The organism is Luteimonas salinilitoris (assembly GCF_041300785.1).
Lineage (GTDB): Bacteria > Pseudomonadota > Gammaproteobacteria > Xanthomonadales > Xanthomonadaceae > Luteimonas > Luteimonas salinilitoris.
This window is the reverse complement of sequence record NZ_JBFWIB010000004.1, coordinates 169,582-223,728: the sequence shown is the minus strand read 5'-3', so window position 1 is coordinate 223,728 and position 54,147 is coordinate 169,582. Positions and strand designations below refer to the sequence as shown.

Genomic DNA, 54,147 nt, shown 5'->3' with positions numbered 1-54,147 from the left:
ATCGATGATCCGTGCCGCTTCCTGGGTCAGCCCGGCCAGCAACGGGTCCAGGCTCGAGGGCACGAACAGCGTGGCGGAGAACCCGCCCGACACGCCCGCGAAGGCGGCCGCGATGCCCGCCAGCGGGTGCCGCCCGGCGGCATAGAAGATCACCGCGCCGAGCGGGATCACCAGCACGTAGCCGGCATCGACCGCCACGTGGCTGAGCACGCCCACCGCGATCAGCACCGGGGTCAGCAGCATCTTCGGCGTGAACGACAGGATCGCGCGCAGCGCGGCGCTGATGAAGCCGGTGTGCTCGGCCACGCCCAGGCCCAGCATCGCCACCAGCACCACGCCCAGCGGCGCGAAGTTGACGAAGGTGCGCACCATTTGCGCCATGAACTCGGTGAAGCTGGCGCCGCTGAGCATGTTGCGGATCTGGATCGGATCGCCGTTGCGCGGATCGACCTCGGCGAAGCTCATGTTGGCCAGCAGGGCCGAAGCCACCCACACCACGACCATCAGGATCAGGAACAGCATCGCCGGATCCGGCAGCTTGTTGCCGACGCGCTCCACTGCATCGAGGAAACGGGTCACCACGTTGCGTGACGCTGCCCCGGTTTCCGGGCTGGGCTGGCTCATGCGCTGGCTCCTGTCTGTAGGATGAACCGCCGCATCCTAGCAGCCCCGGAGCGCCGCGACGGTCCAGCGGACCGGCTCACCCCGTAGAGCGGAGCTTGCTCCGCTGCCCCCGGCCCCGGAGCCGCCGTTTCCTGTAGAGCCGAGCTTGCTCGGCTGCTCGGCTCCGGAGCCCGGGCGCCGCCGGGGCCCTTGCAGGGCCGAGTTCGCTCGGCTGCATCGGCTCCGGAACCGGGAGCAGCCGAGCAAGCTCGGCTCTACGGGATGCAGGCGTCAGGCGCCGTATTCCCGCGGCGCTCCGATGTGGGTGCGCACCTCGAACAGCTCCGGGAAGAACGTCAGCTCCAGCGCCTGCTTGAGGAAGCCCACGCCGCTGGAACCACCGGTGCCGCGCTTGAAGCCGATGATCCGCATCACCGTGCGCATGTGGCGGAAGCGCCACAGCTGGAACTGCGTCTCCACGTCCACCAGGTCCTCGCTCAGGGCGTACTCGCGCCAGTAGCGGTCGGTATCCTCGTAGACGGCGCCGAGCACCGGCAGCAGGTCCCGGTCCAGCGCATGCGGCTGGCGCCAGTCGCGTTGCAGGTGCTTTTCCGGCACCGCATGTCCCCAGCGCGCCAGGTAGCACAGGAACTCGTCGTAGAGGCTCGGCGCCTCCAGCGCCTCGCGCAGCGCCGCCTGGCCCTCCGGATCATGGGCGAACACCCGCAGCATGGCGGCATTCTTGTTGCCCAGCAGGAACTCCATGCTGCGGTACTGCAGCGACTGGAATCCCGACGACGGCCCCAGGATCTCGCGGAACTCCAGGTACTCGGCCGGGGTAAGCGTTTCCAGCACCGACCACTGTTCGGTCAGCTGCCGCAGCACCTGCTTGCAGCGCGCCAGCACCTTGCGGCAGCGCCAGACCTCGTCGCGCCTGAGGTGCGCGATCGCCGCCGAGAGCTCGTGGATCATCAGCTTGATCCACAGCTCCGACACCTGGTGCTGGACGATGAACAGCATCTCGTCGTGGTGCGGCGGGTCCGACAGCGGCTGCTGCGCCGACAGCAACCGGTCCAGGCGCAGATAGCCGGCGTAGGTCAGCTGCCCGTTCAGGTCGATGTGGATGCCCGCCTCGAGCGGCCGTTCGTTGCGCTGGTCGGTCATCCATGCAGATTAACCCAATCGCCCCGCCGGCCCGGTCGGCGGCGGCGGCGGCGTCATGCAACCGACATCGGTTCCGGGCACAATCGGGCGGCCGGGGGGGCCGGATCGAGCATCATTCTTTCCAGGGGAGTACCACCATGCGCGGTATCGGTCGCCAGCTCGGGCTGGCCTTGCTTCTGTCCTGCGGCATCGGCGGCGCCCAGGCCCAGGTCGTCATCAGCCAGGTCTACGGCGGCGGCGGCAACAGCGGCGCCACCTTCACCAACGACTACGTCGAACTGTTCAACCGCGGAGACGACGCGGTATCGCTGTCCGGCAAGTCGCTGCAGTACGCCAGCGCCACCGGGACCGGCAACTTCGGCGCCACTCCGACGCAACTCGTCGTGCTGCCCGGCGACACCCTCGAGCCCGGCCGCTACTACCTGGTCGCGCTGGCCGGCGGCAGCACCGGCGAGCCGCTGCCCGCCGCGGACGCCTCGGGCACCATCAACATGTCCGCCGCCTCCGGCAAGGCGGCGCTGGTCGACTCCACCACCGGCCTGGGCTGCAACGGCGGCAACAATCCCTGCACGCCGGCGCAGGAAGCGCTGATCCTCGACCTGGTCGGGTTCGGCGGCGCCAACTACTTCGAGGGCAGCGGCACGGCGCCGGGCCTGAACAGCTCCACCGCCGGCTTCCGCGCCGGCGACGGTTGCAGCGACAGCAACGACAACGCGGCCGATTTCGCCGCCGGCACGCCGGCGCCGCGCAACAGCGCCGCGATTCCCAACGTCTGCGGCGGCGGCGGCCAGGCCTACCTCAGCATCGCCGACACCAGCGCGGCCGAGGGCGACGGCGGCAACACGCCGTTCTTCTTCAGCATCGCCCTCAACCAGCCGGCCGGGCCGGGCGGCGTCAGCGTCGACTACGCCACCGCCGACGGCAGCGCCGTCGCCGGCGAGGACTACATCACCGAAAGCGGCACCGCGACCATCGACGAGGGCGAGACCTCGGTGACGATCACCGTCGACGTGCTCGGCGACGGCGGCACTGAGCCGGACGAGACCTTCCAGGTCGATCTCGACAACGCCGTCGGCGCGCTGATCGCGCGCGCGCAGGCCACCGGCACCATCCTCAACGACGACGTCACCACCCTGGCGATCCACGCCATCCAGGGCGACGGCCAGCTCTCCCCCTACGACGGCGAGGCGGTCGCCACCGAGGGCGTCGTCACCGGACGCAAGAACAACGGCTTCTTCCTGCAGAGCGCCGACGGCGAGGACGACGGCAATCCGGCCACGTCGGACGGCATCTTCGTGTTCACCGGCGGCGCGCCGCCGGACGCCGCCGCGGTCGGCAGCCGGGTGCTGGTGCAGGGCACGGTGGACGAATACGTTCCCGCCGCCGATCCGCACCAGCTGCCGCTGACCGAGATCGTCTCGCCGTCCGTGGTGCAGCTGTCCGGCGGCCATCCGCTGCCGGCGCCGGTGGCGCTGACCGTCGACATGCCCAATGCCGACGGCGGCCTCGACCAGCTCGAGCACCTGGAAGGCATGCGCGTGACCGCTCCGAGCTTCACCGTAGTCGCGCCGACCGGCGGCTTCACCAACGAGCCGTCCGCCACCGGCGGCAGCAACGGCCGCTTCGCGGTGGTGGTGACCGGCACCGCGCGGCCGTTCCGCGAGCCGGGTATCCAGATCCCGGATCCGGACCCGCTCGGCAGCACCGCGCCGAACATCCCGCGCTGGGACTTCAATCCGGAATTGATCGTGGTCAACAGCGGCACCATCGGCGCGCCGACCGCCGACGTGGCCGCAGGCTGCGAGATCGTCGACGGCTCGCTCACCGGCCCGCTCGACTACACCTTCCGTCGCTACACGATCTACCCGGAAGCCGAACTCGTCGCCGAGTGCGGCGAGGCCGGCCAGCCGCGCGCGGCAATGGTCCCGACCGCCGACCACGCGACCTTCGCCACCTACAACCTCGAGCGCTTCTTCGACACGGACAACGATCCGGCCACCGGTGATCCGGTGCTGACCCCGGAAGCGCTGGAGATGCGTCTGAACAAGGCCTCGATCGCCATCCGCCGGTTCCTGCACACGCCCGACGTGCTCGGCGTGACCGAGGTGGAGAACCTGTCGGTGCTGCAGGCGCTGGCCGAGCGCATCAACGCCGACGCCGTGACGGCTGGCGATCCCGATCCCGGCTACGCCGCGTGGCTGGAGGAAGGCAATGACATCGGCGGCATCGACGTCGGCTTCCTGGCCCGCACCGGCGAGGTCGCGGCCGGCGTCGCCCGCGTCGAGGTGCTGTCGGTCGAGCAGGCCGGCGCCGACGCGGTGCTGGCCAATCCCGACGGCTCCAGCACCCTGCTCAACGACCGGCCGCCACTGGTGATGGACGCCATCGTCCACTTCGCCGACGGCCGCAGCCTGCCGGTCACGCCGATCGTGGTGCACCAGCGCTCGCTGAGCGGCATCGACAGCGAGGACAGCGGCAGCAGCGGCTGGCTGACCACCGGCGCGCGCGTGCGCGCCAAGCGCCAGGCGCAGTCGGAGCATCTGGCCGGGCTGATCGACGGCATGCAGGACGACGATCCCGCGCGCAAGATCGTGGTGCTCGGCGACTTCAACGCCTTCCAGTTCAACGACGGCCACGTCGACGCGCTGGGCGTGGTCACCGGCCAGCCGACGCCGGACGACGAGACCGCGGTCGACGGCGACGGCGTCGACCTGGTCGAGCAGGACCTGCACAACACCACGCTCGACGCCGATCCGGCCGAGCGCTACTCGTTCGTGTTCGACTACCAGGCGCAGTCGCTCGACCACGTGCTGGTCAACCGCGCACTGCTCGATTCGGCGGACATCGCCGGCCATGCGGTCAGCCACGCCCGCATCAACGCCGACTTCCCCGAGGTCGCGCGCAACGACGCCGATACGCCCACGCGCCTGTCCGACCACGATCCGACCATGCTGCTGGTGCGGCTGCAGGCGCTGACCTTCGCCGACCTCGGGGTCATGGCCGAGGCAATCGAGAACAGCGCGGTCGTCGGCGATGCGATGGAATTCGCGGTGACCGTGACCAACGCAGGTCCGGACGCGGCGGCGTTCCCGGGCGTGGGCTTCTCGCTCGACGCCGAACTCGACGACCTCGCGGTCTCGGCCCCGGACGGCTGGAGCTGCGACGTGCCGACCAGCGGCAGCGACAGCACCTCGATCGCCTGCACGGCCGACACGCTCGAGGCCGATGCCGAGGCGGTCTTCGGCATCAGCGCCACCGCGCCGGAGAGCGCGCTCGGCGCCACGGTCACGCTGGCCGCCGCGGCGACCTCGCAGACCCAGGACCCCGAGGACGGCAACAACGATGCCGGCGCATCGGTGGAAGTCACCGAGGCCTCGCCCGAGGTGGTCGAGCTGCAGAACCGCGCGGCCGTGACCGGCATCGAGGGCGTGGCCGGCGACGCTCATCTCTACCGCATCGAGGTGCCGGCCGGCGCACGCAACCTGCGCATCCTCAGCTACGGCGGCAACGGCGACGTGACGCTGACCGCGCGCCTGGGCGAGCTTCCGACCGACGACGCCTACGATGCGATCTCCTCCCGGCCCGGCAACAACGAGATCATCCACGTGGCCGCCCCGGCGGCCGGGACCTGGTACATCCGCCTGGTCGGCGAACGCGCCCACGCCCGCGTCTCGCTGCGCGCCAGCTTCACGCCCTGAGGGCAGCGGTCCGCCCGAAAGATTGCTCCTTGAACCCCGGCTCCGGCCGGGGTTTTTTTGTTCTTCGCCCGATGCGGGGTTGAGGCGGGCCATTCCACAGCCCGTGGCGCCCGGCTCGCCGCACGGGCACAGGTCTGCCCGCATGTCATGACGCATCGCGCAACGGGCCGTCACGGGGCAGCGGTTAACATTGTCGGTCCCTGTCCAGACCGATCAGCGCATGACTGTCGCCGCGACATTCGAGATCGAATACCTGCAATACCTCGGCCCGGACGGCAAGCCGGTGGCCGACTTCCCGGAGGCTTTCGCCAACCCCGAAACCCTGCTGCCCCTGTTCAAGGAAATGCTGTTCGTGCGCATCTTCGACACCAAGTCGATCGCGCTGCAGCGCACCGGCAAGCTCGGCACCTACGCCTCCAGCCTGGGCCACGAGGCCACCCACATCGGCATCGGCGCCTCGATGCGGCCCGAGGACGTGTTCGCCCCCAGCTACCGCGAGTACGGTGCGCAGCTCATGCGCGGCGTGCATCCGCGCGAGATCCTGATGTACTGGGGCGGCGACGAGCGCGGCAACGACTTCGAGGTGCCGCGCCACGACTTCTCCTGGTCGGTGCCGATCTCCACCCAGTGCCTGCATGCGGCCGGCGCCGCGCTGGCGTTCAAGCTGCGCAAGGAACCGCGGCTGGCGGTCGCCTGCTGCGGCGACGGCGGCTCGTCCAAGACCGACTTCTACGCCGCGCTCAACTCCGCCGGCGCCTACACCCTGCCGCTGGTGCTGTGCGTGATCAACAACGGCTGGGCGATCTCGGTGCCGCGTTCGGCACAGACCGGCGCGCAGACGCTGGCGCAAAAGGGCATCGCCGGCGGCCTGCCCTGCCTACAGGTGGACGGCAACGACCTGGTGGCGTTGATGGAAGGCATGCGCCGCGCCACCGAGCGCGCGCGCAACGGCGAAGGCGGCACCGTCATCGAGTTCCTCACCTATCGCCTGCACGACCACACCACCGCCGACGACGCCCGCCGCTACCGTTCCGCGGAAGAGGTGAAGGCCGCCTGGGAGCGCGATCCGATCCCGCGCCTGCGCACCTTCCTCACCGCGCGCAAGCTCTGGGACGAGCAGCAGGAGAAGGCCTGGGCCGAGGAATGCGGCAAGCGCGTCGATGCCGAGATTGACGCCTACCTGGCATCGAAGGTGCAGCCGGTCGAGGCGATGTTCGACTATCTCTACGCCGACCCGCCGGCCGACCTGCTGAAGCAGCGCGAGGCCGCCATCGCCCTGGAGAAGCGCTCGTGAGCGCCGCGAAGTCCCCTGCAGGAGGGGCTGAGGCCCCTCCTGCAGAAGCAAAAGTGGACACCCCGATCACCCTGATCGAAGCCATCACCCAGGCGCTGGCCTGGGAGATGCGCCACGACGATTCGGTGGTGGTGCTCGGCGAGGACGTCGGCGTCAACGGCGGCGTGTTCCGCGCCACCGCCGGCCTGCAGCAGCAGTTCGGCCCCGAACGCGTGCTCGACACCCCGCTGGACGAGACCACCATCGCCGGACTCACCGTCGGCATGGCCGCGCAGGGCATGAAACCCGTCGCCGAGTCGCAGTTCGACGGCTTCATGTATCCCATGGTCGACCATATCGTCTGCCACGCGGTGCGCCTGCGCACCCGCACCCGCGGCCGCCTGCACTGCCCGATGGTGCTGCGCGTGCCCTGGGGCGGCGGCATCCGCGCGCCCGAGCATCACAGCGAGGCCAACGAGGCGATCTTCACCAACGTGCCCGGCCTGCGCGTGGTCATGCCCTCCTCGCCGGCGCGCGCCTACGGCCTGCTGCTGGCGGCGATCCGCGATCCCGACCCGGTGATCTACTTCGAGCCCAAGCGCATCTACCGCCAGTACAAGGAGCTGGTGCCCGACGACGGCGAGGCGCTGCCGCTGGACGTGTGCTACGTGCTGCGCGACGGCGACGACATCACCCTGGTCACCTGGGGCGCGCAGGTGAAGGAAACGCTGGAGGCCGCCGACCGGCTGGCCGAGGACGGCATCTCCGCCGAGGTGATCGACGTGGCCACGCTCAAGCCGCTCGACTTCGACACCATCGCCGAGTCGGTCGCGAAGACCAGCCGCTGCGTGATCGTGCACGAGGCCGCCAAGACCGCCGGCTTCGGCGCCGAGATCGCCGCGCGCCTGGCGGAGGAGTCGATGTACGACCTGCTGGCGCCGGTCGAGCGCGTCACCGGCTACGACACCCACATCCCGCTGTTCCGGCTGGAGATGAAATACCTGCCGAGCGTGGACCGGATCGTCGCCGCGGCGAAACGGGCCGTGGCGGCGGGCTGAGATGCGGCGCGCGCGCGTCATCGCCGCGTATCGCGCTCCGGATCGCCCGGCGATGCGGATGCACGCGGGCGAGACGGTGACGCTGGGCGAACGCGACGCGGAATGGCCGCAGTTCGTCTGGACCACGCTCGCCGGCGGGCTGGGCGGCTGGGTGCCGGCGGCGCTGTTCGACCGCGAGCACGGCGAGGCCACGGCGCAGGCGGATCACGAAACACTCGAGCTCGACGCCGACCCGGGCGAGGTACTGCGCCTGCAGCGCGAGCTCGCCGGCTGGTGGTGGGCCGGGAACGCCGACGGTGCGCATGGCTGGATCCCGGCGCGCGTGCTGGAATACCTGGATTGAAGCAACGCCGGCACGGACCCGCGGCCCACGCCAACGGAAATCCCGCCGGATCGAAGAGGACCGAACCGACATGGCCGACAAGACAACCTTCAAGCTTCCCGACCTCGGCGAGGGCCTGCCCGACGCCACCATCGTCGAATGGTCGGTCAAGGTGGGCGACACCATCCGCCTCGACGACCCGCTGGTGTCGATGGAGACCGCCAAGGCCGTGGTCGAGGTGCCCTCGCCGGTGTCCGGCAAGGTGCTCGAGCTCGCCGGCGAGCCCGGCGACGTGATCGAGACCGGCGCGGTGCTGGCCACGTTCGAGATCGACCCGGACCTGCCGCAGCGCGCCGAGGGCCAGGACACCGGCCACCACCACGGGCCGAAGCCGACGAAGGGCACCGGCAGCAAGGCGCCGAGCAACGGCGACCAGGTCGTCGCCTCGGACGACGGCGGCGCCATCTCCGACGCCGGCGACGCCGCGCCCGAAGGGGCGGCCGGCGAGAGCGAGCGCGCCGACAGCGGCACGGTGGTCGGCGCCATGCAGTCCTCCGACACGGTGCACGCCGAGCGCGCCAGCTCGGCCGGCGGCGTCAGGGCGATGCCGGCGGTGCGCGCGCTGGCGCGCAAGCTCAAGGTCGACCTCGCCCGCGTGCACGCCACCGGTGCCGACGGCGTGGTGACCATGGCCGACGTCAAGCAGGCCGCCGCCGACGGCAGCGCCGTCTTGCCCTCTGCCGCCGCGAGAGGGGCTGGAGGCGCGGGTAGGGGGGCCCGCGAAGTCCCGTCGCATGCCGCACCTCCCGAAGGGAGACGCGAGGACCAGCGCACCACCCTCTCCGCCTCCGGCAAGCCCATGCGCACCCAGCCCCCGACGGTATCCGCCAGCGGCCAGCCGGAGCAGCTCAAGGGCGTGCGCCGCAACATGGCACGGGTGATGGCGGACGCCCATGCCAAGGTGGTCCCGACCACGCTCAGCGACGATGCCGACATCCACGCCTGGACACAAGGCAACGACATGACCGCGCGCCTGGTGCGCGCGATCTGCGCGGCGGCGCGCGCGGTGCCGGCGCTCAACGCCTGGTTCGACGGCGACAAGCTCACCCGCACCCTGCACCCGCACGTCGACCTCGGCGTCGCCGTGGACACCGACGACGGCCTGTTCGTGCCGGCGCTGCGCAACGCCGACATGCTCGACGCGCGCGGCGTGCGCGAGGGCGTCAACCGCCTGCGCGCACAGGTCGAGGATCGCAGCATCCCGGCCAGCGAGCTGGGCGGCTACACCATCTCGCTGTCCAACTTCGGCATGTTCGCCGGCCGCTACGCCACCCCGGTGATCGTGCCGCCGTGCGTGGCGATCGTCGCCGCCGGCCGCGCCCGCCACCAGATCACCCCGGTGATCGGCGGCTTCGAATCGCACAAGCTGATCCCGCTGTCGGTCACCTTCGACCACCGCGCCTGCACCGGCGGCGAGGCGGCGCGGTTCCTGCGGGCGATGCTGGACGATCTGGCGCTCGCCGGCTGAGCGATGGAAGCGCTACGCACGATCGCCGAGATCTTCGTTGGCACCTGGCTGCTCACCGGCAGCCTGCACGAACGCGCCGAGGTGACCGAGTTCCATGACGTCGGGCGCAGGGAGGCCGAGATCGGCGCCTGGCTCGCCGGCGACAGCTATCGGCGGCTGCACGAACTCGCGCCGGCGCACGGCCTGACCCTCGTCGTCGCCGCCGACGGCCGCTTCGCCGAGACCGTCACCGGCCGGCCGGACACCTATTGGTACGACGCCGATGGTGTCGAGGAAATGCATCACCCGACGCCGTTCGACGGCAGGACCGTCGAACGCGCATCCCGCATCTACCTGCAGCCCGACGAACGGGAGATCCGGGTCGAGCGCGCAGCGCAGTATCCCGGTGTTGCGCTGCGCGTCGACGACGGCGACACCATGATCACGGATCGCATCGAACGGATCGGAGCGGCCCTGGTCAGGACCGTATCGGTCGTGACGGACGAAGCCTATCTCAGTCGCCTGACCCTGACCTACCGCAAAGGCGGCGAGTGACAATCGCCACCTGATCGCGATCTGCACCGGGCTGCCGGTCCACCCGGGCTTGCGCAGATCGAAACCCGCCCCTACGGAGGATCGCAATGTCCCATCGCAGCCGCCTGTCCACCTTCGTCCTCGACTGCCGGGTCGAGGACCTGAAAGCGTCCACCGAGTTCTGGAGCCGCGCGCTCGGCAAACCGGTCGAGAGCGATGACGAGGACGGCGACGGCAAATACGCCGCCCTCAAGACAGAGCGCGACGAACCGATCCTGCTGCTGCAGAAAGTCGAGCACGAATCGCGCGTGCATCTCGATATCGAAGCCGACGACATCGACGCCGAGGCCGAACGGCTGGAGCAGCTGGGCGCGAAGAAGATCGCCTTCGTCAAGCGCTGGTGGGTGATGGAGGCGCCGAGCGGCCACCGCTTCTGCATCGTGCGCCAGCAGCGCGAACCATTCGGGTCGCATTTGAACACCTGGGACTGAAGGCGAGGAACGAGTGGAGAGGAACGAGAAACGAGTAAAAGCCGCGCCAAGGACCAGGACCTGCTCCTCTCTCGTTTCTCACTCCTCGTTTCTCGTTCCTCGCTCTTCGCGGTCGAGCCAGACTTCCAGTCCCTGCGCATTGAGCTCGATGTCCATCGCCAGCAAGGCCGGCACCGCACGCTGCGCGTCGGAGACGCCATGCCGCTGTGCACGTTCGACATAGATGCGCGTCAGCGCTTCCACCAGCCGCGCGTGACGCTGGCCGTCGCCGTCCAGGCGGCGCGCGGCGGCCACGGTGGCCTCGACCAGCGCGATCAGGTCCGCGCCCAGCCGCTGTACGTCGGTGACGCGGCCGTAGTGGGTCACGTACACCGCCTCGGGCGCTTCGCCCAGCAGGCGCCGGACCGAGGCGCGCATCGCCTCCGGGTCGAACTGCACCGGCGAGGTGGTGGGGATCGCGAACGCACCGCGCGCGGTATCGAACTCGCGGTACGACAGGCCGAAGATGTCGCCGGCGAACCAGCTGCGGCTGCGCGCGTCCCACACCGCCAGGTGGTGGCGCGCGTGACCGGGCGTGTCGGCGCACAGCAGCGGCCGGCCGGCGAGGTCGACGACACGGCCGTCGCCGGCCGCCGTCACCCGCGATTCGGGCACCGGCACCAGGGTGCCGTAGCTGTTCTCGAACTCGGCCTCGCCGTACACCGCCGTCGCGCCGGCGGCCAGCTTGGCCGGATCGATCATGTGCGGCGCACCGCGCGGATGCACCACCAGCGTCGCGTTCGGCAGTGCGCGCATCAGCGAACCGGCGCCGCCGGCGTGATCGAGATGCACGTGGGTCAGGATCAGCCAGTCCACCGCCTCACGCGACAGGCCCTGCGCGTCGAGCGCGGCGAGCAACCGCGGCACGCTGCGGTTGGTCCCGCAGTCGACGAAGGCGGCGCGTCCTCTTTCGACGATCAGATAGGCGGCGCAGAAGTTCGGCCGCTGGTAGCCGGTATCGATGGTGACGATGCCGTGGGAATCGCGCATGGCACGCTCGTGAAGCGGGGCGTTCCAGTCTAGGTCGTCGCCCGCCTGCCCCGCGATTCGGCTTTGGTCGCAACCGACACTGCGTTCAACGCGCGCACAGCCAGCGCCGTCGCAGAAAAAATGCGACGGTCATCACCGCAAGGAACACGCCGTAACCGATCGCGGTCGCCAGCACCTGCCGCCACATGTGCCCGTAGACGGGATCGGCGCTGCCGTGCGCCCAGTGCACGCTGAGCAGGAACGCCACCAGCGCCAGCAGCAGCGCGGCGATGTCGAACGCGCGGCGGCCGGCGGTGCGCGGCTCCCGAGGGAGCAACCAGAACAGCACGCCCAGGATCAGGAACCAGGGCAGGAACAGGATCAGCGCGAGGTTGAGTTCGACCAGCGGGCTCATGCCTCGTCCGCGGCGAACCTCGCCAGCGCCTCGAGCAGCTCCTCCACCGCCACGCCTTCGGCCAGGTGACCGACCAGGTGCTGCCCCAGATGCACGCCCTGGCCGGCAAGATGATGCAGTTCCGCACTGCCCTCGCGCTTGAGCCGGGCGATGAGCTGTCCGGCGTCGCGCGGCGAATCGTGGCCCACGCTCTGCAGCAGCACGCGATCGCCGTCGACCAGCTTGAAGTAGAAACGGCCGTCGTTCTCGCGGTACTGCTTGAACTGCGGCGGCGCCCGTCCGGCCTCGGCGGCCGTTTCGGCTTCGGGGGCCGCCTGCGACAACTCGCGCAGTCCGACCGCCTCGCGCAGGCGCCGCAGGAACGGCGTCGCGACCTGTTGCCGCAGTTGCGCCGCACCGTCGCGCAACTGCCGCTCGATCACCTCCGGCCTGGCGATCAGCGCCTCGTAGCGTTCGCGCAACGGCGCGACCTCGACATCGATGCGCTCGAACAGCTGCTGCTTGGCCTCGCCCCAGGCGATGCCCTCGGCGAAGGCCTGGCGCATGCGCGCGGTCTCGTCCTCGCTGGCGAAGGCGCGGTAGAACTGGAACAGCGCCGAGCCGTCGGCGTCCTTGGGTTCGCCCGGCGCCTTCGAGTCGGTGATGATCGAGAAAATCAGCTTCTTCAGCTCCGCGCGCGACGCGAACAGCGGAATGGTGTTGTCGTAGCTCTTGCTCATCTTGCGGCCGTCCAGGCCCGGCAGCGTCGCCACCCGCTCCTCGATCTCCACTTCCGGCAACGTGAAGTGCTCGCCGTAGAGATGGTTGAAGCGCTGGCCGAAGTCGCGCGCCATCTCGATGTGCTGGATCTGGTCGCGCCCCACCGGCACCCGGTCGGCATTGAACAGCAGGATGTCGGCCGACATCAGCACCGGATACATGAACAGGCCGGCGTTGATGCCGGCGTCGTCATCCTCGCCCTCGGCGCGGTTGCGGTCCACCGCCGCCTTGTAGGCATGGGCGCGGTTGAGGATGCCCTTGCCGGCGACACAGGTCAGCAGCCAGGTGAGCTCGGTGATCTCTGGGATGTCGGACTGGCGGTAGAAACGTACGCGCTCCGGCTCCAGGCCGCAGGCCAGCCAGGTGGCGGCGATCTCCAGCGTCGAGCGCTGCACCCGCGCCGGCTCCTGCACCTTGATCAGGGCGTGCAGGTCGGCGAGGAAGTAATAGCTTTCGACATCCGCGCTGCGGCTGGCGGCGATCGCCGGCCGGATCGCGCCGACATAGTTGCCGAGATGCGGGGTACCGGAGGTGGTGATGCCGGTGAGGACACGGACGAGGCGTGGGGACATTGCGCAGCCGAGCGGGAAGCCGGGCCGAAGTTTAACCGCTGGCGCGGGCGGCACGGCTTCGGACCGCCCGCGCCACGACCGCAACCCCGGCCGCGGCGGTGGCGCGTTCTCTACCAGGACCCATACGGAGAAGCGCCATGTCCCGCCTGCTGCTGCTCGCCGCGATCCTGTTCGCCGCCGCCTGTACGCCCGCCCGCGCCGGTTCGCCGGTCCGTCTCGATGTCGTCGATCGCGATACCGGAGAGTGGCTGTCGCAGCACCGGCATCGCGGCGACACCTGGATCGCAGGGATGCCCGGGCGCCCGTACGCGGTGCGGATCACCAACGGCAGCGACCGGCGGGTGCTGGTGGTGCTGTCGGTCGACGGCGTCAACGCAGTCACCGGCGAGACCGCCGACCCCGATCAGGCCGGCTACGTATTGGCGCCATGGCAGAGCGCCGAGATCACCGGCTGGCGCAAATCGCTCGACGATGTCGCCCGGTTCGTGTTCACCGACCTGCCGGACAGCTATGCGGCGCGCACCGGGCGGCCGCGGCACGTCGGCGTGATCGGCGTGGCGGTGTTCGCCGAGCGGCGGCACGCGCCGCCGCGTCCGCCCTCGCCGCCGGTCGCCGGCGACGAGCGCCAAACGCGCGCGCTCGCGCCGCAGTCCGCCGCCGAAGCGGAAACCGCCGACAGCGCTCACGGCGCCTCGAGGCAGCGCATCGGCACCGGCCATGGCGAACGCGAATGGTCACCGACCCACCGCACCGGTTTCGTGCGCGCCAGCACGCGGCCGATGCAGGTGACGCAATTGCGCTACGACGCGCCGCAGCGGTTGGCGGCGATGGGCATCCTGCCACGGCCGTACGCCTGGCGAGGGCACCAAGACGCATCGCCGCAGGCGTTCCCCGGCGGGTTCGTCCCGGACCCGCGGTGAATCGGTCGTGGATTCTTCCTGTGGATCGAACGCCGCGTGCCGTTTCGGCATTTGTAAATGCGCGCCAGGCATTTCTTTTTCCCCTGCAGTGAGACATGGCTCATCGCCCATGAGCGATATCAATAGGCAGCCGGATCTATCACGATGGGCCAACACCCATTCTGTGGTTTGAGGTGCCGGCTATTTATTCGCGGCACCCGTGGCGACGGCCCATGCTTCACTGCAACGGAAAGGGCTGCCTGGCGCGATCAGAGCGTGCGCTCGAAGTCCTGCACTTCCTGCTCGGCGCGTTCGCGGGTCCAGCCGTACTGCTCCTGCAGCTTGCCGGCCAGGTACTTGCTGTCGCCTTCGGCGACGTCGAATATGTCGTCGGTCAAGTCTCCCCACTGCGCCTGGGCGCGGCCCTTGATCTGGGTCCACTTGCCGGAAATGATGTCCTTGTTCATCGCCTGTCTCCGTCTTCGGCCACGGCGGTTCGCCGTCGGCGACAGCGTGGCAACGCCCGGGTTCGCGTTCGGTCAAATTTGCGTTGGGTCGTGCTGACGTCGATGAACGAGCTGAGCGGTTCAGCATTCAGTGCCAAGCCCGCAGGCACGAAAAAGCCGGCGCGAACGCCGGCTTCCGTTTTTCGCGTGCCAAGCGGCCGCGAAGCATCAGTCCGGATCGGTCCCACCGGTCCTGTCGGCGGCATCTTCGACCTTCTCGCCGACCTTCTGCACATCCTTCCCCGCGCCTTCGACGGTGTTGCAGGCGGTCATGGTGGCGGCGGAAAAGAGGGCGAGCAGCAGCAGGGCTGTCAAACGCTTCATGGAATTCTCCTGTGTTGAGGGGTCGCTTTGTCGTGCGCGTCCCGAACCGGCGACCCGTGTGGACATGAAACCGCAAATCGGCGTGAAAGCCATGTCGATTCCGCCCGGCAACCGGTGCTCCCGGTCACCCCCGTTCAGTTTCGCGCCGCCGGCACCACGACGCAGGCGGGCGACCGCCGAAACTCAATCGCGCATCAGCGTCGACTTGCCGAACAGGCTCTCGACCAGGTCCACCGCGAGTTCCGCGGTCACGTTGCGATCATCCAGCGCCGGGCTGACCTCGACCACGTCGAGCGAGCCCATGCGGCCGCTGTCGGCGATCATCTCCATCACCAGTTGCGCTTCCCGATAGTTCACCCCGCCCGGCACCGTGGTGCCGGTGCCCGGGGCGATCCCGGGATCGAGGAAATCGACGTCGAAGCTGACGTGCAGGTGGGTGTCGGCGTCGAGCCCGTCCAGCGCCTGCTCCATCACCCGCTTCATGCCGACCTCGTCGATGAAGCGCATGTCGAAGATGTCGAACCCGTGCTCCTTGACCAGCCGCTTCTCCTCCTGGTCGACCGAGCGGATGCCGATCTGCTTCACCTGGTCCGGCGTGATCGCCGGAACGTGGCCGCCGATGCCGGTCAATGCGTCGGGGCCGATGCCGCACAGGCAGGCCACCGGCATGCCGTGGATGTTGCCCGAAGGCGTGACCCGGCTTGTGTTGAAGTCCGAGTGCGCATCGAGCCACAGCACGCGCAGCTTGCGTCGTTGCGCGCGGCAGTGGTTGGCGACCGCGGCGATCGATCCGATCGCCAGGCTGTGGTCGCCGCCGAGCACCACCGGCATGCGCCCGGCGCGCAGCTCCGCGGCCGAGGCGTCCATCAGCGCGCGGTTCCAGGCGACCACCTGGTCCAGATGGCGATAACCTTCCACCGGCGGCAGCCATGGGTTGGGCGGACCGTCGACGTTGCCGCGGTCGACCACGTCGACGCCGCGCGCCTGCAGCGCCTCGGCCAGCCCGGCGATCCGCAGCGCCTCCGGCCCCATGCGCGCGCCGCGATGGCCGGCACCGACGTCGGTGGGCACGCCCAGGATCGAAACGGGTGGATAGGTCCGCGTCATCGTCGTCATCCGTGGTGATGGTGCCGGCAGTCCGAATCGAACGGACGACCTACCGCTTACAAGGCGGTTGCTCTACCAGCTGAGCTATGCCGGCGTGGATGGCCCGAGGCGACTCGGGAGGGCGGGCATTCTAACGCGCCGCCGCGGCGGCTTCAGCGAGACCGGCGCAGTCGACGGAATCGGCCCGCGCCGCGCCGGTTTCGGTGCGTGCCGCGGCGGCATCGAACCCGTCGGCCACGGCGACATCGAGCCAGTGCCTTGTACCGGCGTCGCCCAGCGGCTCGGCCTGCGCGCCGAAGCCGGCCGCACGCAGGTTGGCCGCGTGGCGCCTGGCCGCGGCCTCGCCGCTGAAGCGCCCCAGGGCGATCGCGTTCGCCTCTTCGCCCGTGGCGATGATGAAGTGGTCATTGAACCCGGCGGCGACGAGGTTCTGCACCGCCGCCTGCGCCGCGTCGCGATCGGCCAGGGGCGGCAGCATCACCCGCCAGCCGCGCGGCGCTTCCACGATCTCGCGCGTACGCAGATGCAGCACCTGCGGCTGCAACCGCGTGCGCGCCGTCGCCAGTGCATCGGCATCGGCGAACGGGCCGAGCGCCAGGCAGCGCGACGGTTGCGTCGGCGCAGCCGCCGCGTCTTCACCGGAAGCGTCCGCCGGCGCGGGCGGCGTTTCGGTTCGCGGCGCACCGGCCTCCCCGGCCTCGGCGAGGGCCGCCTCCGGCTGCGGATCGGCGGCACCTGCCGATGCCGCCGTGGCGCGCGCCTGCGGCGTCGCCTCCGACAGCAACTGCAGCCGCGGAACGCCGGCGGGGTGCGCCGACGGCGCCTCCGGCACGGGCGGCGAGCGCATCGCCCACCACAGGGCGACGCCGAGGTTGAGGGCCAGCAACAGGACGATGGAGGCGCGCAGGAGCATCGGTGGATTGTAAGCGCGCACCGCGCGTGCTTCCCGCACGCGATGCGCATATCGGAGCACTCAGGCCGGAGGCGCCATCCGTGCCCAGCGCGCGAGTCCCTCGAGCACCAGCGCGGGAGCGGGTTCGGCGCCGTCCAGCCGCGATGCCAGCGCCTGCGCGCCGCCGCCGTGCAGCAGCAGCCGCGGCCGCTCGCCGCCCAGCAGGTCACGTGCGGCATCGCGGCTGCGGTCGACCAGGGCCAGCGCCGCGCCTTCGCAGCCCGACGCCAGCGCATCCACGGTGTCGTCGGCGAATTCGGCGTAATCGCCACCATCCGTCGGCAGCTGCCGCGCGCGCCGGTGCAGCGCCTCGCGCATCAGCGCCGGCGACGGCGCGATGCGGCCGCCGCGATGGCGCCCGTGCGCATCGACCAGGTCGAGGGTCAACGCGGTGCCGACACCGACCACCAGGCTCGCCCCGGCGCCGCGCGCATGCGCGGCCAACAGCGTCAGGAAACGGTCGACGCCGAGCCGCTGCGGCTCGGCATAGGCGATCTCGACACCGTCGCAATGCCGCAGCGTGGTGGCGGCCGATACCCGCCCGCAGCGCCGGGCCAGCGTGTCGAGCAGGATTACACGCAGTTCCGTCGCAGCCACGCTGGCAAAGCAGGCCGCATCGAAACGCGCCGGCAATGCCGCGTCCCAGCCGGCAGCGAACGCAGTCCCGTCATGGGCCACCGCGACGATCTCGCCGATGCCGCCGTCCTCGCGCAGCGGGGCGAACTTGAGCCGGCTGTTGCCGAGGTCGAACAACCACTCGCTCATGCGGCAGCCCCACGGCGCACGCTGACTTCACCGGCGTGGAAACACCGCTCGCCATCACCCAGGCGCACCCGCAGCGCACCGTCCCCGGCCACGCCGAGCGCGATGCCGGCGTAGACCCCGTCGCCGGCATGCACCTCCACCGCGCGGCCGGCCAGCGCATCGAGCGAGGCGAAGCGCGGCAGGAACGGCGCCAGTCCGTCGCGGTCGAACCGCGCCAGCGCCGGCACCAGTCGCGCGACCAGCGCCGCCACCAGCGCGTTGCGCGGCGGCATCCGGTCATCGGCGATCGCGGCCAGGTCGGTCCACGGTTGCGCGATGACGGCGGCCGCGGCGGCCGGCATGCGCAGGTTCAACCCGAGCCCGATCACCGCACGCGCCGGCCCTGCGTGCTCGCCGCCGCCTTCCACCAGCAGGCCGCCGAGCTTGCGCAGCTCGGCGTCCTGCACCACCACCAGGTCGTTCGGCCACTTCAGGCGCACGCGCGCCGCACCGAGCGCGTGCAGCACGTCCGCCGCGGCCACGCCGGCGGCCAGCCCCAGGCCGCCGAGACGCCCCAGGCCGCCGGAGAACCGGCGCGACAACGAGAGATAGAGGTTCGCCGCCAGCGGCGAGGCCCAGTCGCGGCCGCGACGGCCGCGCCCCCCACTCTGGCGCTCGGCCAGCAGCACCGCGGTGCCGATCGCGGGGGGCTCGCGGCGCAGCAGCTCGGAATTGGTCGAATCCAGCGACCAGGCCACGTCCAGATCGGCGATGCCGGCCCGGACCTCCGGCGGAAGCGCTTCGCGGATCCGCGAAGCGTCCAGCAGTTCCAGGGGCTCCGCCAGGGCATAGCCGCGCCCGGGACTGGCCTCGATCGCGATCCCGGCGGCCCGCAGCGCCTCGACCCGCTTCCAGACCGCCGCCCGGGTCTGGCCGCAGGCGCGCGCGAACGCGTCGCCCGATACCGGGCCGGCAAGCAGTCGTTCGAGCAGGGCGCGTTCGGAATTCATGTCGTGACGGACGGAGCGGAGATCCTGCGGGAGGCCGGACCGCGATTATCCGCGTATCCGCACCGCCTGGCCGATCGCGAGCCGGCGGGGGACGCTCTCTGCCGCAATGCAGCATGCGCCGCCCGGCAACGGCGGCACAACCGCGCTATAGTTGGTCGTTGTGCGTTGCCGTCCTTCCTTCACAGGTCGCCGCCATGCTCCTTCGATTCGCGCTGTTGCTGCTGCTCTGCTCCGCCAGCCTGCCGCTGCTGGCCCGCGAAGTCCGCCAGGCCGGCGCCAACGGCGACGGCGGCTGTCCCACCAGCACACTGGCCGAGGAGGATGCCGGCACGAGCGCCCCGCGCGGCGAACGTCCCGGCGCCACGACACCCGCCGCCAAGGAAGGCGCCACCGGCGCCCCGGGCGGCAATACCGAGAACAACGTCCGCGCGCCGCGCTGGCACAGCTTCCTGCCGGGCATGTTCCGCTGAGGTCGGCGCGGCACGCGTGCTCGGCCTGATCCGGCGCCTGCGGCGCAGCCCCGCTCCGATCCCTTCCGACCTCTGGCACCGGATGCGTGCCCGCGTCGCCTGGGCGGCACGCCTGGACGAGGCCCGCGACCGGCGCCTGCAAGCGCTGGCCGCGCGCTTCCTGCACGACAAGACCATCACCGCCGTCGGCGGACTGCATCTGGACGACGATCGCCGCACCACCCTGGCCGCGCTGTGTTGCCTGCCGCTGCTCGAGTTCGGCGCCGAAGGGCTGCACGGCTGGTCGCAGCTGATCGTCTATCCGGATGCCTTCCGGGTGAACCGCACCCACGTCGACGCCGCCGGCGTGCTGCACGAGTGGAACGACGAATTGATCGGGGAAGCGTGGGAGACGGGACCGCTGATCCTGTCCTGGGCCGACATCGAGGCCGACCTGGCGCAACCGGGCGCCGGCCTCTGCGTCGCCGTGCACGAGATGGCGCACAAGCTCGACGCGCTCGACGGCGTGCTCGACGGCACCCCGCCGCTGCCGCGCGACTGGCAACGGCAATGGGCACGCGACTTCCAGCACAGTTACGACGGCTTCGTGGCCGAGGTCGAACGCGACGCCGACATCGCGATCGACCCGTACGCGGCGGAAGCGCCGGAAGAATTCTTCGCGGTGTGCAGCGAGTACCACTTCAGCGATCCGGCCACGCTGCGCCGGCAGTTGCCGGAGGTGGCCGCGCACTTGCGGCGGCTGTACGGCCGGTCGCCGATGGAGCGAGAAACGAGAAACGAGAAGTGAGAAACGAGAGAAGGGCGTGACTCCCCGGGCGCTGCATTCACTCGTTTCTCGTTCCTCTTCACTCGTTCCTGGCTCCTACAGCCCCGGCGGCAGCGTCACCACGAAGCGCGCACCGCCCAGTTCCTCCGACTCCGTCACCTGCAGCTCGCCGCGATAGCTGCGCACGATGTCCTGCACGATCGCCAGGCCGATGCCGTGGCCCTGCACGCGCTCGTCGCCGCGCACGCCGCGCTGCAGGACGTGGCCGATCCGCTCGGGCGGAATGCCGGGGCCGTTGTCGTCGACCGCGAGCAGCAGGCCGGGGCGGCGGTTGGGCGCGGACTCGCCCGGCCTGGCCGTCAGCAGCACCCGCGACCGCGCCCACTTGAAGGCGTTCTCCAGCAGGTTGCCGAGCAGCTCCTGCAGGTCGCCGGGCTCGCCATGGAAGTGCGCCTGCGGGCCGATGTCGAATTCGCAGATCACGCCCTTGCTGGCGTAGATCTTCTCCAGCCCGCGCACGATCTGCTCGGCATGCGGCTCGACCTCCACGGCCGCCGCGAACAGCTTGTGGCCGCTGGACGCCGCGCGCCCGAGCTGGTAGCCGACCAGGTCGTTCATGCGCCGCAGCTGGGTCTCCACCTCCTCGCGCAGGCCGCTGTCGTCGCCGGCGTCCAGGCGCGTGCGCAGCACCGCCAGCGGCGTCTTCAGGCTGTGCGCCAGGTCGGACATGGTGTTGCGCTGATGCTCGAGGTTCTGGCGCTCGCTCTCGATCAACGCGTTGATGCTGTCGGTCAGCGGCTGCAGCTCGCGCGGATGCAGTTCTCCCATCCGGTTGGCCTGACCGCGCTGTACCCGCTTGAGTTCCTCGATCACGTGGCGCAGCGGCCACAGGCTCCAGCGCAGCACCGCGATCTGCAACAGCAACAGGATCAGGCCGGCCACGCCGAGGTAGCGCCACAGCGCCTGGCGGAAGACCTGCACCTGCTGTGGCAGATTGCCGGCGTCCTCCATGATGTAGACCGTGTAGGGAATCTCATCGGCATTGCGCACCAGCACGAAGCCCATGCCGTAGCGGATCACCTCGCCCGGCGCGCCGGCGCTGTCGACGATCGGCAGGGGGCCGTCGAAGCGCTCCTGGCCGCCCTCGAGCATCGTCAGTTCGGGCAGCTGCGGGCCCTGGGCCGAGGGCGAATACCACTGTTCCTCGGCGGTGATCACCGCCGCGTACAGGCCGGTACCGGGGCGGTTGAAGCGCTCGTCCGGCGGGTACTCCGGCGGGATCAGCGTATCGTCGCGGGCGAACTCGACGATGCCCGCATAGTTTTCCGCGAATCCGCGCAGGCTATCGCGCTGGCGCTCGCTGGCGACATCGACGAACGCCCGGTCCAGCGCGTAGCCGGCCAGGGCCAGGAACGCGACCAGCCCGAGGCTCGCCGCGAGCAACTGCCGCACCTGCAGCGAGCGCGGCCGCCAGGGAAGTGCGCGTCGTCGATGCTCGATCGCCATGGCGACAGGCTACCGGATCGCGCCACGGCGAACGCCGCTAGACGCACGGCCGCGGACGATCGACCGGCGCCCCGGCGCGGACACGCTCAGGTCCGCGCGCGCCTCACTGCTCACCGCTCCGCGGGATCGCGAAACGGTAGCCGCGCCCGCGCACGGTCTCGATCGGCTTGAGCGTGCCGTCCGGATCGAGCTTCTTGCGCAGGCGGCCGATGAAGACCTCGAGCACGTTGGAATCGCGGTCGAAATCCTGCTGGTAGATGTGCTCGGTCAGGTCGGCCTTCGAGACCAGCTCGCCGGCGTGCATCATCAGGTACTCGAGCACCTTGTACTCGTAGCTGGTGAGGTCGACGTTCTGGCCGTTGACGCTGACCGTCTGCGCGGCCAGGTCCAGGATCACCGCACCGCACTCGAGCGTCGGCTTGCTCCAGCCGGCGGCACGCCGCACCAGTGCGTTGATGCGCGCCAGCAGCTCCTCGACATGGAAGGGCTTGACCAGGTAGTCGTCGGCGCCCTGCTTGAGACCGTCGACCTTGTCCTGCCAGCTCGAACGCGCGGTCAGGATCAGCACCGGGAACTGCTTGCCCTCGTCGCGCAGCGCGCGGATCAGTTCCATGCCAGACATCTTCGGCAGGCCGAGATCGATGATGCCGACATCGAACGGCACCTCGCGCCCCATGTACAGCCCCTCTTCGCCGTCTTGCGCCGCATCCACGGCGAAGCCTTCGCGCTTCAGGCGGGCGGCCAGGGTCTCGCGCAACGGGGCTTCGTCTTCGACGAGCAGGATTCGCATGCGTCACTCCGGGATCGGTGGCCGCGCTGCGGCCGTTGCGTTCAAGTATCTGAACTCAGTCGTTGTCGCGACGTGAGCGTTGCTGGCGCCGCTGCGGATCGTCCTCGTAGACGCGCACCCGCCCGCGGTCGTCGAGCACCTTGATTCGATTGATCTCGCGGCCGTTGGAATGCATGCGCTCGGCGCTGATCAGGGTGCCGCGGGTGGAGCTGCGGATATGGCGGATGGAATCGGCCATCGCGTCCTGCCGACGCAGGCGCGACGACGGCTCCGGTTGCGGGACGGCACGGGGCGGTCCCTGCTCGGACCGGGCCCGCTCACGTCCCTGCCCTTGTCCCTGTCCCTGACCGCGGTCCTGACGACCCTGCGCGTGCACGGTCGTCGCGCCGGCGAGGGCGACGGCCAGCAGCGGCAGCAGCAGCGAACGACAGAAAACGGACATGAATAATGGTTCCCGCAGTGGGATGAATAGGGTGCCCGGTTCTCTGTCCGGGCCCAAATTGTTGATATTCCGGGGTGAATCCGTCCTTAACTTTTCTGAAGCCGATGGGGTCTGTTCAGTCACGACCCCATGATGACGCCCGTTCAGTAGATTTCCGCAATGCAGCAACGCAGCGAACCGCCCGCCGATTCGAGGGCATCGAGCGCCACTGCCTCCAGTCCGAAGCCCGCCCGCGCCAATCCGTCGCGGGCAGCCGGCGTCAGGACGGCCGCGGCAGCCGCGCTCATCCAGACGGTCTCAGCGGTGAGCGAGATCGCATTACCGACGAAACCCGCCCGCTCCGCCGGCGACAGCCGGATCGCGTGCGGCGCATACAGCTGTCCGATCGCGTCGGCCACGCCTGCATCGGCGAAACCGTCCTGACACAGCAGCACCGCCCGGCCGGCCAGCACCGCAAGCACCACATTGGCGTGGTACTCGCCGGGCGCGAGTTCGAACAGCAGCGTCGCGCGCAGCCCGAAGGCCCCGTGCAGCAGGCGGGCGCCGGCCGCGTCGCAGCGCTCGGACAGCCCGCAGAAGCCGAGCCCGCGGGCGCGGTCGATCACCAGCGCGCCGGTGAGTTCGCACGGATGCGGCTGGCCGGACAGGTCGTGGACCGCATAACCGAGCGTCCCGGCGAAGAAGCCGCGGATATCCGGGCGGGCGGCCTCGCGCTGGCGGACCGGATGGCGCATCCGGCCCACGATCAGCCGCCCCGGCACCGTGGCGAAGACGTTGTTGGGAAACAGTGCGTCGGGCGCCTGCGGATCGCCGGGAAAGCAGACCGTCGGCAGCGCCGCGGCCATGGCGCGCTGCAGGTCGCGGTGCTGGGCGGAGGCGCGCGCGGCGTCGAAGGCGCCGGCTTCGGCCATGTAGCGGTTGTCGGCGGCCGACTGCTCGGCGCGGGCGAAGCCGTCCGGCGCCACCAGGAACGCCGCCTTCGCCGTCGCCGGGCCGAAATCCGGCGGGCAGTCGCGGCCGAAGGCGAGGAAGACGTCCGGATCGCGGGTGATCATGCGGCGGCGCGGCGCCCGGACTCGGTGGCCGCGAGCGCGCGCTCGACCACGTTCCAGCCGGCACCCGGCCGGTGGGCGCCTTCGCTCAGCACCTGGCGGAAGCGGCGTCCGCCCGGCTGGCCGTTGAACAGCCCGAGCACGTGCCGGGTGATGTGCTTGAGCGCCATGCCCCGGGCGAGCTGTGCCTCGACGTAGGGGCGCAGCGCGCGCAGCAGCTCGCCGCGCGACTGCAACACACCGCCGAACCAGGCGACGTCGAGACGATGCAACAGATAGGGATCGTGGTAGGCCGCGCGACCGAGCATGGCGCCGTCGGTGCGTTCGAGGTGCGCCGTCGCCTCATCGGCGTCGGCGATGCCGCCGTTGACGATCACCGCCAGGTCCGGCCGCTCGCGCTTGAGCCGCCAGGCCCAGTCGTAGCGCAGCGGCGGCACCTCGCGGTTCTCCTTCGGACTCAGTCCCTGCAGCCAGGCGTTGCGCGCGTGCACCACGAAGGTCCGGCAGCCGGCATCGGCGATCGTGTCGACGAAGGCGCGGAAGCGGCCGTAGTCATGGTCGTCGTCCACCCCGAGCCGGCACTTCACCGTCACCGGCACCGGACCCGGTGCATCGGCCAATGCCGCGATCATCGCCGCGACGCTGTCGGCCACCAGCGCCGGCTCGCGCATCAGGCAGGCGCCGAAGCGCCCCGCCTGCACCCGGTCCGACGGGCAGCCGCAGTTGAGGTTGACCTCGTCGAACCCGTGCGCGGCACCGATCGCCGCCGCCTGCGCCAGCAGTTCCGGTTCGCTGCCGCCCAGCTGCAGCGCCACCGGGTGCTCGACCGGATCCAGCGCCAGCAGCCGCGCCCGATCGCCGTGGATCACCGCGTTGGCGTGCACCATCTCGGTGTACAGCCGCGCATGCGGCGCCAGCAGGCGGTGGAAGACCCGGCAATGGGTGTCCGTCCAGTCCATCATCGGCGCGACGGACAGGCGCAGCGACGCCGCGTCGGGCAATGGATCTGGCAGCGACTGGCCGGAAGCGGTCATGGTGGAAGCGGTCGGGCAAGGATGACAGGCCGCTATTCTCGCTGGTCGCCGGCAATGGGTCGAACTGCGACTGAAAAGTGAACCTGACCCCGATATCCGAAGCAAACTGCATTGCTTCTAGTGGTCGGCTTCCCTGGTCCAACCGTCGCGCGGTCGCCAGCGCCAATTGCCCTCCTCCTCTTCCAGCAGCGGCAACAGAAACCGCTCCAAGTCGGCGATCGCCGTCGCCAGACGCTCGGGCGCCGCCGCCATGCGTTCTCGCGTCAGCAAGGCCCGCCACTGCCCGTCCCACGTCTCGGCGTAGGCGTCGCTGAGGCCGGTTGGCTTTTCCTGTGGGAACGGCGTCTCGCGCCGGGCGAAGGTCTGGCGGACGGCCGCGGCCAGCGCAGCCCGATCCAGCTCGAAAGTGTTGGCAATCGTCCAGAGGTCGTAGAAGTCCTTCAGCCGGCTGTTCGCCATGCCGAGAACGACGAGCGCCTGGAACTTCTCCGCCACCACCGTTTCGACCGGATAGGCACGCAGCCGGGGCGCCGGCGCATCGAGCAAGACCGGGTAGTCGATCTCGACCGGCCCTGGAGTGATCGCGTCCCCGAACCCGACGTCGACCTGGATCGGAACGCGCGCGCCGGCGATGCTGGCCTGGGTGCGCACGCGCACGCCGCCGTACTCGATGTCCTCCCGGATCGGCGCCGCATCCAGCCCGTCAACATCGAAGGTGACGCCATCGTCGTCGACCGGCTCCGAGCAGATGGCACGGAAGGCGTCTTGAACTTTCTCAGGGCGATGGTCGCCGTAACCGAGCAAGTCCAGGTCGCGCGTCGGCCGGAAGGGATCTTCCACCCAGGTCACGAACAGCATGGCCCCTTTCAGGATGAAGCGGTCGCGGTGGACGGACCGGCTGAGCCGGTACAGCAACCGTTCCAGCGCGTATCGCGTCAGGAGCAGTTGGAAATCCGTGCCATCGGCGCGGGACCGCTGGAGCAGCCGGGCGCGAACCGAGGCCCCGACATTCTTTTGCTTGGGCTCACGCGCCATCGGCCACCATCGCCTCGACGTAAGGCTTCATCGTCGACCAAACCCGGGCCTTGGTCCCGTACCGCCAAAGTTGGTCGGCCGTCGCCTTGCGCTGGCGCAGTCCCTCGCGCAGCCCCTCCATCGCCACGTCCAGGCCGATCTTCGCGCGATAGCGGAAACAGTCCACGATCGTCCGCGCCGGGTCGGTCACCGCCACCTCGACCCCTTCGATGCGGTGTCGCTCGATCCCTTGCGTCAGCGCCCATCCGGCAAAGCGCACGAAGCGGACGGGCGGGTAGTCGATCTTCGGGCGCCAGGCGCCGCGGTCGATGGCCAGCCAGACCATCGAAGGCGTCTGCAGGGTCAGGCTGTGGAATTGCAGCGCAGAGACCAGGCAGACGATGCCCTTAGGCACCAGCGCCGACACCTCGGCCAGGGTGCGACGGGCGTCGATCGGGGCGTCGGCGAGCTGGTAGAGGCCGCGCGCGGGACGGATGACCACCTCCTCCCGGACCAGACGCGCCAGCGTCTCCGGATCGATACCGTGCGCGATGAAGTCCCTCAGCCGCATCACGGGACGAACCCTCAGCAGTTCGAGGGCCCTGACGCGTTGGCCGCCAGCATCCGCCAATGTGATGTTTCCTATGCTACTAACAATGTTTAGCAGAGGTTTTATCACATAAACAGAGGCCAGCCAACCCTCGTCGGCGCGTGAATTAACCGTGATCAGTGCAGGCGCACGCATCCGACTGCCTGGCATGCTCCAGCGGCCGATATGCCAGAAGTGGCAGCACTGGGACCAGGCAGGCCGCCCACCGCCAAGGACGTGAGCCCCGCAGCGTACGCACCCTGTTCTTCACCCACGCCGGATCGCAGACGAGGGCCCTGCCCCAGCCGCTGCACTTGCACCTGATCCAGAAGCTCACGCACGGCGGCCGCCCCGTCATGGATCGCATGTCCCAGCGAAGGCAGGGTGTAGTTGGCCAGCTCGGCAGTGTTGCTGGCCGCCACGACATCGCCATGGGCCGAGATCGTCTGGATCAAGCGATCGAGCGTGTCGATCTGGTCCAGGGTAACGCCGAAGGCAAAGTGGCCGGGGTCCGCATCAGGCGCCTGCGTCGCCGCGAGTGTGACGCCGCGTTCTGGCGCACTCGCCGTCACCGTCCGTTGCGCTGGCCACGCGACCTCGCCCAACACAAGGTCCAACTGCTCCGCCAGCGCCTCCAGGCAGAACGCCAGTTCGCCCATGCGCACGTCGGGCGCACATTCCAACGCCTCGTCCGCAACGCGCGGCTGCGCCAGCCGCGCCAGGAACTTGACGTGATCGCGCAGCCTCGCCAGCCGGAACTGGCTGTCTTCCGGCAGCCAATAGCCCGGCACGTCCAGATCATCCGATTCACGCTTCGACATCGTTGCCTCCTCACTCCATGAAGTGGCCGCCCACCGCGACAGGGCGGACGGGAAGTCGGGAGGTTCGAAACCGCTAAGAGCCGGCGGGCGTATTTCCCCGAAGGGTGTTGTATTAGCCGCCCTCCCGACGCAGGCATCGCGTCGGTCCGTGCCCACAGCTGCACGGGCACAAAAAACCCACCGGATTGTCGGAGGTGGGGACCGCTCTTAGAGGAGTTTCGACGCTCCTTGGGGCGAGTTTGCAACGGCTCAAACCCCACGTCAAGGTGTCATCGCAGAAAGCAAATCTCACCCCGCTATTCGTAAGCGAACCTGACCCCATTTTTTCGCATCAAGTCGGCCAGATCGGGTGTCGCTGGACTAATGACTGCTACCGGCCAGAGCAGACTTTCACGCACATTGCCGCACTACGGATCTGGCCACTGGCTTTCGAGCAATTTAGGAAGCACGTCGTCGAGGAGCGCTTCTGGGGTCGCACCGTCATGCATATGGCCGAGCTTTCCGTCGAGTGCGAGATGAGCGAAGCCATGCACCATCGACCAGGCAGCTAGCAGAGCGGCATGTGCGTCGGCGGACAATGACCGGTCAGCGGGAACAGAGTGAAGAGCGCGAATGGTGTCCTCCAGTTGTGCCATTGCATTGGCACCCGCCTGCTGAAGCACTGTGTGGTCGGTACTGAGCAAATCGCGGCGAAACATCAGGTGGAATCGTCCTGGATGCTTCAACGCGAAGGTCACATAACCGATGCCCTGCTTCCGAAGCCGTTGGACCGGCGTTCCTTCGGATGCGTCGACGCGCAGGTGCTTCGCCAGGTCATCGAATCCCAGCAGTGCTACTTCCGACAGCAGGCCTGTGGCGCTTCCAAAATGATGAGCGGGTGCCGCAGGCGACACACCGGCGCGCCGCGCTGCTTCGCGCAGGCTGAAACCTTCAACGCCACGTTCGGCTAGGATCTCGTCGGTCGCCTGAATCAATGCGGTGCGCAAGTCCCCATGGTGGTAGCTGTCGGCACGGGTTGGCTGAACCTTGGCTCGCGGCATCTTTACAGCGTTCAAATTATGCGGTAGGTTGATGTTAACACCGTAAAGATAGGAATGGGAAATGAATGCGCAGTCGGCTGTAAAGGGCTCGCCTGTCTCCATGGCGAAGCGCCTGTGGTCCACCTGGGATATCCCCGATCAGACTGGGCGGACAGTAGTCGTCACCGGCGCCAACAGTGGGCTGGGATTCCTGACCAGCCTGCACCTGGCCAAGAACGGCGCCCGCGTCATCATGACGTCGCGGGATCTGGCGAAGGGGCGAGCGGCCCACGCGAGGGTTCTTGCGGCCAGGCCCAAAGGAAGCGCCGTACTGCATCCGCTCGATCTGTCGGACCTCGACCAGGTGAAAGCCTTCGCTGAGCACCTGCACGCGAGCGGCCTGTCAGTGGATGTGCTGGTCAACAACGCCGGCGTGATGATGCCGCCGCGTGCATTGACCGCGCAGGGTCATGAGCTGCAGTTCGGAGTCAACCATCTTGCGCATTTCGCCCTGACCTGCCTGCTCCTGCCGTTGCTGCGCCGCGATAGCCGTGTGGTCACGATCAGCTCCGATCTCCACAAGCGCGGAAGCATCCACTTTGACGACCTGACCGGCAGCCGCAAGTACGGACGCGTTGCCTTCTATGCCCAATCCAAGTTCGCGAACGTCCTGTTCGCGTTGGAACTGGATCGTCGGCTGCGCGCAGCGGGCCTGCCAATCAAGAGCATGCTGGCACACCCCGGGTACGCTGCGACAAATCTGCAATTGAGTGGCCCCAGTGGCCTGCTCAAACTGTTCATGCGCATCGGCAACAGATTTATGGCGCAGCCTGCGGAAATGGGCGTGCTGCCGCAGCTGTACGCCGCCACCGCTCACGACGTGGCGGGCGGGCAGTTCTACGGGCCTGACGGAAAGAAAGAAAAGAAGGGCTATCCGACACAGGTGCAGCCGAGCGTGGCCGCGCGCGACGAGCAGCTCGCTCAACGCCTGTGGCAGCTGTCAGAAGAGCTCACCGGTGTCCATGCGGCCCTTCCAGACACAGCGGATTCGCCATGAGTACGGCGGACGTTCTCAGTTTTGCACGCGCATGGGCTGCCAATCCCCTGCAAGTCGGCGCGATCGCGCCATCCGGCACGGCACTGGCGCAACTGATCACCAGGGACGTTGTTCCGGAGAACGGCCCGATCATCGAACTCGGGCCCGGTACTGGCATTTTCACGAACGCGCTGCTCGCGCGTGGCGTGCGTGAAAGCGAAATCACTCTGATCGAAGGCAATGCTGGTTTCGCGGACCTGCTTTGCCGCCGATTCCCCGACGCAAGCGTGAAGTGCATGGACGCCGCCCAACTCCTTCGCACCCGTGTTCTCGAAGGTCAATTCGCCGGGCACGTCATAAGCGGTCTGCCGCTGCTCTCCATGAAGCCAAAGAGGGTGATGGCGATCCTCGCTGGGGCGTTCGAGCATCTGCGTGCGGAGGGAGCCTTTTACCAATTCACCTACGGTCCGCGGCCCCCCGTGTCACGTGCATTGCTGGATCGCCTCGGCCTCAAGGCAACTCGGGTCGGCTGTACCCATCGAAATATTCCACCCGCCACCGTCTATCGCATAGTGCGACGCCCACGCCTGCTTTCCGCAACTCGCCAACTGGGTCAAAAGCGGACGCAGCCCTCGTAGTGAACCCATCAGCATCGCATCATTACATAAACGCCGTGTATAGTTAATATCCAAAATGAGACTGGAGGACCCGATGAGGCGGAAGTCCAAGCTGATCACGGTGGCTATTGGCGTGGTCGCGATCACTGGTGGAGGGCTTCTCGTCGCGAGTGAGGGCGGGGCCGTCCTCCGCGTCGCCACCGGTTCCGTGAGCCGATCTCTTTGCTCGGCGGCTTTTGTCTCCAACGTCGATCCCGGGCGGGTATTTCGCGAGGAGCAGGTCCCCGAAGGGGGAATGAGCTACGTCGCCTGGGCGCTCCGCTACGACATCAATCGCACCAAGCGCGAAGTGCGGGCAACGATCGCCGGTGCCTTCGCCTCGAGAGCAGCATATCGAAATGGCCTTGGGTGCCTGCTCGTGGCCGACAGCAGCGCCATTCCGGAAGCCCGCGGACTGGCAGAGACTTCGTCGCGACCTACGACCGAGACGCTGCCAGTTGCCTATTCGCATGATGCGCGGATCGCACGCGCTATCGAAAGAGCATTCGAGGATCCAGCGCCGAACAAACAGCGCAATACCAAGGCTGTTGTGGCCTTCCACGACGGGCGCCTCATCGCCGAGAAGTACGCACCCGGCTACGGCCCTGATACTCCGATTTGGGGTCATTCGTTATCGAAATCTCTGACCAGTGCTCTGGTGGGCGTACTAGTACGCGAAGGGCGCCTCAGTGTAGGACAGCCCGCGCCGATCGCCGCGTGGCAGCAACCGGGAGACCTTCGAGCCGCGATCACGCCCGACCAGTTGCTTAGGATGACGAGCGGCCTTCCGTTCGATGAGCGAGGCGGACCCGTCAACCACATGACCCGCATGTTCTTTCTGGAGCCTGATACCGCAGCGTACTCCGAGTCCGTCCCTCTTGATGCAACTCCAGGGACTGCGTGGGGCTATAGCAATCTGGGGTATCAGCTCTTATCGCGCATGGTTCGAGATGCTGCGGGCGGTAGTGGAGTCGAGGCGGAAGCCTACATTCGCGAACAGCTTTTCGCGCCGCTAAAAATGCACACGGCTGTCATTGAAACAGATGTGGCGGGTACGCCGATCGGGGCCAGTCACGTCTATGCCTCCGCACGAGACTGGGCGAAACTTGGGCAACTTTATCTAGATGACGGCGTTGCGAACGGTCACCGCATTCTGCCGGACGGATGGGTGGAATACACCACCAAACAGAGCCTCGACACCGGCTACGGCGCTGGCTTCTGGCTTAATGTCAAGAACGACGGTGTAGTCCCGTATTGGGATGCTCCGTGGGGCATGCCGCAGTTACCGAAAGACATGTTCTACGCCCGCGGCTATTTAGGCCAATTCATCGTAATCGTGCCATCTCGTCGATTGGTTGTCGTCCGGATGGGAATGACCCATCTTGGCGTGGGAACCGGCGTCGGGGACCTGGTTGCTGAAATTCTTCGGTCCCTGCCACCTACTGTCCCGGATCAGCCAGCGTCCAACCAATCTTAAAACCGGTCGGCTTGCGATCGAAGATGCCACGCTGGCGTGTAGGCCGGCGGGAGCTTTCAGGCCCCCGGGCCAAACAAAGCCAGAAACAGCACTAATGGCTTCTATCGCCGCTCGCTGTCATTTGGTGACAGTTGCAGTGTCCGACTGCGCGCCGAAAGGGCCAGAGTTCATACGGGGTTCGTCATTTGAATCACTGTTTGCACGCCACGATATAGGGACGGTCATCCTTGCCCCTGGTCGCGTGATTCTCAGTGATAAAAATGTCGAAACCTGCGACGGTGATCAGTTGTTCCAGCTCTACCGTACTGAAGGTGCTGACGACTTGGGGCGCCTTTCCGACCGCGCGCATGACGGGCAATAGGACAAGCCGAATAAGCGGGTTCATGCTCCCGAGGCACGGAGTCTTGGAGATGAATAGTCCGCCGGGTGCGAGCAAGGCATGGATGACGCGCAGCGTGCCAGACACGTCGCGCAGCAGGTGGAGATAATTGAACCCCAGCACGGCCTCGTATTGCCCTACCTCCTGCGCCAACGCCTCTGCGGTCGCGATGCGAAATGCAAGGCCAGCGATTGGGCCGGCTACCAGCTTCTCTTCGGCAATCGCGATCATTCCGGAGGAAATATCCGTCGCGAGATAGCTCCGCACACCGCTTGCAAGCCGGAGCGCCGTCGTTCCCGTGCCGCAACCCAGTTCGAGCACCCGGTCATCCTGTCCCAGATGGCCTCGCGTGCACTGCAGCGTGCGCGCGTATCCGGCCGGATCTCCGATCCGAGACTTGGCATAGCTCCGTGAAAACCTATCCCAGAACCTGGCGTCGCTCGCAGTACTCATGGTTCGTGCTCCTTTGCGCAGAGTAAGGAAATTGCCGAAATCGGCAGCCATGCAATGCCGCGGAGATGGGCGCGCCATGACCGCAGCCGAGATCAAGAATCGAAGCTCCCGGCTTGAGCGATCGAGCCCACTCGGCACGCGATCTGCTCGCCACCAGAGTTGCGAAGTGTGCTTATTTGGTCGAAGTCCGACGTAAGCGGTCCACCGCGTCTAAGCAGGCCTCTTTCACGATCCTGCGTATTGCCTTATCGGACCTGCTGGCCGCCAGTAGTCGATAGGCTGGATAGCTCGTTAGCGTGAACATCAGGTCTATCGCATCTCGCTTAGCTGTGGCCGGCACGCCATCCAGGTGCATACGACCGACAAGTCGGCCGAGCACGCCACGGCGCAGTTCGTTGCGGGCAAGCAGCGCTTCACCGAACTCCGGATCGAGGCCAATCGCATCAAACAATCGGCCCAGCGCCGCATCACTACCCCAAAAATGGCAGAAGGCATCGACTAGCCCCTTGAGCGCTTCGACTGGGTCTTCGACCGCAATGACGTGCGGCAGCCGGGTGAGTCCGCCGGTGCGCGCGATCTCATCAAACACCGCTTCGAATAATCCGCGGCGTGATCCGAACTGGTTGTAGACGGTCAGGCGTGTAACTCCCGCCGCCTTCGCCACGGCGTCAAGTGAAAACCGTGCAATGTCCTGCTCGCGAAGGAATTTCGCTGCCGACCGCACAACTTCATCACGCTTTTCGGCGGCGGCAGCAGCGCGTGCAGGACTGGCGTAGGGGCGGCGTGTCATCTCTGGAGAGCATTAGAGCAGAAGCGAAGCGCTTAGATAGAGCCGCGCGAGTATAACGGCACTGCGCAAAGTGGCACCGCCGCCCTGGCCCCGGTCCGTCTGCTTGCAACCGTTGTGAATTAACTATACATTGAGTATACTCAATATGCGAGAACCATCATGCAAAGCGCTTTGGTAGTGATCCTGGCCCTTCATGTGCTGGCTGCAGTGTTCTGGGCAGGCAGCAGTTTCGTCATTGCACGTATCGACGGAATAGATTCTCGTCGGCTATTTGCGTCCCAGACCGGGGCCGCGGCCCTGACGATCTTGACCGGTGGATATTTGTGGCATGTTTTTCATCGCGGGCCTTTTGGAAATGCGGAGCTGGTCCTAGCGATTGGCATCGCGGCAGCGGGCCTCGCCTTGGTATTGCAGATCGCGGCGTTCCTGAGACTGCGCCGGGCGAAGGCGACTGGGCGCGTGGCTGCATTGCACTACCCGGCAGCGGGGTTACTCACAATCACGGTAATTGGCATGGCAATCGCTCGGTTCATCTAGCGAATCACAAACGCAGCACGCTGCAGCCGCCGCCCTATCGACCATCCTTTTTGGAGCACCGCCATGCCACCCTCACCAGCTTGGCTCGATCGAGCCGAATTCCCATTCGCATCCCACTACTGGCGCAGCCGCTACGGTGATCTGCACTACGTTGACGAGGGCCAAGGCGAAACGCTGCTGTTCGTGCACGGCAACCCGACCTGGTCGTTCATGTTCCGCAAGCAGATCCTGGCCTTGCGCGATCGCTATCGGTGCGTAGCGATCGACCATCTCGGGTTCGGGCTCTCAGACAAACCTGCGGATGCGCCTTACGGTCCACGCCTGCATGCCGAAAACCTCCTCGGGTTCATTGACGCCCTCGGCCTGAAGCACATCACGCTGGTGCTGCACGACTGGGGCGGGCCCATTGGCATGTCCTATGCGCTCGACTGCCCATCCAACGTCGCGCGCCTGGTCATCGCCAACACCCACTTCTGGTCGCTCGAAGGCATTACCGGCGCGGAGCGCTTCAGCCGCATCGTCGGCGGACCGTTCGGCCGATTCCTTTGCCGTCGTTTCAACGCCTTCCCGAAGTACGTCATGAAGGCGGTCTACGGCCGAACCGGAAAACTCCCGCCCGCGATACATCGGCATTACCAGGCACCGTTTCCCACGCCCGACTCGCGCAATGGCCCGTGGCGTTTCGCGCAGGCCATCATCGGCGAGAGCGAATGGCTCGCGGGTCTCTGGAATCGGAGACGGATCATCGCATCCAAGCCACTGCAAATCCTATGGGGCTTGGAAGACCCGGTCGGCACACTCGACAAGCTGCATCGTTGGGAAGCGGCATTCCCAAACCACCGGATCGCATTGCTGGAAGGCGTCGGCCATTTCGTTCCGGAGCAGCTGGGCACGGACATGGCCGGTATCGTTGCGGAGTTCATCGAGGACACGCGCAGCGAAGCCTCTCCATCACCTCCGGCAAATGTCGTCTAAGCTCAGCACACACCATGCTAGTTAGGCGAACTGACCAAAGTTTCGCTACGGCGTGTGCACAACCCCTGCACACGCGCCTTCGCAAACAGTTGAATTTAAAAGCGTTTCCGTCCAATCCATCATGGGCGCAACAGCCAGGGTTTTTTCTTTTCTAGTCAATAATTTACCCCGCGTGCACGCCGCGCACTCGAATTCGCCAGATTTCGCCCTTCTACGCTCGCCCAGTGCACCCCTGACTGGTGCGCACGAAAGCCGCGACGATCAGCCGGCGCCGCTGGCACCAGGCTCGGCACAATCGTATGCCAGCGTGACCTCCCTGCGCCAAGAAACACGCGGAAGCGGCCACCGCCGAACGCAGGATCCATCCTGACGAATCGCCGCTGAAGCGGAGCAAAGCCGCGCGCGCAGCGCCGGGCCCAAGGTGAGCGCAATCGCGCTCATCACGTTGACGGTGTCATACGCGATTGTCCATCCCTCGCCGGCCTTCATCGAGATGGCGCCCCCGGGCCGGTTGAAAAGCTGACGGTCGCTGCCCGCCGTCCGACGCGTTGCCATGAAATGAGTCACCGATGCCGCTGGCCGCAGCTGCCACCCGGACGGCCAGAACCGACACCAGACGCGCGTCGAGCCGAAACCGAAGCACTGCAACGGCAACGGCGTCGCGGCGACGCCACCGGCACGACTCGCAGCCGTCCCGCACCGAGGCTGGCCGGATGAGGGAGAGCGGTGCCGGCTGCCTGGACGCCTCCTCCCGGACGACGATGAAACCGCGCGTCCGCGGCGAAGACTCTCTCAAGGGGGCACGCATTGCATTCCAGAGCGCGTCGGTGGAGACCCAGACCGGCGGATACTTGTGGGCCGCCACGTCCAGGATGAGAAAACGATCGGTTTCGGCGTGATAGGCGGCAAGTGGAGAGATGTGGCCCATCTCGACCTGCCCCAGCATCGCACGCTGGTAGTTGACCAGCACGAAGTCTTCGCTCGTCATCAGGTTGCTTCGCGCAATCGCGCGGAAGTGGTCGACATCGGTATCGGAGGCGTAGATCACCGTGGCTTCGACGCCGTGGGCGCGCAGGAGTTTGCCGAGCTGCCCCAGCGACATTCCGGACAGGCTGACCCGGAGAGGATCCTTGATCCTCCTGGCGGAATCGCTGAAGAACGAGGATTGATCCAAAGGCGCGCCCGGGCTTCCCAGTGCATTCAGGACGATCACGGAGCTGGCGGCACCGCAGAACGCACGCCGCGACTGCGGCACGAAATTCGCAGTGAGGCGTTCGTAGTCGGCGATGAATTCGCTCTCGGCAAGCAGCTCTCGACCGGCAGAGGATTCGAGCGTGATCAGGTTGTCCGGAAGCGGCAGAAGATCGACCGGCGGGATACGAAAGTACCTGTTCCAGATCGTCAGGCCGGCCAGAAGCAGAACGATGGAAAGAGCGATCCCGCAGATCGAGAGAAGGCGCTTCATGGTAGTTCCACTCGTACGCTGACGGCCACCTGATCCAGGAGCGAGAACCGTCATCACAGCCGCTTCTGTCACGTGCGACGCGGCGCATCCGGCGCCGATGCGGCTAGGCGGATGCCGCGCTGCGTGGATCGATTGCTGTTGTCCGCTTGGGCTTCATCGGCGATCTCCGCTCGCTGATCCGTAATGATCTCGCTGCAGAGTCCGGAACCTGCAACCGCAGGACTTGACTGCCCGCACATCCAAGATGGCACCTGGGTGGTGCTGGCTGCGTGATAGCGGGGGTCACGCTTGATATGGTCAACCCGACCGCGAATGCCGCTCCTATTCAGGGCCGTCGCAGCCATCGGGACCAGAGCACGGCGAACGCGGCAGGCTCAGGCCCGCGCTCGGCAGCACGCGGCGGCGGCGGCCGCCTTCACCGGTACTTCCGGCACGTAACGGTCGTGGTGACGCACCCATGCCATCGAATAGTCCAGAGCGTCCTCGTCGCGGCCCCTGGGCGTGAGGTCCAGCAGGGCGTACGCGTGCATCATCACTTCCACGCCGCGTCCGTAGCGCGAATAGGTGTGAAAGACCTCGCCCATATCGTCCCGGTAGAACACGCTGATGCCGGGTGCCTCTTCATGCGGGAAGGATTGCGTGACGTAGTTGTAGCGGACCTTGCCCGTGGACATTTCGTCCTGGGTGAAGTTGACGCCGAAGTCGTGGTTGAAGTCGGTGCCGTGCGAGGACACCCACTTGAACTTCCAGCCCATGCGCTGGCGGAAGCGCTCGATGTCGGCCAGCGGCGCGCGCGAAACGGCCAGGAACGCGACGTCGCGCTGCGACAGATGCGGGTTGGCGCCGTCGTTGTGGTCGGCCATGTAGGAGCAGCTCTTGCAGCCCTGCTCCCAGCCCGGCGCGAACATGAAGTGCTGCACCAGCAACTGGCGGCGGCCTTCGAACAGGTCGGCAAGCGTGCGCGCGCCCTCGAGCGTATCGAAGACGTAGTTCTTGTCGACGCGCACCCATGGCAGCGCGCGGCGCTCGCGCGCGACCTGGTCGTGCAGGCGCGTCAGTTCCTTCTCGCGTGTCAGCAGCTTCCCGCGTTCGGCCATCCATCGGTCTTTGGATACGACCGGATGATGAGCGGTGTTCGATTCGGCAACGAGGGTGTTCATGATTTTCTCCTCACGAGGTCAGGCGGCATTTCACGTCGGCGGCATCTTGTCGAATTTCGGCAGGGCTGGATCGAGGTGATCCCACGCGTACCCGCGCACGCCGTACGTCACTGCTTGCGGTTTGAATCGGCTGGGATCGTCGAGGCTCGCGGCGTGCACGGTGAAAACATCGGGCATGGCCGCAAACGTCATGTATATCGGCGAACCGCAGGCGGGACAGAAGGCGCGGGTCTTCACATTGCCGCTATCGCCAACGATGTCCCAATGCGTCGCCTCGCCCTGGAGTTCCACGCCCGTGCGCGGGAAGGTCAGGTACGATCCGTGCCCGGTGCCGCTTTTCCGCTGACAGTCGCGGCACTGGCAGTGATTCTCGAACAGGGGTTCGCCGGAAATTTCATAACGGATCGCCCCGCAGGCGCATCCACCGGCATAAATTTCTCTCATGTCTTCTCTCCTGTCATAAGTGCTGTGAGATAAAAATCGCGTCAGCCTTGCTGCCAATGCTTGGCATGCGCCGGCCGGCATCGTCTGTTGCATGAATTGCCTGCACACCGCCGTGGCGATTCATGCGCTTGCGCCATGTCGATGTGCAGCGCGTACAGCGGCCACTTTGGATCCCAGGCCGCCAGTCCGGCGGCGGCCGAGCCGTGTGCAATCAGGAGGCGAGTCGTTTTGGACGTCGCACGGCACGGACCTTTCCAGTCCCGCCGCCGCCGCAATAGAAAAGGTCTGCGCCATCGGATTCGAGCCCGCTGACGCCGGTGCCTTGCGGCATCTGCAGCCGGTCCAGCACGGCACCGCTCTCCGGATCGATTCGACGGATTTCGCTCTCGTCGTCCTCCCACGTCCCGTGCCACAACTCGCCGTCGACCCAGGTCACACCGGTGACGAAGCGGTTGGATTCGATGGAGCGAATGACGGCGCCGGACTCCGGATCGACCTGGTGGATCTTGCGATCGCGGTACTGGCCCACCCACAGACTGCCCTCGGCCCAGGTAAGCCCCGAATCGCCGCCGCTGCCGGGCGCCGGAATCGACTTGATCACGTCGCCAGTGGCGGGATCGATCTTGTCGATGCGTGTCTCGGCGATCTGATAGAGGTAGGTGCCATCGAAGGCCGTGCCGGCGTCGCCGGTGCGGGCCAACGTGCGTGCCGGCTCGCCGCTCTCGGGATCGAAGGCGACCAGCTTGGCGCCGGTGGCGGCCCAGACGTGGCGGCCGTCGTGAGTGACGCCACCCACGCGGTCGGCGCCGGCGAACGGGCCGTACTCGCGGACGATCTCGGCCGCTTGCGCCGGTACCTGGGATTTGTCTGTGCTCGGGTTGCGATTCATGGCTTGGCCTCCTTGATGCGCCTCGGAGCGGCGCTGCGGGGCCAATCTACTCGGGCGAGAACGCAGTGGGGAGTAACAAGATCGTCGTGAATCCCGTCAGCGGCGGCGCCAGCCAGCGTTGCGCCCGCGCCCGCCCGTTCGAACGCACCCGTCCGGCGGCCTCCAGTTCGACCAGTGCGCGCTGCACGGTGCGCTGGCTGGCCCCCAGCGCCAACGCCAGCGCCGACGTGGACCAGGCGGCGCCATCGGCCAGCAACGCTTGCAGCGACGCCTGCTCGCCGTCGATCGGCGGCACCAGGACGACGACGTCCCGCCGCACGCGCGGCACCAGTGCGAAGCCGCGTGCGGTGGCTTCGATGCCGGCCAGCGGCGCGACGAGCTTGCGCAGTCGGCCAATCTCCACGCGCAGGCGTACGCGATGCGTCTCGTCGGGATGGCGGCTGCGGAAGGCGCGCATGATCAGCGCGTCGCGGTCGAGATCACCAGGCCAGCCTTCCGCCAATGCGCGCACCAGCGCGAACAGCACCGGCCTGCGCACCAGCGGGAACCACGCATCGCCCGTGCGCAGGCCGCGACGGCAGGCGTCGACGATCAGGGTGCCGGCAGCGAGCAGCGTTTCGATTTCGTCCAGGCGCAACGGCCGTTCGTGCCCGGCGTGGATGTGGCGCGCGGCGGGACGGTCGAGCGCAGTGCGTGCTTCGACCACCTCGGCCAGCAATGCGGGTATGCCCGCACGCTCGGCAGCTTCGTGCGCGCGGTCCAGCGCCGCTCGCGCCGGCGTCGTGCGCAGCGAGCGCAGCGCGACCTCGGCCGCGGCTAGTCCCGCCACCGCCGTCAGCGTCGGCGGCAGACCGCGCGCGTCGAGGCGCGACAGCGCGGCACCGGCTTCTTCGATGCGGCCCAGCAGCAGCAACCGACGTACCGCGATCAGCCGCGCGTGCAACGCGTTGGCGCGATCGCCGCGCGCTTCGAGGGTATCAGCGGCTGTGACCAGCATGCGCGGCGAGCCGGCGAAGTCGCGCATGGCCAGCGCCACCTCCGCTTCGGCAACGACGCAGCGCGCACGTGCCAAGCCTTCGTGGGCACCGAAGCCGCGGGCGGCGCGCCGCAGCAGTTCGCGGGCGCGTGGATGATCGCCCAGCTGGGCCATGGCGATGCCGCGCAGGGCCAGTGCCGGCGGGTCGTCGCGCAGCGCGACCCGCTTGAGGGCGCCGAGCGCGTCGCCGGCGGCGAGGGCGCGTGCGGAGGCGGCGATCAGGGAGTCCATGACGACAGGCTACCGTGCCGTGGGGTACGGGGTGATGGAATCGCGATCGCCACGCAGTTCCAGCAGGCCCCGGCTCAGTGGAAATCGCGGCTGCGCACGTCCAGGCCCTGCAGCAGCGGGGTGAGGTCGTGCAGGCGGCGGGCCACTAGGTGGCGCACGCCGGCCACCGCCTGCAGCCTGCCCTCGACCTGCAGCAGGCGCGACTCCAGGTAGGCGCGCCACTGCGCTTCGGCGATGTCCTTGCGGACGACGACGTTGACCATGCCGTGCTCGTCCTCGAGCGTCATGAAGGTGACGCCGCTGGCGGTCTGCGGGCGCTGGCGCAGGGTGACCAAGCCGGCGACGGTGATGCTGCGCCCGTGCGGCAGCGCGGCCAGGTCGCGCGAGCTGCGGCAGCGGCGTGCGCGCAGCTGCGCGCGCAGCAACCGCAACGGATGCGGGCCGAGCGTGGTGCCGGTGCTGGCGTAGTCGGCGGACATGTCGGCGGCGACGTCGGGCGGCGGCAGCACGATCGCCTGCTCCGGCGCGGAAGCATCGGCACCGAACAGCGGCCGCTGCGCTTCCACGCCGGCGATCGCCCAGTGCGCACGGTGGCGGTGTCCGGCCAGGCCGCGCAGGGCGCCGGCATCGGCCAGCAGCGCGCGGGCGCGCTGGTCGAGGCCGGCGCGTTCGCACAGGTCGGCGACGTCGGCGAACGGCCGCTGCGCGCGGGCGGTCTCGATGCGCCGCGCGTCGTCCTCGCGCAGGCCGCGCACCAGCCGTAGGCCCATGCGGATCGCGAACGGCCTCTCGCGCGGCGCATCGGCGATCCGTTCCAGCGAGCAGTCCCAGTCGCTGTGGCGCACGTCGACCGGACGCACGCCGACGCCGTGCCGGCGCGCGTCCTGCAGGATCTGGTCGGGGCTGTAGAAGCCCATCGGCCAGCTGTTGACCATCGCGCAGGCGAACTCGGCCGGGTGGTGGCACTTGAGCCAGGAACTGGCGTAGGCCAGCAGCGCGAAGCTGGCTGCGTGCGACTCGGGAAAGCCGTAGCTGCCGAAGCCCTTGATCTGCTCGAAGATGCGTGCGGCGAACTCGGGCGTGTAATCGCGCTCGAGCATGCCATCGGTCAGTCGTTTGCGATGCGGCTCCAGCCCGCCATGGCGTTTCCACGCCGCCATCGCCCGGCGCAGGCCGTCTGCCTCGCCCGGGCTGTAGCCGGCGGCCTCGATCGCGATCTCCATCACCTGCTCCTGGAACAGCGGCACGCCGAGGGTGCGCACCAGCACGGTCTTCAGCGCCTCCGAAGGATAGGTCACCGCCTCCTCGCCGCAGCGGCGACGCAGGTACGGATGCACCATGTCGCCCTGGATCGGTCCCGGCCGCACGATCGCCACCTGGATGACGAGGTCGTAGAACTTCCGCGGCCGCAACCGCGGCAGCATCGCCATCTGCGCGCGCGACTCGATCTGGAACACGCCGATGGTGTCGGCGCGCGAGATCATGTCGTAGGTCTTCTTGTCCTCCGGCGGGATCGTCGCCAGCGTCAGGGCCGGACCGTCGTGCCGGCGCAACAGGTCGAAGCAGCGCCGTAGCGCGGTGAGCATGCCGAGCGCCAGCACGTCGACCTTGAGCAGGCCGACCGCGTCCAGGTCGTCCTTGTCCCACTGGATCACGGTACGGTCTTCCATCGCCGCGTTCTCCACCGGCACCAGGGTGTGCAGCGGGTGCTCGGAGATCACGAAGCCGCCGGGGTGCTGCGACAGGTGCCGCGGGAATCCGATCAGCTGCGCGGTCAGCGCCAGCACCTGCCGCAGCAGCGAACTGTCCGGGTCGAAGCCGCGTTCGCGCAGGTGCGCGTCCGGCGGCAGCTCCACGCTCCAGCGGCCGAACGCGCGCGCCAGCGCATCGATCTGGTCCTGCGGCATCCCCAGCGCGCGGGCGACGTCGCGCACCGCGCCGGCGCCGCGGTAGCTGATCACCACCGCCGCCAGCGCCGCGCGGTGGCGGCCGTAGTGTCCGAACACGTACTGGATCACCTCCTCGCGCCGCTCGTGCTCGAAATCGACGTCGATGTCCGGCGGCTCGTCGCGGTCGGCCGAGATGAAGCGCTCGAACAGCAGCCGCTGCCGCGAGGGGTCGACCTCGGTGATGCCGAGCGCGAAGCACACCGCCGAGTTCGCCGCCGAACCGCGACCCTGGCAGAGGATGCCGCGACTGCGTGCGAAGCGGACGATGTCGTGCACGGTGAGGAAGTAGTTCTCGTAGCGCTTGTGCGCGATCAGCGCCAGCTCCTTCCCGATCTGTTCGCGCACCGCGTCCACTTTCTCCACGTTCTTCAGCGCGCCTTCGGTCACGCGCCGCTCCAGGCCCTGCAGCGCCAGCGTGCGCAGCCAGCTGCCGGCGTCGTGCCCGGCCGGCACCAGCTCGTGCGGATACTGGTAGTGCGGTTTCAGCTCGCCGAGATCGAAGGTGCAGCGCGCGGCGATGCGCAGCGTCTCGGCCAGCAGCGCCGGCGGATACAACTCCGCCAGCACGTGCCGCGGGCGCAGGTGGCGCTCACCGTTCGGGAACAGGCGCCACCCGGCCTCGGCCACGGTGACGTGGTGGCGGATCGCGGTCATGGTGTCCTGCAGTGCGCGGCGACCGCGCGCGTGCATGTGCACGTCGCCGGCGGCCACCGCCGACATGCCGAGCCGTTGCGCCAGCGCCAGCAGCTGGGCCAGGCGCGCGGCATCGTCCGGTCCGCGATGCAGTTCCACCGCCAGCCAGGTGCGCTGCGGGAACAGCGCCTGCAGCCAGTGCCCGTGCGATTCGTCGGCGGACTCGTCCGGCAGCCACAACGCCAGCAATCCGTCGGTGCCGCCGGCGAAATCCTTGCGCAGCAGCCGGTACGTGCCCTTGTCGGCGCGGCGCCTGGCGTCGGTGATCAGCCGGCACAGGGTGCGGTAGCCCTGCAGGGTTTCGACCAGCAGCACGCAGGCCGGGCCGTCGGCGACGCGCAGTTCGCTGCCGACGATCAGCGGCAGGCCGACCTCGCGCGCCGCCTGCCAGGCGCGCACGATGCCGGCCAGCGAGCATTCGTCGGTGATCGCCAGCGCGCGGTAGCCCTGCTGGCGCGCGCGCACGAACAGCTCCGGCGCGCTCGAGGCGCCGCGTTGGAAGCTGAAGTTCGACAGGCAGTGCAGCTCGGCGTAGTCGGGCGCGACGCTCATCCGAACCACCCGTGCAGCATGAAGTATCCGCGCTCGCCCGGCGCCGCATACACCCAGGCCTGTTGGCCCTGGCGGGTGACGACGCGGTAGTAGTCGCGGCGCACGTCGCCGTCCCACCAGCCGCTCTCGATCCGCTCCGGGCCGGCCAGCAGCTCCGGCGGGCCGCCGCGCAACGGGATCGGCCGCGGCAGCAGCCAGCCCGGGCGCGGCAATGCCGGCGCCGGCACGGGTTTCGTTGCGTCCTCGCCGCGCCAGGCATGCTCGGGGCGGTGGTCGTGATGCACGCGCAGGCCGTGCACGGCCTCGTCGCCGAGCCGCGCGCGCAGGCGCTCGCGCAGCTGCGCCCACGGCATCGACTGCTGCGGGCGCTCGTCGAACAGTTCGCGGTGCGCGGGCGCGAACGGCGGCAGCTCGCGCGCGACCAGCCGCATTCCGCGCACCGGCGCCGGCACGCCGGTCCGCTCCAGCCGCGTGCGCGCCACCTCGAACAGCAGCGCCGGCTCGCGCTCGGTGCCGAGCAGGCCCACCGGCACGCGGGTATCGGCCGCGTCCTCGTGCTCGAGCCGCAGTTCGAAGCGCTGCACGCCGCCATCGCGGCCGGCGAGGTACGCGGCCAGGTCCGCGCTCAGGCGCCGCAGCGGAAACAGCAGCGCCTGGTGCGACTCCACCTCGAACCCGAGTTCGATGCGCGCATCGAAGCGATCCGGCGGCCGGTACCACTGCAGCGGCTCGGGGCGCTCGCCGGCCAGGGTGTCCAGGTGCCGCAGCACCGCGGCCGGGAACCGCCGCACCAGGCTCGCGCGCGGCAGCGCCAGCACCTGCGCCAGCCGCCGCAGTCCCATGCGTTCGAACGCGGTGGCAACCTCCGGCGCGAAGCCGGCGCGCGCCACCGGCAGCTGCGCCAGCGCGCGGCGCATGCCGTCCCCGTCGGGAATCGCCAGGCCGTCATGGGCGTTGGCCAGCGCGCGCGCGGCGGCGGGGTTCGGCGCGGCCACGATCCGGTGGTGGAAACCGAGCGCGGCGAGTTCCTCGCGCAACCGCGCCTCCAGCCGCGGCCAGGGCCCGAACAGGCCGAGGCTGGCGCCGATCTCGACGATCAGCGCATGCGGGTAGCGCAGGCTGACCTGGGAGCTGAAGCGGTAGGCCCAGGCGGCGAGGAAACGCTGCCAGCGCACGCTGTCCTCCGGGTCGTGTTCGACGGTCTCGACGGCGCCGGCCAGCGCCTGCGCCGCGGTCAGCGTCAGCCCCGGCTTCAGGCCGAGCGCACGCGCGGCCGGATTGACCGCGTGCAGCACCCGCCGCTGCGCCGTGCCGGCGACCAGCGCCAGCGGCGCGTCGCGATCGACGCGGCGGCGCAGGACACCGTCGAGCGCCAGTTGCGGCAACAGGATGCAGGCCCAGCGCATGCCGCCCTCACCGGTCCGCCGCCGCGGGGAACGGCAGCGGCCGCGGCGGCGCCAGCCCGCCGCGGCACTTGAGCACCCGCAGCTGCGGCGGCTGCGCGTCGAGCGCGATCCGCAGCGGCGCCGGCGACGGATTGCGCGCTGCTTGCAGCGGCCGGGTGGCGAAGGCCAATGTCTTGCCGGTTTCCGCCGCCGCCTGCAGCCGCCGCAGCGCACGGTCGTCGGCGTCCTGCAGCCAGCACAGCACCGCGCCGCAACTGCCCGAGCGCAGGCACTGTTCGACCGCCCACAACGCATCGCGCGGCCGCGTCGCCTGCACCACGTGCAATTGCCGCAGGTCGACGCCTGCCGCCTGCCAGGCGGCGGCGAACGGCAGGTACGGCGGCGCCACCAGCACGATGCGCTCGCCGGCCCGCGACAGCCGCGCCAGCGCCGGCCACAGCAGCCGCAGTTCGCCGATGCCGTCAGCCGCGATCAGCAGTTCACTCAGCGCCGACTCCGGCCAGCCGCCGGTGGGCAATGCCGCATCCAGCGCGGCATGCCCGGTCGGCTGCGCGCTGGCCGGCGCCGGCGCCGGACGGCCCTTCCAGACCCGGCGCTCGTGCAGCAGCGCGTCGAGGGCGACCACCGCGCCCATCTCAGCCGCGCCGGACCAGGCCGCAGAACACGCCCTCGATCGCGAACTCCTGGTCCGGTCGCACCACGATCGGCGCGTAAGCCGGGTTGCGCGGCAGCAGGCGGATGGCATCGGTGCCGAGCGCCAGTCGCTTGATCGTCAGCTCGCCGTCCAGCCGCGCGACCACGGTCTGGCCGTCGCGCGCGTCGCTGCCGCGGCGCACCCCGACCAGGTCGCCGTCGAGGATGCCGTCGTCGATCATCGAATCGCCCTGCACCCGCAGTAGGTAGTCGGGCGCCTGCGCGAACAATCGCAGGTCCAGGGTCAGGGTATCGGCCAACCCGGCATCGGCGCCGATCGGCACGCCGGCCGCCACCCGGCCCAGCACCGGCAGCCGCAGCAGGTCGGCGCGCGCGCGCAGCCCGGCCGGACGGATGCCCCGCGCCTGCCCGGCGGTGACCTCGATCAGCCCGGCCTCGGCCAGCGCCTGCACGTGCTTGCGCGCGGCCCCGCGCGAGGCCAGGCCGCAGGCGGCGGCGATCTCGGCCAGGGTCGGCGGCTGGCCGTGCGCGGCGACCCGGTCGCGGATCAGGGCCAGGATCGCGGCGCGGCGGGGGCTCAGGGATTCCATGGAGTACATTTGTACTCCATCGTCCCCCGACAGGCTACTGCCGCCGGTTCAGTCCGCGTCCGGCGCGTCGGGTTCCCAGGCCAGCAGGTCGCCCGGCTGGCAGTCGAGGTACTCGCAGATCCGACCCAGGGTCTCGAAGCGGATCCCGCGGACCTTGCCGGACTTGAGCAGGGACAGGTTGGATTCGGTGATGCCGACATGCGCGGCCAGGTCCTTGGAGCGCACCTTGCGCAGCGCCAGCATCACGTCGAGACGGACCACGATCGCCATTAGACGATCGCGCGGCTGTCTTCTTCGAGGCGTGCGGCCTCGTCGAACAGCCGTGCCACGAAGAAGAACACCACCGCCAGGAACAGCGCCAGCAGGTCGCCGCCGGAGAACGACAGCGTCACCGTCATGGACTCGCCCATCGCCGCCAGCGCCACCGCGGCCAGCGCCGGCAGCAGCAGCCGCAGCAGCGCGGCCAGCACCAGCAGCAGCGCGAAGCGGCGGAAATGCCGTGTCGCCGGCGGCGCGAACAGCGCACCACGCCCGACCCGGCCCAGCATCCGCGCCAGCTCGAACAGGGCGCCGGCCACCAGGCCCGCCACGACCAGCGCGATCGCCGCTGCCCAGGCGTGCGGCAGGCCATCGGTGTCGAGGACGGCGGCGAGCAGGCCCCGGGTTCCGGCCAGCGGGGCGAAGACCGCCAGCAGGGTCACGACCAGGCACAGCACGGCACCGGCCCAGGCCACCAGGCGCAGCCGGCGGGCGGCCCGGTAGAGTTTGGTGTTAATTTCTGTTGAATTCATATTTATTTCTGTATTACGATAATTTTTTCATGCAGAACGAGGCTTCAGTATGCCTGTCTACCCCTACTCCACAAGCCCCCTGGCGCGCTTCCGGCGCCATGGCGTGTTGCTGGTGTCGCTGCTCCTCTGCCTGCTGCTCGCGCTCGAGCCCATTGCCATGGCACAGGCCGGGGACGCGCCGCCGTTGTCCGCGGTGCAGGCCGAAACCCTGCTCGCGGACGCCGGCAAGGGCGAGGTGTTCGCGCTCGAAGCCGCACTGCCGCGGATCGCCGATCCGCAACTGGCCACGCTGGCCCAGGCCCGCATCGCCGCCTCGCGGCTGCAGGACGATGCCGCATTGCGCGCCCTGGCGCCGTTCTTCTCCGCCCAGGACCCCGACCCGCGGCACCTGCGCATCGCCTGGTCGATCGCCGCCGACGCCAGTTTCGCCGCCGGCGACTATGCGCGCGCCGCGGACGCCACCGGCGCCTGGCAGGCGCTGCTCGCCACGCACGGCGATCCCGACGACCGTGCGGACGATGTCGCCCAGTTCCACGGCATCGCCACGCAGCTCGCGGCGGTCCCGCCGCAGGCGGTGCTGGCGTTCGCGCCGGAGGCGGTCGCGACCTGCCGCGACAAGGTCGGCCTGCTGCGCGCGACGATGGCCGTCAACGGCATCGACCAGGAGGCGGTGCTCGATACCGGTGCCAACCTGTCGGTGGTCTCGGCCTCCACCGCGCGCCGGCTCGGCCTGCGCCTGCTCGAGGGCGAGGCCAGCGTCGGCAGCGGCAGCCGCGACGCGGTCCCCACCCGGCTGGGAGTCGCCGAGCGGCTGGAGTTCGCCGGGTCGACCCTGTCGAACGTGGTGTTCCTGGTGCTCGACGATGCGCAACTGGAAATGCCGGTCGCGGGCGGCTACCGGATCGACGCGATCCTCGGATTCCCGGTGATGCGCGCGCTGCGCCGCATCCGCTTCGATGCCGATGGCCGCCTGACGCCGGAGCCCGTCGCCGATGGCGATGCCGACGGCCCGGCCGGCAACCTGCGCGTGGTCGGCAGCGACCTCCATGTCGACGTCTCGGTCGACGGCATCGCCGTGCCGCTGCACCTGGACACGGGCGCCCCGCGCTCGTCGCTGTCGTCGCGTTTCGCGCAGCGGCATGCCTCGCTGCTGCAGGGATTGCCGCAGGGGCGGCAGCGGGTCGGCGGCGCCGGCGGCGCCACGGAGCGGCGCATCGCCACCTGGCCGGACGTGCGGGTGCGCCTGGACGGTCGCGAAACGCGGCTGCCGGAACTCACCATCGCGATCGCCGACTCGGCCGACGTCGAGACCCGGAACATGGGCGTTCTCGGCGGCGACGTCCTCGGCGCGTTCGCCTCCTTCACGATCGACTTCGCGCGGATGCGTTTCGAACTCGGCGCACCGGTCGATGAAGCGAGCGCGCCGCCGTCCGTCGACGCGCCGTCTCCGGTCTCCGACGCAGTGGATTGAGCCGGCGCATGCGCAACCGGATCGATCAGGACGCGTCGTCCCCGCCGGGTTTTGCCGCCCGCGGCTCGTCGGACGCTTCTGCACCGGATCCGGGTTCTTCGCCAACGTCTCCAGCGCTCACCTTGCCGTGCTCGGGGAACGCCTTGCGCAGCTCCTCGTCCAGCACCAGCGGCCGTCCCCAGCGCTGGTAGCTGGGGACGAATCCCCGCTTGAGGCGCTGGAACTCCGGCGAACCGGGGGCGACGCCCAGCCGCTGCGCCAGTGCTTCCCAGCCCTCGCCATGGCTGCGTTCCCACTCCTCCACCACGCGCCGGCAGGGCCGGCCGACGATCTGGGCGAGGGAACAGGCGTAGTAGACGTCGCCCGGCGCCCAGCCGCGCTCGGCAAGCAGACCGGTCACGAGGTCGCGGGGCGCATCGCGGTAGCGGACCAACTCGTCGATGAAGGGATCGCGGTGGCGGTGGCCGTAGTCGTTGATGTCGCCCAGGTGCCCGTCGATCCAGGCATCGCCGCTGCGCGGATCCCAGTCGTAGGCGAAATCCTGCGCCGCGGCGGCGGCCGCCAGCGGCAGCGCGAGGGCGAGCACGAAGGCGCGTAGGCGGTTGCGGATGTGCATCGATGTTCTCCGTGGTACGGCGCCCCGAATCCGCGGGCGCGATAGGTGTCGGTCAGTGGCCCTGTTACTGACCGTCGCGGGCGACGACCGGTTCCAGCGCATGGCGTCCGCTGCCGCGTGGCAGGCGGCGGCCGGCATCGTTCCGGACCTGCAGGCGGCCGTCCGGAAGCACGGCATAGACCCGCAGGCTGCCGCCGTCGCCCTGCATGCGGATCAGCGCACCCTCGGCCTGCCATTGCCCGGCCTCGACGAAGCGCTCGCCGCTCCCGGCGACCCGATAGGTTTCTGCGAGCCGGTAGCTGCGCGCCTCGCCCTGCCGCTGCAGCAGCAGGACCGTGTCGATGCCGTCGCAGTCGGCACAGGACGAGACGCCCCGCCATTCCAGGTGCCCGCCCTGCGCCTGCGGATCCGGCGCCGGCACGCGTTCGCAGCCGGCCAGCGACACGCTACCAAGCAGCACCAGCACGGGAAGCACGCAGCGCATGCCGCGATTGTGCCGCAGCGCGCAGCCGGCGTCGCCTACACACCACGCACACCTGGCCCCGCCCACGCTGTCCTCACGGGATTGCGTCGTTCGCCTTTCCCGGAAACAGGTCGTCGATTCGTGGGAGGAGCGACCGATGAATACGTCCACCAAGCCCCGCCATCGCCTGCGCCGCTGGCTGGTCGGTCTTTGCATTGCCGCCGTGCTGCTGGGCGCCTACGCCGTCGCCCTGCGCTGGTTCACCCTGCAGATCGGCGACGGCGTGGAAGGCAGCCTGCGGGCGGCGCCGGCGGTCGAGGATACCCGCCACCGCGCCGGCGACTAGACGGTGGGCCAAGGCCCACCCTATGCCCGGTGTTCGCGATAGGGTGGGCTTCAGCCCACCGCATGGCGCTCAGCGCTCGGAAATCACGAAGCTGCCGAACGCGACCCCGAGATCCCAGCCTTCACCGGTCCCGGCCAGCGCCAGCGAGATCGAGCCCTTGGTCACCACCTGCGCCTTGGCGGATTTCCCCGCGCCCGCGTGCGCCTCGGCGGTGGCATAGCCGCCGATCACGTCGCGGATGTTGTTGACCCCGGAAAAGTTCCCGGTGCCGTTGTCGATGCGGGTCTTGCCGAAAGTGATGCCCCCGCCCCTGGCGCTGATGCGCACCGGCAGGCTCTGGCCGTTGTTGCAGGTCACGGTGCCGGTGCCGTCGGCGGTCTTGTAGAACGCCGACCAGCCCGACATGCTGAAGTTGAGCCGGCACTCGAGCGGGCCGGCCGCCGCCACGGGCGCGGACGCCGCCGCCAACACCAATGCGGCAACCGCGAAAGCGGCCAGGCGGGAGCGGAAACGCGGCTTTTTCATGTCACCCTCCAATGGAAGCATCGTCCCGCATCGCGGCGTGCGGCAGGCAGAGCGGTCCCGATCCGTGCTCAGCGCCAACGGCGGTCCCGATACGCATGACGCCGGTCATCGCGGTAGTCGCGATCGTAGCGCGGATCGTAATAATGCGCCTTGCAGCGGCCCTTGCGGTCGCACCTGGCATTGCCGTAGCTGCCATGCCTGGCGCGATAGCCGTGCGCCGGGGCATGCGCCGGGGGACCAGGACGGTAGCGGTAGCGGCTGGCCTGGTAATAGCGGGGCGCCTGACGATAGTAGACCGGGCGGCCATAGCGGTCGCGGGACACGATCAACCGATCGTTGTAGCCATAGTTGCCGTGACGGTAGTAAGGCGTACTCCCACGCAGCACCACGTCGGCGACGTCGACGATCACCCGGACCAGATCGTCGTCGGCACGCGCGGGCGTGGGGACCAGCGTCATCAGGCCCAGGCCGGCCGCCAGCGCAACCGGAGCGAACCAGCGGGACAGGTTGCTCGTGCTCATCGTCTTCTCCTTGCGTCTGTCTGTCGCCCGGCGGAAAGCTGCGCCGGGTCCGCAAACACCATGCGGCAGGACAGGTGAACCGCCCCGCAACTGCGCCGTTTCGAACGCTACCGTGACGACGGCGTAAAGACGCGATTCATGCGACGCGGCTGGGCGTCTGGCTGCAAACGATTTCAGCCATCTCCACGATCTGCCGCACGGCGGCAGGCAGTTCCTGCGGCGCGGCGACGGTGCGCAACCGCCGCTCGTCGTCCACCGGACCGGCTTCACGCTCGTGCGCCCAGGTCAGGTGATAGGGCATGTGCACCGCCCAGCCGCCGAGCTGCAGTACCGGCGCGATGTCGGATCGCAGCGAATTGCCGACCATGACGAACTGCGGCGGGGCAATGCCGAATTCGCCGAGCACGCGCGCATAGGTGGCCGGATCCTTCTCGCTGACGATCTCGATGCGGCCGAACAGATCGGCCAGGCCCGAGCGCCGCACCTTGTTCTCCTGGTGGAACAGGTCGCCCTTGGTGATCAGTACGATCGGGTGCTCGGCGGCGATCGCCTCGACCGCCTCGCGGATGCCGGGCAGCAGCTCCACGGGATGCTGCAGCATGTCCTTGGCGAGCTGCACGATGCGGTGCAGGTCGGCGGCGCCGATGCGCGCGCCGGTGATGTCGACGGCGGCCTCGATCATCGACAGCGCCATGCCCTTCACGCCGTAGCCGAACAGCGCGAGATTGCCCTTCTCCACCGCGTACAGGTGTTCGCGCGCCCGGCTGTCCTCGAGATCGACGTAGGCGCCGACGATCGCCTCGAACCGGCGCTGCGCGTCGTCGAAGTAGTCCTCGCTGCGCCACAGCGTGTCGTCGCCGTCGAAGCCGACCAGCCGGATGCGATCGTCCGCTGCAGTTGCCATCGCGGCATTCTATAGGAGCGCGCGCTTTTTTCCGTCGAACGAACGGTGCAAAGCGTGCTTGGATCATCACTCCGGGTCATCGCCTGGCAACGAAAACGGGGGCGGCCCTGCGGCCGCCCCCGTCGTTTCGTTCCGCGCCGTCGTCGTCGACGCCGGAATCCGATGGATCCGCGTCAGCCGCGGATCCGATAGCGCCGCTTACTGGCCGCCGCCCGGAGGCGTGGCGCCCTGCGATGCGGCGAAGTTGCGGTACTCGTCCGGCGTCAGCTGGCCATCACCATCGGTATCGGCCTGGGCGAACACCGTGCTCAGCGCCGGGTGCGCACCGGCTTCGCCCTGGCTGAGGTTGCCGTCGCCGTCCGCGTCCAGGTCGGCCCAGGTCACCTGCCCTTCGGCGGGCTGGGCCGGCGCTGCCTGCTCGGTCGGCGAAGCCTGGGTGGTCGGATCCTGCGTCGTGGTCGGGTCCTGCGTCATCGGCTCGGCCTCCTGCGCGAATGCCAGCGGCATCGCGACGGCGGCGGCGAGGGCGATCAGCCCAGCCAGGGGCTTGCGTGCATTGCTTTTCATCGGAATCTCCAGTTGGATAGCCAAAGCGCGGAAGCGAATCGCCCGGTACGCCAATTTCATGCCGGCCGAGCCGCATGCACTCCGCACGATTCGCAGCTTGGCGGTGACCCGATGAATGTCAACGACGGCCCAGCGGTGCGCAAAACACATCGTTAACCAATGCAATCGCTTTTTTCGCTAGGTCCGCCGCAACCAAGAAAGCGAATGCAAGCGGAAAGCTCGGGGGCTCGGGTACTTACATGTACATGCAGATGATCACGGCAGCCGTTCGATGCGGCCATCGCGCATGAATGCAACACAACATTCACATTCCCCGCGCCGCCGGCGCAGGTCAGACCGCATCGTCCGCACGCGTTTGCACCTCGATTGCGCCGTCGAACCCGATGCGTACGGCGACCTCGATCGGACGGCAGCAGACGCGGCAGTCCTCAATGTAATCCTGGTCGCCGGCGGAATCGTCGATCTGCAGCTCGACCGGTTCGCCACAATACGGACAGCGGATCTCGCGTGCAGGCAACATCCGGACCTCCAACCGCATCGCGCATGTGCGCGCCGCCGCAATGATGCGCCCCGACCTGGGCTATCGTAACCTCCCCCGTTCAGCCCCGCCGGAGATCTTCCCGTGATCAAGCATCTGCTCGCCGCCGCCTGCGCAGCCACCCTGCTGGCCGCCTGCAACGGCGATACCACCGCATCGTCCCCGACACCGACACCGACGGCGCAAGCGGCGGCCGCGGACGGACGGCCTTTCGCCGTCGAGGAGGTGGCGCGGTTCGCCGAGCCGTGGGCGATGACGTTCCTGCCCGACGGCCGCCTGCTGGTGACCGAAAAGGCCGGCACCCTGAAACTGTACGACCCCGAGCGCGACACGCGCGGCGACATCGGCGGCGTTCCCGAGGTCGCGTACGGCGGACAGGGCGGCTTCGGCGACGTGGTGCTGCACCCGCGCTTCGCCGACAACGGCACGGTCTACGTCAGTTATGCCGAAGCCGGCGATGGCGGTGCCGGCGCGGCGGTCGCACGCGCGACGCTGACGCTCGACGGCAGCGGTGGCGGCGCGCTGGAGAACGTCGAGGTGATCTGGCGCCAGGTGCCCAAGGTCTCCGGCCAGGGCCACTATGGCCACCGCATCGCCTTCGATCGCGACGGGATGCTGTGGATCACCTCCGGCGAGCGGCAGAAGTTCGACCCGGCGCAGGACATGCAGGCGAACCTCGGCAAGATCATCCGCCTCAACGACGACGGCAGCGTGCCGGCCGACAACCCGTTCGCCGACCGGGGCGGCGTGGCCGCGCAGATCTGGTCGCTGGGTCACCGCAATCCGCTCGGCATCGTCTTCGACGACGACGGGCGGCTGTGGGCGCCGGAAATGGGCCCGAAGGGCGGCGACGAACTCAACCTGGTCGAGAAGGGCGTCAACTACGGCTATCCGATCGTCTCCGACGGCGAACACTACGACGGCCGTCCGATCCCGGACCACAGCACCAATCCCGACTACCGCACACCGGTGATCAGCTGGACGCCGGTGATCTCGCCCGCGGGATTCATCATCTACGACGGCGGGCAGTTCCCGGAGTGGCAGGGCAACGGCTTCATCGGCGGATTGTCGTCGCAGTCGCTGGTGCGGATCGCCTTCGACGGCGACAGCGCGCGCGAAGCCGAGCGCTTCGACATGGGCACGCGCATCCGCGAGGTGGAACAGGGTCCCGACGGCGCCATCTGGCTGCTGGAGGACGGCAGCCGCGGCGGCGAAGGTCGACTGATGCGGCTGACGCCGCCGGGTGCCGGAGCGACCGACGCGGGTGCCGATGCCTGACGCGGCAGTTGCAGGATCCGGATGCCGGATTGCGCAAACGGGGCGCCTGCTGGCGCCCCGTTTGCATTCCGTGACAGTCCGTCCGCGTCAAATCGCGGAGATCAGGTAGACGCGACTCAGCGCCGGACGCGCCGGCACTGCGTTTCGACGACACGGTCGCCGGTGGCTTCCTGCCGGTCGCCCTGGACCTTGCGACCGATCGCGCCGCCTGCGACCGCGCCGCCCACGGTGGCGAGCTTGCGTCCATCGCCGCTGCCGACCTGGTTGCCGACGAGGCCGCCGATCACGGCGCCCGCCGCCATACCG

Annotated in this window: 59 protein-coding genes and 1 tRNA gene (2 of these 60 cut by a window edge); 18 read left to right on the top strand and 42 right to left on the bottom strand. The window is 68.8% G+C overall.

Translation table 11 applies throughout. The features are described from left to right. A protein-coding gene (locus tag AB5T46_RS09360; protein WP_370563640.1) for an AbgT family transporter crosses the window boundary here: on the bottom strand, window positions 1-624 show its start. It extends 957 nt beyond the left edge of the window; 624 of the gene's 1,581 nt are visible here — the first part of the coding sequence; the start codon lies at window positions 622-624; its stop codon lies off the left edge, out of view. A 270-nt stretch (window positions 625-894) separates the two neighbouring features. Continuing rightward, window positions 895-1,767: a tryptophan 2,3-dioxygenase gene (locus AB5T46_RS09355; protein ID WP_370563639.1), complete on the bottom strand. Its 873-nt coding sequence runs from the start codon at window positions 1,765-1,767 to the stop codon at window positions 895-897. 137 nt (window positions 1,768-1,904) lie between these two features. On the opposite strand from AB5T46_RS09355, the gene AB5T46_RS09350 reads away from it, so the two are divergent. The 7 genes from AB5T46_RS09350 to AB5T46_RS09320 all read left to right on the top strand — a co-directional run bounded on the left by AB5T46_RS09350 (window position 1,905) and on the right by AB5T46_RS09320 (window position 10,650). Next, window positions 1,905-5,465: a pre-peptidase C-terminal domain-containing protein gene (locus AB5T46_RS09350; RefSeq protein WP_370563638.1), complete on the top strand. Its 3,561-nt coding sequence runs from the start codon at window positions 1,905-1,907 to the stop codon at window positions 5,463-5,465. Between the two features lie 220 nt (window positions 5,466-5,685). Beyond that, entirely contained in the window at window positions 5,686-6,759 is a 1,074-nt protein-coding gene (gene pdhA / locus AB5T46_RS09345; protein ID WP_370563637.1) for a pyruvate dehydrogenase (acetyl-transferring) E1 component subunit alpha, read from the top strand. Window positions 6,760-6,812: 53 nt separating this feature from the next. Beyond that, complete coding sequence (locus AB5T46_RS09340) at window positions 6,813-7,796, top strand: alpha-ketoacid dehydrogenase subunit beta (RefSeq protein WP_370563636.1); 984 nt, start codon at window positions 6,813-6,815, stop codon at window positions 7,794-7,796. 52 nt (window positions 7,797-7,848) lie between these two features. Then, a complete protein-coding gene (locus tag AB5T46_RS09335) occupies window positions 7,849-8,139 on the top strand; it encodes an SH3 domain-containing protein (RefSeq protein ID WP_370563635.1) in 291 nt (96 codons plus the stop codon). A 70-nt stretch (window positions 8,140-8,209) separates the two neighbouring features. Beyond that, complete coding sequence (locus AB5T46_RS09330; RefSeq protein WP_370563634.1) at window positions 8,210-9,646, top strand: dihydrolipoamide acetyltransferase family protein; 1,437 nt, start codon at window positions 8,210-8,212, stop codon at window positions 9,644-9,646. Window positions 9,647-9,649: 3 nt separating this feature from the next. After that, window positions 9,650-10,180, top strand: coding sequence for a hypothetical protein (locus tag AB5T46_RS09325; RefSeq protein ID WP_370563632.1), 531 nt, complete (start codon window positions 9,650-9,652; stop codon window positions 10,178-10,180). A gap of 86 nt (window positions 10,181-10,266) precedes the next feature. Beyond that, window positions 10,267-10,650: a VOC family protein gene (locus AB5T46_RS09320; protein WP_370563630.1), complete on the top strand. Its 384-nt coding sequence runs from the start codon at window positions 10,267-10,269 to the stop codon at window positions 10,648-10,650. A gap of 78 nt (window positions 10,651-10,728) precedes the next feature. On the opposite strand, the gene AB5T46_RS09315 is transcribed toward AB5T46_RS09320, so the two are convergent. The 3 genes from AB5T46_RS09315 to AB5T46_RS09305 all read right to left on the bottom strand — a co-directional run bounded on the left by AB5T46_RS09315 (window position 10,729) and on the right by AB5T46_RS09305 (window position 13,404). After that, the gene (locus AB5T46_RS09315; protein WP_370563629.1) at window positions 10,729-11,679 is read right to left on the bottom strand and encodes an MBL fold metallo-hydrolase; all 951 of its coding nucleotides are present in this window, start codon (window positions 11,677-11,679) and stop codon (window positions 10,729-10,731) included. 85 nt (window positions 11,680-11,764) lie between these two features. Beyond that, window positions 11,765-12,073 carry a hypothetical protein gene (locus AB5T46_RS09310; RefSeq protein WP_370563628.1) on the bottom strand — a complete coding sequence of 103 codons (309 nt, stop codon included), beginning with the start codon at window positions 12,071-12,073 and terminating at the stop codon, window positions 11,765-11,767. Beyond that, window positions 12,070-13,404, bottom strand: coding sequence for a tryptophan--tRNA ligase (locus tag AB5T46_RS09305; RefSeq protein ID WP_370563627.1), 1,335 nt, complete (start codon window positions 13,402-13,404; stop codon window positions 12,070-12,072). Before AB5T46_RS09305 ends, AB5T46_RS09310 begins: the two co-directional genes overlap by 4 nt. A 137-nt stretch (window positions 13,405-13,541) precedes the next feature. On the opposite strand from AB5T46_RS09305, the gene AB5T46_RS09300 reads away from it, so the two are divergent. Next, on the top strand, window positions 13,542-14,324 hold the full coding sequence (locus AB5T46_RS09300) for a hypothetical protein (RefSeq protein WP_370563626.1): 783 nt from the start codon (window positions 13,542-13,544) through the stop codon (window positions 14,322-14,324). 248 nt (window positions 14,325-14,572) lie between these two features. On the opposite strand, the gene AB5T46_RS09295 is transcribed toward AB5T46_RS09300, so the two are convergent. From AB5T46_RS09295 to birA, 7 genes are all read right to left on the bottom strand, one after another. Continuing rightward, entirely contained in the window at window positions 14,573-14,770 is a 198-nt protein-coding gene (locus tag AB5T46_RS09295) for a CsbD family protein (protein WP_370563625.1), read from the bottom strand. A gap of 207 nt (window positions 14,771-14,977) precedes the next feature. Next, window positions 14,978-15,133, bottom strand: coding sequence for an entericidin A/B family lipoprotein (locus tag AB5T46_RS09290; RefSeq protein ID WP_370563624.1), 156 nt, complete (start codon window positions 15,131-15,133; stop codon window positions 14,978-14,980). Window positions 15,134-15,316: 183 nt separating this feature from the next. Then, entirely contained in the window at window positions 15,317-16,240 is a 924-nt protein-coding gene (rocF, locus tag AB5T46_RS09285; protein WP_370563623.1) for an arginase, read from the bottom strand. An 18-nt stretch (window positions 16,241-16,258) separates the two neighbouring features. Then, window positions 16,259-16,334: transfer RNA gene (locus AB5T46_RS09280), tRNA-Thr, on the bottom strand. 36 nt (window positions 16,335-16,370) lie between these two features. After that, window positions 16,371-17,153 (bottom strand): SPOR domain-containing protein, encoded by a 783-nt coding sequence (locus AB5T46_RS09275; RefSeq protein WP_370563622.1) that lies wholly within the window; start codon window positions 17,151-17,153, stop codon window positions 16,371-16,373. A gap of 60 nt (window positions 17,154-17,213) precedes the next feature. After that, window positions 17,214-17,957 carry a type III pantothenate kinase gene (locus AB5T46_RS09270; protein ID WP_370563621.1) on the bottom strand — a complete coding sequence of 248 codons (744 nt, stop codon included), beginning with the start codon at window positions 17,955-17,957 and terminating at the stop codon, window positions 17,214-17,216. Further along, window positions 17,954-18,946 (bottom strand): bifunctional biotin--[acetyl-CoA-carboxylase] ligase/biotin operon repressor BirA, encoded by a 993-nt coding sequence (gene birA, locus AB5T46_RS09265; protein WP_370563620.1) that lies wholly within the window; start codon window positions 18,944-18,946, stop codon window positions 17,954-17,956. The genes AB5T46_RS09270 and birA overlap by 4 nt, the downstream gene beginning before the upstream one ends. A gap of 194 nt (window positions 18,947-19,140) precedes the next feature. Between birA and AB5T46_RS09260 the strand changes: the two genes are divergently transcribed. Then, complete coding sequence (locus tag AB5T46_RS09260) at window positions 19,141-19,416, top strand: hypothetical protein (RefSeq protein WP_370563619.1); 276 nt, start codon at window positions 19,141-19,143, stop codon at window positions 19,414-19,416. 16 nt (window positions 19,417-19,432) lie between these two features. Further along, window positions 19,433-20,203, top strand: coding sequence for a M90 family metallopeptidase (locus AB5T46_RS09255; RefSeq protein WP_370563618.1), 771 nt, complete (start codon window positions 19,433-19,435; stop codon window positions 20,201-20,203). Window positions 20,204-20,278: 75 nt separating this feature from the next. On the opposite strand, the gene AB5T46_RS09250 is transcribed toward AB5T46_RS09255, so the two are convergent. From AB5T46_RS09250 to AB5T46_RS09210, 9 genes are all read right to left on the bottom strand, one after another. Then, window positions 20,279-21,640 carry an ATP-binding protein gene (locus AB5T46_RS09250; RefSeq protein ID WP_370563730.1) on the bottom strand — a complete coding sequence of 454 codons (1,362 nt, stop codon included), beginning with the start codon at window positions 21,638-21,640 and terminating at the stop codon, window positions 20,279-20,281. Window positions 21,641-21,791: 151 nt separating this feature from the next. Further along, window positions 21,792-22,478 carry a response regulator transcription factor gene (locus AB5T46_RS09245; RefSeq protein ID WP_149194670.1) on the bottom strand — a complete coding sequence of 229 codons (687 nt, stop codon included), beginning with the start codon at window positions 22,476-22,478 and terminating at the stop codon, window positions 21,792-21,794. 55 nt (window positions 22,479-22,533) lie between these two features. Then, on the bottom strand, window positions 22,534-22,920 hold the full coding sequence (locus tag AB5T46_RS09240; RefSeq protein WP_370563617.1) for a hypothetical protein: 387 nt from the start codon (window positions 22,918-22,920) through the stop codon (window positions 22,534-22,536). Window positions 22,921-23,063: 143 nt separating this feature from the next. Next, window positions 23,064-23,975, bottom strand: a complete 912-nt coding sequence (locus AB5T46_RS09235; RefSeq protein WP_370563616.1) for an arginine deiminase-related protein — start codon at window positions 23,973-23,975, stop codon at window positions 23,064-23,066. After that, entirely contained in the window at window positions 23,972-25,006 is a 1,035-nt protein-coding gene (gene dusA / locus AB5T46_RS09230; protein ID WP_370563615.1) for a tRNA dihydrouridine(20/20a) synthase DusA, read from the bottom strand. The genes AB5T46_RS09235 and dusA overlap by 4 nt, the downstream gene beginning before the upstream one ends. Window positions 25,007-25,123: 117 nt before the next feature. Continuing rightward, window positions 25,124-26,041 carry a nucleotidyl transferase AbiEii/AbiGii toxin family protein gene (locus tag AB5T46_RS09225; protein WP_370563614.1) on the bottom strand — a complete coding sequence of 306 codons (918 nt, stop codon included), beginning with the start codon at window positions 26,039-26,041 and terminating at the stop codon, window positions 25,124-25,126. Then, on the bottom strand, window positions 26,031-26,651 hold the full coding sequence (locus tag AB5T46_RS09220; RefSeq protein WP_370563613.1) for a type IV toxin-antitoxin system AbiEi family antitoxin domain-containing protein: 621 nt from the start codon (window positions 26,649-26,651) through the stop codon (window positions 26,031-26,033). The genes AB5T46_RS09225 and AB5T46_RS09220 overlap by 11 nt, the downstream gene beginning before the upstream one ends. A 95-nt stretch (window positions 26,652-26,746) precedes the next feature. Continuing rightward, window positions 26,747-27,430, bottom strand: coding sequence for an XAC0095 family protein (locus tag AB5T46_RS09215; protein ID WP_370563611.1), 684 nt, complete (start codon window positions 27,428-27,430; stop codon window positions 26,747-26,749). A gap of 407 nt (window positions 27,431-27,837) precedes the next feature. Continuing rightward, window positions 27,838-28,572 (bottom strand): TetR/AcrR family transcriptional regulator, encoded by a 735-nt coding sequence (locus tag AB5T46_RS09210; RefSeq protein WP_370563610.1) that lies wholly within the window; start codon window positions 28,570-28,572, stop codon window positions 27,838-27,840. Between AB5T46_RS09210 and AB5T46_RS09205 the strand changes: the two genes are divergently transcribed. Genes AB5T46_RS09205 through AB5T46_RS09195 form a run of 3 tightly spaced genes read left to right on the top strand, consistent with a single transcriptional unit; the run spans window position 28,571 to window position 31,618 of the window. Continuing rightward, a complete protein-coding gene (locus tag AB5T46_RS09205; protein WP_370563609.1) occupies window positions 28,571-29,506 on the top strand; it encodes an oxidoreductase in 936 nt (311 codons plus the stop codon). The two genes, AB5T46_RS09210 and AB5T46_RS09205, sit on opposite strands and share 2 nt — an antisense overlap. Beyond that, window positions 29,503-30,123 carry a class I SAM-dependent methyltransferase gene (locus AB5T46_RS09200; RefSeq protein ID WP_370563608.1) on the top strand — a complete coding sequence of 207 codons (621 nt, stop codon included), beginning with the start codon at window positions 29,503-29,505 and terminating at the stop codon, window positions 30,121-30,123. Before AB5T46_RS09205 ends, AB5T46_RS09200 begins: the two co-directional genes overlap by 4 nt. Before the next feature lie 55 nt (window positions 30,124-30,178). Next, window positions 30,179-31,618 carry a serine hydrolase domain-containing protein gene (locus AB5T46_RS09195; RefSeq protein WP_370563607.1) on the top strand — a complete coding sequence of 480 codons (1,440 nt, stop codon included), beginning with the start codon at window positions 30,179-30,181 and terminating at the stop codon, window positions 31,616-31,618. A 190-nt stretch (window positions 31,619-31,808) separates the two neighbouring features. Here the strand turns inward: AB5T46_RS09195 and AB5T46_RS09190 are convergent, their stop codons facing one another. Further along, window positions 31,809-32,450, bottom strand: a complete 642-nt coding sequence (locus AB5T46_RS09190; RefSeq protein ID WP_370563606.1) for a class I SAM-dependent methyltransferase — start codon at window positions 32,448-32,450, stop codon at window positions 31,809-31,811. Window positions 32,451-32,622: 172 nt separating this feature from the next. Further along, a complete protein-coding gene (locus AB5T46_RS09185) occupies window positions 32,623-33,240 on the bottom strand; it encodes a TetR/AcrR family transcriptional regulator (protein WP_370563605.1) in 618 nt (205 codons plus the stop codon). A 159-nt stretch (window positions 33,241-33,399) separates the two neighbouring features. On the opposite strand from AB5T46_RS09185, the gene AB5T46_RS09180 reads away from it, so the two are divergent. Together AB5T46_RS09180 and AB5T46_RS09175 are read left to right on the top strand one after the other, a co-directional pair. Beyond that, entirely contained in the window at window positions 33,400-33,777 is a 378-nt protein-coding gene (locus AB5T46_RS09180) for a hypothetical protein (protein WP_370563603.1), read from the top strand. 63 nt (window positions 33,778-33,840) lie between these two features. Beyond that, window positions 33,841-34,752, top strand: coding sequence for an alpha/beta fold hydrolase (locus AB5T46_RS09175; RefSeq protein WP_370563601.1), 912 nt, complete (start codon window positions 33,841-33,843; stop codon window positions 34,750-34,752). A gap of 454 nt (window positions 34,753-35,206) precedes the next feature. On the opposite strand, the gene AB5T46_RS09170 is transcribed toward AB5T46_RS09175, so the two are convergent. From AB5T46_RS09170 to AB5T46_RS09120, 11 genes are all read right to left on the bottom strand, one after another. Next, window positions 35,207-36,217 carry a phytochelatin synthase family protein gene (locus AB5T46_RS09170; protein ID WP_370563600.1) on the bottom strand — a complete coding sequence of 337 codons (1,011 nt, stop codon included), beginning with the start codon at window positions 36,215-36,217 and terminating at the stop codon, window positions 35,207-35,209. Between the two features lie 374 nt (window positions 36,218-36,591). Continuing rightward, window positions 36,592-37,377, bottom strand: a complete 786-nt coding sequence (locus AB5T46_RS09165; RefSeq protein WP_370563599.1) for a DUF899 domain-containing protein — start codon at window positions 37,375-37,377, stop codon at window positions 36,592-36,594. 30 nt (window positions 37,378-37,407) lie between these two features. Further along, window positions 37,408-37,821, bottom strand: coding sequence for a GFA family protein (locus AB5T46_RS09160; protein WP_370563598.1), 414 nt, complete (start codon window positions 37,819-37,821; stop codon window positions 37,408-37,410). A gap of 211 nt (window positions 37,822-38,032) precedes the next feature. After that, window positions 38,033-38,755, bottom strand: a complete 723-nt coding sequence (locus tag AB5T46_RS09155) for an NHL repeat-containing protein (protein ID WP_370563597.1) — start codon at window positions 38,753-38,755, stop codon at window positions 38,033-38,035. Window position 38,756: 1 nt separating this feature from the next. Then, window positions 38,757-39,977, bottom strand: a complete 1,221-nt coding sequence (locus AB5T46_RS09150; RefSeq protein ID WP_370563596.1) for a helix-turn-helix domain-containing protein — start codon at window positions 39,975-39,977, stop codon at window positions 38,757-38,759. A gap of 74 nt (window positions 39,978-40,051) precedes the next feature. Continuing rightward, entirely contained in the window at window positions 40,052-43,171 is a 3,120-nt protein-coding gene (locus AB5T46_RS09145) for an error-prone DNA polymerase (RefSeq protein ID WP_370563595.1), read from the bottom strand. After that, window positions 43,168-44,577: a Y-family DNA polymerase gene (locus AB5T46_RS09140; protein WP_370563593.1), complete on the bottom strand. Its 1,410-nt coding sequence runs from the start codon at window positions 44,575-44,577 to the stop codon at window positions 43,168-43,170. The genes AB5T46_RS09145 and AB5T46_RS09140 overlap by 4 nt, the downstream gene beginning before the upstream one ends. A 7-nt stretch (window positions 44,578-44,584) precedes the next feature. Next, entirely contained in the window at window positions 44,585-45,211 is a 627-nt protein-coding gene (imuA, locus tag AB5T46_RS09135; RefSeq protein ID WP_370563592.1) for a translesion DNA synthesis-associated protein ImuA, read from the bottom strand. A 1-nt stretch (window position 45,212) separates the two neighbouring features. Then, window positions 45,213-45,821, bottom strand: a complete 609-nt coding sequence (gene lexA, locus AB5T46_RS09130) for a transcriptional repressor LexA (RefSeq protein ID WP_370563591.1) — start codon at window positions 45,819-45,821, stop codon at window positions 45,213-45,215. A gap of 48 nt (window positions 45,822-45,869) precedes the next feature. After that, window positions 45,870-46,091: a helix-turn-helix domain-containing protein gene (locus AB5T46_RS09125; RefSeq protein WP_370563589.1), complete on the bottom strand. Its 222-nt coding sequence runs from the start codon at window positions 46,089-46,091 to the stop codon at window positions 45,870-45,872. Next, window positions 46,091-46,612 (bottom strand): DUF2975 domain-containing protein, encoded by a 522-nt coding sequence (locus AB5T46_RS09120; RefSeq protein WP_370563588.1) that lies wholly within the window; start codon window positions 46,610-46,612, stop codon window positions 46,091-46,093. The genes AB5T46_RS09125 and AB5T46_RS09120 overlap by 1 nt, the downstream gene beginning before the upstream one ends. A gap of 49 nt (window positions 46,613-46,661) precedes the next feature. On the opposite strand from AB5T46_RS09120, the gene AB5T46_RS09115 reads away from it, so the two are divergent. After that, entirely contained in the window at window positions 46,662-48,083 is a 1,422-nt protein-coding gene (locus tag AB5T46_RS09115) for an aspartyl protease family protein (protein ID WP_370563587.1), read from the top strand. Between the two features lie 25 nt (window positions 48,084-48,108). On the opposite strand, the gene AB5T46_RS09110 is transcribed toward AB5T46_RS09115, so the two are convergent. After that, window positions 48,109-48,699 (bottom strand): hypothetical protein, encoded by a 591-nt coding sequence (locus AB5T46_RS09110; RefSeq protein ID WP_370563586.1) that lies wholly within the window; start codon window positions 48,697-48,699, stop codon window positions 48,109-48,111. Window positions 48,700-48,763: 64 nt separating this feature from the next. After that, window positions 48,764-49,183, bottom strand: a complete 420-nt coding sequence (locus AB5T46_RS09105; RefSeq protein WP_370563585.1) for a copper resistance protein NlpE N-terminal domain-containing protein — start codon at window positions 49,181-49,183, stop codon at window positions 48,764-48,766. 136 nt (window positions 49,184-49,319) lie between these two features. On the opposite strand from AB5T46_RS09105, the gene AB5T46_RS09100 reads away from it, so the two are divergent. Continuing rightward, complete coding sequence (locus AB5T46_RS09100; RefSeq protein ID WP_370563584.1) at window positions 49,320-49,508, top strand: hypothetical protein; 189 nt, start codon at window positions 49,320-49,322, stop codon at window positions 49,506-49,508. Between the two features lie 69 nt (window positions 49,509-49,577). Here AB5T46_RS09100 and AB5T46_RS09095 read toward each other — a convergent pair whose 3' ends face one another. From AB5T46_RS09095 to AB5T46_RS09075, 5 genes are all read right to left on the bottom strand, one after another. Further along, complete coding sequence (locus AB5T46_RS09095) at window positions 49,578-50,033, bottom strand: hypothetical protein (protein ID WP_370563583.1); 456 nt, start codon at window positions 50,031-50,033, stop codon at window positions 49,578-49,580. A 68-nt stretch (window positions 50,034-50,101) separates the two neighbouring features. Continuing rightward, window positions 50,102-50,554: a hypothetical protein gene (locus tag AB5T46_RS09090; RefSeq protein ID WP_370563582.1), complete on the bottom strand. Its 453-nt coding sequence runs from the start codon at window positions 50,552-50,554 to the stop codon at window positions 50,102-50,104. A gap of 136 nt (window positions 50,555-50,690) precedes the next feature. Further along, complete coding sequence (locus AB5T46_RS09085; RefSeq protein ID WP_370563581.1) at window positions 50,691-51,458, bottom strand: HAD family hydrolase; 768 nt, start codon at window positions 51,456-51,458, stop codon at window positions 50,691-50,693. 198 nt (window positions 51,459-51,656) lie between these two features. Beyond that, window positions 51,657-52,025, bottom strand: a complete 369-nt coding sequence (locus AB5T46_RS09080) for an EF-hand domain-containing protein (RefSeq protein ID WP_370563580.1) — start codon at window positions 52,023-52,025, stop codon at window positions 51,657-51,659. Window positions 52,026-52,356: 331 nt separating this feature from the next. Beyond that, window positions 52,357-52,545 (bottom strand): CPXCG motif-containing cysteine-rich protein, encoded by a 189-nt coding sequence (locus AB5T46_RS09075; protein WP_370563578.1) that lies wholly within the window; start codon window positions 52,543-52,545, stop codon window positions 52,357-52,359. Window positions 52,546-52,647: 102 nt separating this feature from the next. On the opposite strand from AB5T46_RS09075, the gene AB5T46_RS09070 reads away from it, so the two are divergent. Next, complete coding sequence (locus AB5T46_RS09070; RefSeq protein WP_370563577.1) at window positions 52,648-53,841, top strand: PQQ-dependent sugar dehydrogenase; 1,194 nt, start codon at window positions 52,648-52,650, stop codon at window positions 53,839-53,841. Window positions 53,842-53,957: 116 nt separating this feature from the next. Here AB5T46_RS09070 and AB5T46_RS09065 read toward each other — a convergent pair whose 3' ends face one another. Beyond that, window positions 53,958-54,147 carry the end of a glycine zipper 2TM domain-containing protein gene (locus AB5T46_RS09065; protein ID WP_370563576.1) on the bottom strand. The gene runs 215 nt beyond the window's last position, so 190 of the gene's 405 nt are visible here — the last part of the coding sequence; the start codon falls outside the window, past its right edge; its stop codon occupies window positions 53,958-53,960.

Excerpts from the sequence above, each read along its gene's own strand:
- AB5T46_RS09185 (WP_370563605.1), bottom strand. The coding sequence starts at position 33,240 with ATGACACGCCGCCCCTACGCCAGTCCTGCACGCGCTGCTGCCGCCGCC.
- pdhA (WP_370563637.1), top strand. The coding sequence starts at position 5,686 with ATGACTGTCGCCGCGACATTCGAGATCGAATACCTGCAATACCTCGGC.
- AB5T46_RS09190 (WP_370563606.1), bottom strand. The coding sequence starts at position 32,450 with ATGAGTACTGCGAGCGACGCCAGGTTCTGGGATAGGTTTTCACGGAGC.
- AB5T46_RS09090 (WP_370563582.1), bottom strand. The coding sequence starts at position 50,554 with ATGAGCACGAGCAACCTGTCCCGCTGGTTCGCTCCGGTTGCGCTGGCG.
- AB5T46_RS09225 (WP_370563614.1), bottom strand. The coding sequence starts at position 26,041 with ATGGCGCGTGAGCCCAAGCAAAAGAATGTCGGGGCCTCGGTTCGCGCC.
- AB5T46_RS09150 (WP_370563596.1), bottom strand. The coding sequence starts at position 39,977 with ATGGACTCCCTGATCGCCGCCTCCGCACGCGCCCTCGCCGCCGGCGAC.
- AB5T46_RS09200 (WP_370563608.1), top strand. The coding sequence starts at position 29,503 with ATGAGTACGGCGGACGTTCTCAGTTTTGCACGCGCATGGGCTGCCAAT.
- AB5T46_RS09330 (WP_370563634.1), top strand. The coding sequence starts at position 8,210 with ATGGCCGACAAGACAACCTTCAAGCTTCCCGACCTCGGCGAGGGCCTG.
- AB5T46_RS09245 (WP_149194670.1), bottom strand. The coding sequence starts at position 22,478 with ATGCGAATCCTGCTCGTCGAAGACGAAGCCCCGTTGCGCGAGACCCTG.
- AB5T46_RS09075 (WP_370563578.1), bottom strand. The coding sequence starts at position 52,545 with ATGTTGCCTGCACGCGAGATCCGCTGTCCGTATTGTGGCGAACCGGTC.
- AB5T46_RS09305 (WP_370563627.1), bottom strand. The coding sequence starts at position 13,404 with ATGTCCCCACGCCTCGTCCGTGTCCTCACCGGCATCACCACCTCCGGT.
- AB5T46_RS09240 (WP_370563617.1), bottom strand. The coding sequence starts at position 22,920 with ATGTCCGTTTTCTGTCGTTCGCTGCTGCTGCCGCTGCTGGCCGTCGCC.
- AB5T46_RS09140 (WP_370563593.1), bottom strand. The coding sequence starts at position 44,577 with ATGCGCTGGGCCTGCATCCTGTTGCCGCAACTGGCGCTCGACGGTGTC.
- AB5T46_RS09315 (WP_370563629.1), bottom strand. The coding sequence starts at position 11,679 with ATGCGCGATTCCCACGGCATCGTCACCATCGATACCGGCTACCAGCGG.
- AB5T46_RS09210 (WP_370563610.1), bottom strand. The coding sequence starts at position 28,572 with ATGGAGACAGGCGAGCCCTTTACAGCCGACTGCGCATTCATTTCCCAT.
- AB5T46_RS09235 (WP_370563616.1), bottom strand. The coding sequence starts at position 23,975 with ATGATCACCCGCGATCCGGACGTCTTCCTCGCCTTCGGCCGCGACTGC.
- AB5T46_RS09085 (WP_370563581.1), bottom strand. The coding sequence starts at position 51,458 with ATGGCAACTGCAGCGGACGATCGCATCCGGCTGGTCGGCTTCGACGGC.
- AB5T46_RS09180 (WP_370563603.1), top strand. The coding sequence starts at position 33,400 with ATGCAAAGCGCTTTGGTAGTGATCCTGGCCCTTCATGTGCTGGCTGCA.
- AB5T46_RS09165 (WP_370563599.1), bottom strand. The coding sequence starts at position 37,377 with ATGAACACCCTCGTTGCCGAATCGAACACCGCTCATCATCCGGTCGTA.
- AB5T46_RS09170 (WP_370563600.1), bottom strand. The coding sequence starts at position 36,217 with ATGAAGCGCCTTCTCTCGATCTGCGGGATCGCTCTTTCCATCGTTCTG.
- AB5T46_RS09160 (WP_370563598.1), bottom strand. The coding sequence starts at position 37,821 with ATGAGAGAAATTTATGCCGGTGGATGCGCCTGCGGGGCGATCCGTTAT.
- AB5T46_RS09120 (WP_370563588.1), bottom strand. The coding sequence starts at position 46,612 with ATGAATTCAACAGAAATTAACACCAAACTCTACCGGGCCGCCCGCCGG.
- dusA (WP_370563615.1), bottom strand. The coding sequence starts at position 25,006 with ATGACCGCTTCCGGCCAGTCGCTGCCAGATCCATTGCCCGACGCGGCG.
- AB5T46_RS09100 (WP_370563584.1), top strand. The coding sequence starts at position 49,320 with ATGAATACGTCCACCAAGCCCCGCCATCGCCTGCGCCGCTGGCTGGTC.
- AB5T46_RS09320 (WP_370563630.1), top strand. The coding sequence starts at position 10,267 with ATGTCCCATCGCAGCCGCCTGTCCACCTTCGTCCTCGACTGCCGGGTC.
- AB5T46_RS09110 (WP_370563586.1), bottom strand. The coding sequence starts at position 48,699 with ATGCACATCCGCAACCGCCTACGCGCCTTCGTGCTCGCCCTCGCGCTG.
- AB5T46_RS09310 (WP_370563628.1), bottom strand. The coding sequence starts at position 12,073 with ATGAGCCCGCTGGTCGAACTCAACCTCGCGCTGATCCTGTTCCTGCCC.
- AB5T46_RS09125 (WP_370563589.1), bottom strand. The coding sequence starts at position 46,091 with ATGGCGATCGTGGTCCGTCTCGACGTGATGCTGGCGCTGCGCAAGGTG.
- AB5T46_RS09260 (WP_370563619.1), top strand. The coding sequence starts at position 19,141 with ATGCTCCTTCGATTCGCGCTGTTGCTGCTGCTCTGCTCCGCCAGCCTG.
- lexA (WP_370563591.1), bottom strand. The coding sequence starts at position 45,821 with ATGGAATCCCTGAGCCCCCGCCGCGCCGCGATCCTGGCCCTGATCCGC.
- imuA (WP_370563592.1), bottom strand. The coding sequence starts at position 45,211 with ATGGGCGCGGTGGTCGCCCTCGACGCGCTGCTGCACGAGCGCCGGGTC.
- rocF (WP_370563623.1), bottom strand. The coding sequence starts at position 16,240 with ATGACGCGGACCTATCCACCCGTTTCGATCCTGGGCGTGCCCACCGAC.
- AB5T46_RS09355 (WP_370563639.1), bottom strand. The coding sequence starts at position 1,767 with ATGACCGACCAGCGCAACGAACGGCCGCTCGAGGCGGGCATCCACATC.
- AB5T46_RS09290 (WP_370563624.1), bottom strand. The coding sequence starts at position 15,133 with ATGAAGCGTTTGACAGCCCTGCTGCTGCTCGCCCTCTTTTCCGCCGCC.
- AB5T46_RS09115 (WP_370563587.1), top strand. The coding sequence starts at position 46,662 with ATGCCTGTCTACCCCTACTCCACAAGCCCCCTGGCGCGCTTCCGGCGC.
- AB5T46_RS09325 (WP_370563632.1), top strand. The coding sequence starts at position 9,650 with ATGGAAGCGCTACGCACGATCGCCGAGATCTTCGTTGGCACCTGGCTG.
- AB5T46_RS09300 (WP_370563626.1), top strand. The coding sequence starts at position 13,542 with ATGTCCCGCCTGCTGCTGCTCGCCGCGATCCTGTTCGCCGCCGCCTGT.
- AB5T46_RS09350 (WP_370563638.1), top strand. The coding sequence starts at position 1,905 with ATGCGCGGTATCGGTCGCCAGCTCGGGCTGGCCTTGCTTCTGTCCTGC.
- birA (WP_370563620.1), bottom strand. The coding sequence starts at position 18,946 with ATGAATTCCGAACGCGCCCTGCTCGAACGACTGCTTGCCGGCCCGGTA.
- AB5T46_RS09095 (WP_370563583.1), bottom strand. The coding sequence starts at position 50,033 with ATGAAAAAGCCGCGTTTCCGCTCCCGCCTGGCCGCTTTCGCGGTTGCC.
- AB5T46_RS09335 (WP_370563635.1), top strand. The coding sequence starts at position 7,849 with ATGCGGATGCACGCGGGCGAGACGGTGACGCTGGGCGAACGCGACGCG.
- AB5T46_RS09205 (WP_370563609.1), top strand. The coding sequence starts at position 28,571 with ATGGCGAAGCGCCTGTGGTCCACCTGGGATATCCCCGATCAGACTGGG.
- AB5T46_RS09145 (WP_370563595.1), bottom strand. The coding sequence starts at position 43,171 with ATGAGCGTCGCGCCCGACTACGCCGAGCTGCACTGCCTGTCGAACTTC.
- AB5T46_RS09195 (WP_370563607.1), top strand. The coding sequence starts at position 30,179 with ATGAGACTGGAGGACCCGATGAGGCGGAAGTCCAAGCTGATCACGGTG.
- AB5T46_RS09080 (WP_370563580.1), bottom strand. The coding sequence starts at position 52,025 with ATGAAAAGCAATGCACGCAAGCCCCTGGCTGGGCTGATCGCCCTCGCC.
- AB5T46_RS09215 (WP_370563611.1), bottom strand. The coding sequence starts at position 27,430 with ATGTCGAAGCGTGAATCGGATGATCTGGACGTGCCGGGCTATTGGCTG.
- AB5T46_RS09275 (WP_370563622.1), bottom strand. The coding sequence starts at position 17,153 with ATGCTCCTGCGCGCCTCCATCGTCCTGTTGCTGGCCCTCAACCTCGGC.
- AB5T46_RS09295 (WP_370563625.1), bottom strand. The coding sequence starts at position 14,770 with ATGAACAAGGACATCATTTCCGGCAAGTGGACCCAGATCAAGGGCCGC.
- AB5T46_RS09270 (WP_370563621.1), bottom strand. The coding sequence starts at position 17,957 with ATGAGCGAGTGGTTGTTCGACCTCGGCAACAGCCGGCTCAAGTTCGCC.
- AB5T46_RS09175 (WP_370563601.1), top strand. The coding sequence starts at position 33,841 with ATGCCACCCTCACCAGCTTGGCTCGATCGAGCCGAATTCCCATTCGCA.
- AB5T46_RS09105 (WP_370563585.1), bottom strand. The coding sequence starts at position 49,183 with ATGCGCTGCGTGCTTCCCGTGCTGGTGCTGCTTGGTAGCGTGTCGCTG.